Annotated in this window: 46 protein-coding genes, 4 tRNA genes, 1 other RNA gene and 4 pseudogenes (1 of these 55 running past the window's edge); 26 read left to right on the top strand and 29 right to left on the bottom strand. The window is 70.4% G+C overall.

The genetic code is table 11. The annotated features are described in order from the left end of the window. Both purQ and purS read right to left on the bottom strand, forming a co-directional pair. Positions 1-594: the 5' portion of a phosphoribosylformylglycinamidine synthase subunit PurQ gene (purQ, locus tag ACZ4UU_RS42065; protein WP_471908720.1), read on the bottom strand. It extends 87 nt beyond the left edge of the window; the window shows 594 of its 681 coding nt (coding positions 1-594); its start codon is at positions 592-594; its stop codon lies off the left edge, out of view. After that, complete coding sequence (gene purS / locus ACZ4UU_RS42060; protein ID WP_019982969.1) at positions 591-854, bottom strand: phosphoribosylformylglycinamidine synthase subunit PurS; 264 nt, start codon at positions 852-854, stop codon at positions 591-593. Before purS ends, purQ begins: the two co-directional genes overlap by 4 nt. A gap of 311 nt (positions 855-1,165) precedes the next feature. Here purS and ACZ4UU_RS42055 point away from each other — a divergent pair, with 311 nt between their 5' ends. The 8 genes from ACZ4UU_RS42055 to ACZ4UU_RS42020 all read left to right on the top strand — a co-directional run bounded on the left by ACZ4UU_RS42055 (position 1,166) and on the right by ACZ4UU_RS42020 (position 5,771). Continuing rightward, positions 1,166-1,483 carry a histone-like nucleoid-structuring protein Lsr2 gene (locus ACZ4UU_RS42055; protein ID WP_128435391.1) on the top strand — a complete coding sequence of 106 codons (318 nt, stop codon included), beginning with the start codon at positions 1,166-1,168 and terminating at the stop codon, positions 1,481-1,483. Positions 1,484-1,640: 157 nt separating this feature from the next. Continuing rightward, positions 1,641-1,712, top strand: a tRNA-Gly gene (locus tag ACZ4UU_RS42050). A gap of 97 nt (positions 1,713-1,809) precedes the next feature. Then, positions 1,810-1,882: transfer RNA gene (locus tag ACZ4UU_RS42045), tRNA-Gly, on the top strand. Positions 1,883-2,024: 142 nt separating this feature from the next. Beyond that, positions 2,025-2,990: an ABC transporter ATP-binding protein gene (locus ACZ4UU_RS42040; protein WP_471908719.1), complete on the top strand. Its 966-nt coding sequence runs from the start codon at positions 2,025-2,027 to the stop codon at positions 2,988-2,990. Beyond that, positions 2,987-3,763 carry an ABC transporter permease gene (locus tag ACZ4UU_RS42035; protein WP_471908718.1) on the top strand — a complete coding sequence of 259 codons (777 nt, stop codon included), beginning with the start codon at positions 2,987-2,989 and terminating at the stop codon, positions 3,761-3,763. The genes ACZ4UU_RS42040 and ACZ4UU_RS42035 overlap by 4 nt, the downstream gene beginning before the upstream one ends. A gap of 18 nt (positions 3,764-3,781) precedes the next feature. Further along, positions 3,782-5,050 (top strand): sensor histidine kinase, encoded by a 1,269-nt coding sequence (locus tag ACZ4UU_RS42030; protein ID WP_471908717.1) that lies wholly within the window; start codon positions 3,782-3,784, stop codon positions 5,048-5,050. Then, positions 5,047-5,673: a response regulator gene (locus ACZ4UU_RS42025; protein ID WP_471908716.1), complete on the top strand. Its 627-nt coding sequence runs from the start codon at positions 5,047-5,049 to the stop codon at positions 5,671-5,673. The genes ACZ4UU_RS42030 and ACZ4UU_RS42025 overlap by 4 nt, the downstream gene beginning before the upstream one ends. 22 nt (positions 5,674-5,695) lie before the next feature. Then, positions 5,696-5,771, top strand: a tRNA-Gly gene (locus ACZ4UU_RS42020). Positions 5,772-5,820: 49 nt separating this feature from the next. On the opposite strand, the gene ACZ4UU_RS42015 is transcribed toward ACZ4UU_RS42020, so the two are convergent. From ACZ4UU_RS42015 to ffs, 6 genes are all read right to left on the bottom strand, one after another. Further along, on the bottom strand, positions 5,821-6,720 hold the full coding sequence (locus tag ACZ4UU_RS42015; RefSeq protein WP_471908715.1) for a phosphoribosylaminoimidazolesuccinocarboxamide synthase: 900 nt from the start codon (positions 6,718-6,720) through the stop codon (positions 5,821-5,823). Positions 6,721-6,825: 105 nt separating this feature from the next. Next, positions 6,826-8,319 carry a N,N-dimethylformamidase beta subunit family domain-containing protein gene (locus tag ACZ4UU_RS42010; protein WP_471908714.1) on the bottom strand — a complete coding sequence of 498 codons (1,494 nt, stop codon included), beginning with the start codon at positions 8,317-8,319 and terminating at the stop codon, positions 6,826-6,828. A 245-nt stretch (positions 8,320-8,564) separates the two neighbouring features. Then, positions 8,565-10,841 (bottom strand): hypothetical protein, encoded by a 2,277-nt coding sequence (locus ACZ4UU_RS42005; protein ID WP_471908713.1) that lies wholly within the window; start codon positions 10,839-10,841, stop codon positions 8,565-8,567. Between the two features lie 346 nt (positions 10,842-11,187). Continuing rightward, the gene (gene purD / locus ACZ4UU_RS42000) at positions 11,188-12,441 is read right to left on the bottom strand and encodes a phosphoribosylamine--glycine ligase (RefSeq protein WP_471908712.1); all 1,254 of its coding nucleotides are present in this window, start codon (positions 12,439-12,441) and stop codon (positions 11,188-11,190) included. A 114-nt stretch (positions 12,442-12,555) separates the two neighbouring features. Beyond that, positions 12,556-14,934, bottom strand: a complete 2,379-nt coding sequence (locus ACZ4UU_RS41995; protein WP_471908711.1) for a DNA polymerase III subunit gamma and tau — start codon at positions 14,932-14,934, stop codon at positions 12,556-12,558. Between the two features lie 45 nt (positions 14,935-14,979). Beyond that, positions 14,980-15,078: signal recognition particle sRNA small type (gene ffs, locus ACZ4UU_RS41990), an RNA gene on the bottom strand. Between the two features lie 72 nt (positions 15,079-15,150). On the opposite strand from ffs, the gene ACZ4UU_RS41985 reads away from it, so the two are divergent. Then, a tRNA-Ser gene (locus ACZ4UU_RS41985) sits at positions 15,151-15,238 on the top strand. Positions 15,239-15,243: 5 nt separating this feature from the next. On the opposite strand, the gene ACZ4UU_RS41980 is transcribed toward ACZ4UU_RS41985, so the two are convergent. From ACZ4UU_RS41980 to ACZ4UU_RS41970, 3 genes and pseudogenes are all read right to left on the bottom strand, one after another. Next, positions 15,244-16,557, bottom strand: a complete 1,314-nt coding sequence (locus tag ACZ4UU_RS41980; protein ID WP_471908710.1) for a tyrosine-type recombinase/integrase — start codon at positions 16,555-16,557, stop codon at positions 15,244-15,246. Between the two features lie 10 nt (positions 16,558-16,567). Further along, positions 16,568-16,805: pseudogene (locus ACZ4UU_RS41975) on the bottom strand (excisionase family DNA-binding protein). After that, positions 16,798-17,217 (bottom strand): annotated as a pseudogene (locus ACZ4UU_RS41970) (replication initiator); the annotation flags it as partial. The pseudogenes ACZ4UU_RS41975 and ACZ4UU_RS41970, both read right to left, overlap by 8 nt. On the opposite strand from ACZ4UU_RS41970, the pseudogene ACZ4UU_RS41965 reads away from it, so the two are divergent. Then, positions 17,114-17,409 (top strand): annotated as a pseudogene (locus ACZ4UU_RS41965) (hypothetical protein). The pseudogenes ACZ4UU_RS41970 and ACZ4UU_RS41965 overlap by 104 nt on opposite strands. Then, positions 17,409-17,797 (top strand): annotated as a pseudogene (locus tag ACZ4UU_RS41960) (hypothetical protein). Before ACZ4UU_RS41965 ends, ACZ4UU_RS41960 begins: the two co-directional pseudogenes overlap by 1 nt. A 42-nt stretch (positions 17,798-17,839) precedes the next feature. Here the strand turns inward: ACZ4UU_RS41960 and ACZ4UU_RS41955 are convergent. Beyond that, entirely contained in the window at positions 17,840-18,694 is an 855-nt protein-coding gene (locus ACZ4UU_RS41955; protein ID WP_471908709.1) for a hypothetical protein, read from the bottom strand. Between the two features lie 378 nt (positions 18,695-19,072). Here ACZ4UU_RS41955 and ACZ4UU_RS41950 point away from each other — a divergent pair, with 378 nt between their 5' ends. Further along, positions 19,073-20,539 (top strand): DUF4395 domain-containing protein, encoded by a 1,467-nt coding sequence (locus ACZ4UU_RS41950; RefSeq protein ID WP_471908708.1) that lies wholly within the window; start codon positions 19,073-19,075, stop codon positions 20,537-20,539. Positions 20,540-20,905: 366 nt separating this feature from the next. Here the strand turns inward: ACZ4UU_RS41950 and ACZ4UU_RS41945 are convergent, their stop codons facing one another. After that, positions 20,906-21,328 carry a hypothetical protein gene (locus ACZ4UU_RS41945; RefSeq protein WP_471908707.1) on the bottom strand — a complete coding sequence of 141 codons (423 nt, stop codon included), beginning with the start codon at positions 21,326-21,328 and terminating at the stop codon, positions 20,906-20,908. Between the two features lie 344 nt (positions 21,329-21,672). Continuing rightward, on the bottom strand, positions 21,673-22,218 hold the full coding sequence (locus ACZ4UU_RS41940) for a hypothetical protein (RefSeq protein WP_471908706.1): 546 nt from the start codon (positions 22,216-22,218) through the stop codon (positions 21,673-21,675). Between the two features lie 420 nt (positions 22,219-22,638). On the opposite strand from ACZ4UU_RS41940, the gene ACZ4UU_RS41935 reads away from it, so the two are divergent. The 8 genes from ACZ4UU_RS41935 (at position 22,639) to ACZ4UU_RS41900 (ending at position 33,966) form a co-directional block, all read left to right on the top strand. Further along, the gene (locus ACZ4UU_RS41935) at positions 22,639-23,586 is read left to right on the top strand and encodes an SCO4651 family lipoprotein (RefSeq protein WP_471908705.1); all 948 of its coding nucleotides are present in this window, start codon (positions 22,639-22,641) and stop codon (positions 23,584-23,586) included. A 246-nt stretch (positions 23,587-23,832) separates the two neighbouring features. Continuing rightward, positions 23,833-24,297 carry a hypothetical protein gene (locus ACZ4UU_RS41930; RefSeq protein ID WP_471908704.1) on the top strand — a complete coding sequence of 155 codons (465 nt, stop codon included), beginning with the start codon at positions 23,833-23,835 and terminating at the stop codon, positions 24,295-24,297. A gap of 538 nt (positions 24,298-24,835) precedes the next feature. Continuing rightward, positions 24,836-25,057 carry a hypothetical protein gene (locus ACZ4UU_RS41925; RefSeq protein WP_471908703.1) on the top strand — a complete coding sequence of 74 codons (222 nt, stop codon included), beginning with the start codon at positions 24,836-24,838 and terminating at the stop codon, positions 25,055-25,057. Between the two features lie 908 nt (positions 25,058-25,965). Beyond that, entirely contained in the window at positions 25,966-27,387 is a 1,422-nt protein-coding gene (locus ACZ4UU_RS41920) for an ATP-binding protein (protein ID WP_471908702.1), read from the top strand. Between the two features lie 824 nt (positions 27,388-28,211). Further along, positions 28,212-28,895, top strand: coding sequence for an ABC transporter ATP-binding protein (locus tag ACZ4UU_RS41915; protein WP_471908697.1), 684 nt, complete (start codon positions 28,212-28,214; stop codon positions 28,893-28,895). Between the two features lie 34 nt (positions 28,896-28,929). Continuing rightward, positions 28,930-30,945, top strand: a complete 2,016-nt coding sequence (locus ACZ4UU_RS41910) for an FtsX-like permease family protein (RefSeq protein WP_471908701.1) — start codon at positions 28,930-28,932, stop codon at positions 30,943-30,945. Positions 30,946-31,040: 95 nt separating this feature from the next. Next, positions 31,041-32,276: a sensor histidine kinase gene (locus ACZ4UU_RS41905; protein WP_471908700.1), complete on the top strand. Its 1,236-nt coding sequence runs from the start codon at positions 31,041-31,043 to the stop codon at positions 32,274-32,276. Positions 32,277-32,451: 175 nt separating this feature from the next. Further along, positions 32,452-33,966 carry an alpha/beta hydrolase gene (locus ACZ4UU_RS41900; protein WP_471908699.1) on the top strand — a complete coding sequence of 505 codons (1,515 nt, stop codon included), beginning with the start codon at positions 32,452-32,454 and terminating at the stop codon, positions 33,964-33,966. A gap of 253 nt (positions 33,967-34,219) precedes the next feature. Here ACZ4UU_RS41900 and ACZ4UU_RS41895 read toward each other — a convergent pair whose 3' ends face one another. The 11 genes from ACZ4UU_RS41895 to ACZ4UU_RS41845 form a co-directional block, all read right to left on the bottom strand. Then, positions 34,220-36,238: an FtsX-like permease family protein gene (locus ACZ4UU_RS41895; RefSeq protein WP_471908698.1), complete on the bottom strand. Its 2,019-nt coding sequence runs from the start codon at positions 36,236-36,238 to the stop codon at positions 34,220-34,222. Positions 36,239-36,272: 34 nt separating this feature from the next. After that, positions 36,273-36,956, bottom strand: coding sequence for an ABC transporter ATP-binding protein (locus ACZ4UU_RS41890; protein ID WP_471908697.1), 684 nt, complete (start codon positions 36,954-36,956; stop codon positions 36,273-36,275). A gap of 24 nt (positions 36,957-36,980) precedes the next feature. Further along, on the bottom strand, positions 36,981-37,214 hold the full coding sequence (locus tag ACZ4UU_RS41885) for a DUF4333 domain-containing protein (RefSeq protein WP_471908696.1): 234 nt from the start codon (positions 37,212-37,214) through the stop codon (positions 36,981-36,983). Positions 37,215-37,471: 257 nt separating this feature from the next. Continuing rightward, positions 37,472-39,967, bottom strand: a complete 2,496-nt coding sequence (locus tag ACZ4UU_RS41880; protein WP_471908695.1) for a SpoIIE family protein phosphatase — start codon at positions 39,965-39,967, stop codon at positions 37,472-37,474. A gap of 50 nt (positions 39,968-40,017) precedes the next feature. Continuing rightward, positions 40,018-40,830, bottom strand: coding sequence for an Fpg/Nei family DNA glycosylase (locus ACZ4UU_RS41875; RefSeq protein WP_471908694.1), 813 nt, complete (start codon positions 40,828-40,830; stop codon positions 40,018-40,020). 101 nt (positions 40,831-40,931) lie between these two features. Continuing rightward, on the bottom strand, positions 40,932-42,236 hold the full coding sequence (locus ACZ4UU_RS41870; protein WP_471908693.1) for a TerD family protein: 1,305 nt from the start codon (positions 42,234-42,236) through the stop codon (positions 40,932-40,934). A 239-nt stretch (positions 42,237-42,475) separates the two neighbouring features. Beyond that, on the bottom strand, positions 42,476-43,792 hold the full coding sequence (locus tag ACZ4UU_RS41865) for a glycoside hydrolase family 36 protein (RefSeq protein WP_471908692.1): 1,317 nt from the start codon (positions 43,790-43,792) through the stop codon (positions 42,476-42,478). Between the two features lie 26 nt (positions 43,793-43,818). Beyond that, complete coding sequence (locus tag ACZ4UU_RS41860) at positions 43,819-44,706, bottom strand: carbohydrate ABC transporter permease (protein ID WP_471908691.1); 888 nt, start codon at positions 44,704-44,706, stop codon at positions 43,819-43,821. Further along, positions 44,703-45,689 (bottom strand): carbohydrate ABC transporter permease, encoded by a 987-nt coding sequence (locus ACZ4UU_RS41855; protein ID WP_471908690.1) that lies wholly within the window; start codon positions 45,687-45,689, stop codon positions 44,703-44,705. Before ACZ4UU_RS41855 ends, ACZ4UU_RS41860 begins: the two co-directional genes overlap by 4 nt. 41 nt (positions 45,690-45,730) lie before the next feature. Then, on the bottom strand, positions 45,731-47,044 hold the full coding sequence (locus tag ACZ4UU_RS41850) for an ABC transporter substrate-binding protein (RefSeq protein ID WP_471908689.1): 1,314 nt from the start codon (positions 47,042-47,044) through the stop codon (positions 45,731-45,733). A gap of 245 nt (positions 47,045-47,289) precedes the next feature. Continuing rightward, the gene (locus ACZ4UU_RS41845; RefSeq protein ID WP_471908688.1) at positions 47,290-49,047 is read right to left on the bottom strand and encodes a copper resistance CopC/CopD family protein; all 1,758 of its coding nucleotides are present in this window, start codon (positions 49,045-49,047) and stop codon (positions 47,290-47,292) included. A gap of 242 nt (positions 49,048-49,289) precedes the next feature. On the opposite strand from ACZ4UU_RS41845, the gene ACZ4UU_RS41840 reads away from it, so the two are divergent. After that, complete coding sequence (locus tag ACZ4UU_RS41840; RefSeq protein WP_471908687.1) at positions 49,290-49,874, top strand: SUKH-4 family immunity protein; 585 nt, start codon at positions 49,290-49,292, stop codon at positions 49,872-49,874. A 28-nt stretch (positions 49,875-49,902) separates the two neighbouring features. Here the strand turns inward: ACZ4UU_RS41840 and ACZ4UU_RS41835 are convergent, their stop codons facing one another. The 4 genes from ACZ4UU_RS41835 to ACZ4UU_RS41820 are packed head-to-tail and all read right to left on the bottom strand — an operon-like array spanning position 49,903 to position 53,935. After that, positions 49,903-50,679, bottom strand: coding sequence for an SDR family NAD(P)-dependent oxidoreductase (locus tag ACZ4UU_RS41835; protein WP_471908686.1), 777 nt, complete (start codon positions 50,677-50,679; stop codon positions 49,903-49,905). Next, positions 50,676-51,149, bottom strand: coding sequence for a cupin domain-containing protein (locus ACZ4UU_RS41830; protein ID WP_471908685.1), 474 nt, complete (start codon positions 51,147-51,149; stop codon positions 50,676-50,678). Before ACZ4UU_RS41830 ends, ACZ4UU_RS41835 begins: the two co-directional genes overlap by 4 nt. A 10-nt stretch (positions 51,150-51,159) precedes the next feature. Continuing rightward, positions 51,160-51,768, bottom strand: coding sequence for a GNAT family N-acetyltransferase (locus ACZ4UU_RS41825; RefSeq protein ID WP_471908684.1), 609 nt, complete (start codon positions 51,766-51,768; stop codon positions 51,160-51,162). Then, a complete protein-coding gene (locus ACZ4UU_RS41820; RefSeq protein WP_471908683.1) occupies positions 51,761-53,935 on the bottom strand; it encodes a penicillin acylase family protein in 2,175 nt (724 codons plus the stop codon). Before ACZ4UU_RS41820 ends, ACZ4UU_RS41825 begins: the two co-directional genes overlap by 8 nt. A 77-nt stretch (positions 53,936-54,012) precedes the next feature. Here ACZ4UU_RS41820 and ACZ4UU_RS41815 point away from each other — a divergent pair, with 77 nt between their 5' ends. From ACZ4UU_RS41815 to ACZ4UU_RS41795, 5 genes are all read left to right on the top strand, one after another. Continuing rightward, positions 54,013-54,735 (top strand): siderophore-interacting protein, encoded by a 723-nt coding sequence (locus ACZ4UU_RS41815; protein ID WP_471908754.1) that lies wholly within the window; start codon positions 54,013-54,015, stop codon positions 54,733-54,735. 171 nt (positions 54,736-54,906) lie between these two features. After that, complete coding sequence (locus ACZ4UU_RS41810) at positions 54,907-55,500, top strand: HhH-GPD-type base excision DNA repair protein (protein ID WP_471908682.1); 594 nt, start codon at positions 54,907-54,909, stop codon at positions 55,498-55,500. 140 nt (positions 55,501-55,640) lie between these two features. After that, positions 55,641-56,321 (top strand): HdeD family acid-resistance protein, encoded by a 681-nt coding sequence (locus ACZ4UU_RS41805; RefSeq protein ID WP_471908681.1) that lies wholly within the window; start codon positions 55,641-55,643, stop codon positions 56,319-56,321. A 122-nt stretch (positions 56,322-56,443) separates the two neighbouring features. Next, positions 56,444-56,824: a hypothetical protein gene (locus tag ACZ4UU_RS41800; protein WP_471908680.1), complete on the top strand. Its 381-nt coding sequence runs from the start codon at positions 56,444-56,446 to the stop codon at positions 56,822-56,824. A 61-nt stretch (positions 56,825-56,885) separates the two neighbouring features. Continuing rightward, positions 56,886-57,011: a hypothetical protein gene (locus tag ACZ4UU_RS41795; RefSeq protein ID WP_471908679.1), complete on the top strand. Its 126-nt coding sequence runs from the start codon at positions 56,886-56,888 to the stop codon at positions 57,009-57,011. Positions 57,012-57,116 lie beyond the last annotated feature (105 nt).

The following is a 57,116-nucleotide window of genomic DNA, read 5'->3' as shown; positions in this document are numbered from 1 at the left end:
CTCCGGGTGCGGCATCAGGCCCACGACGTTCCCGGCCTCGTTGGTGATGCCGGCGATGTCGTTGAGCGAGCCGTTGGGGTTGAAGTCGAGGTACCGGAAGGCGACCCGGCCCTCGGCCTCCAGCTTGTCCAGCGTGTACTGGTCGGCGACGTACCGCCCGTCCATGTTCTTGAGCGGGATGTGGATCTCCTGACCGGCGCTGTAGTCGCTGGTCCAGGAGGTCTCCGCGTTCTCCACCCGCAGCTTCTGGTCGCGGCAGATGAAGTGCAGGTGGTCGTTGCCGAGCATCCCGCCGGGCAGGAGGTGGGCCTCGGTGAGGATCTGGAAGCCGTTGCAGATACCGAGGACCGGCAGGCCGGCCTTCGCCTGTTCGATGACGGTCTCCATCACCGGCGAGAAGCGCGCGATGGCTCCGGCGCGCAGATAGTCGCCATAGGAGAAACCGCCGCACAGCACCACGGCGTCGACCTGCTTGAGGTCCTTGTCCTTGTGCCAGAGAGCGACCGGTTCGGCGCCCGCCAGACGGATCGCGCGCTGGGTGTCCCGGTCGTCGAGACTTCCCGGGAAAGTGACGACGCCAATACGAGCGGTCACTTCGCGGCCTCCGCGACTTCTTCCACCTTGACGGTGAAGTCCTCGATCACGGTGTTGGCGAGGAAGGATTCCGCAAGATCGTGGATGCGGGCGAGCGCGGCGTCGTCGACCGGCCCGTCAACTTCCAGTTCGAAACGCTTTCCCTGACGTACGTCGGAGATACCTTCGAAACCCAGCCGCGGCAGTGCGCGCTGCACCGCCTGGCCCTGGGGGTCGAGGATCTCCGGCTTGAGCATGACGTCGACTACGACGCGTGCCACTGGCACTCCCGGTGTGTGGTGCTGAGCAGGTTCCTTCAGACTACCCGCACAAAATTTCTACGCGAGTAGAGTTGTAGGAAGCTACGTGATGGCCATCACGATCCGGTACCGGACAGGGGTGTTCACGAAAAGTTACGAGAAAGATCCCCGATCAGCCGCGGATAGCTATTGCGCTCGGGACACGCGGACAGATTTAGTCGGGCTTCACATTGCATTGCCGAGCACTGTACAAATGAATTGGCAAATAGCCGAGACTCGGCACGTCGTCGCAGCTGAGCTGCATGAGGTGCCGGACGAAGGGACCGATATTCGTGGCGCAGAAGGTCGTGGTCACTCTCTTTGACGACATCGACGGCTCAGAAGCGGCGGAAACGATCGCCTTCGGACTCGACGGCAAGTCGTACGAGATCGACCTGAATGAAGCCAATGCCAAGAAACTGCGTAAGGCGCTCGCGCCCTACGTGGAAGCCGGCCGGAAGCGGTCGAAGTCAGGCAAGGCGTACAAGCAGACCGAGGTCGCCCCCGACCCGGCGGCCGTCCGGGCCTGGGCCCAGGCCAACAAGATGGAGGTGCCGGCCCGCGGCCGCATCCCCAAGAAGGTCTACGAGGCGTTCGCCTCGGCGCGGTGACACAAGCCGGAGGAGGTTGTCCTCAGGGCCCGTCAGCAGGCCTTGAGGGCAGCCGACTTGGGCGGTGCGACAACCGACTTGCGCTACCCCCCTGCTGATCAGCTAATGTCTGGAGCACGCCGCCGGGCGGGACGGAAGAGTCCAGCTCGCCGAGCATGCGGGTGTAGTTCAGTAGTAGAACATCCCCCTTCCAGGGGGAAGGCGCAGTGTGCAATTCCTGTCACCCGCTCTGCACCGTCGTACCAACCACCTGGGGGTCCCCCCTCTGGGAGAGGATCAGGTAGGCTGGTGCTCGCACCGATCGGTGAGAGCCGGTCGGAGGCAATGCGGACGTAGCTCAGTTGGTAGAGCGCAACCTTGCCAAGGTTGAGGTCGCGAGTTCGAGCCTCGTCGTCCGCTCGGGAATGAGACCCCGGTCCTGATGGACCGGGGTCTTTTCGTGTATCCGCGACTCCGCACCAGCGGCGTCCCTGACATTTGTCATACGGAGTGGTGACAGCGCGCACTGCTGCCGGCCTTGTTTCGCCGGGACGCTGGAGCCATGAACGGAAACGAACACGAACACGTGATTGAGGTCACTGACCTGCGGCGTGTGTACGGGGGCGGGTTCGAGGCGGTGCGCGGAATCAGCTTCTCCGTGAACCGCGGGGAGATCTTCGCGCTGCTCGGCACCAATGGCGCGGGCAAGACGTCGACGGTCGAACTACTGGAGGGGCTCGCCCGGCCCGCCGGGGGGCGAGTGCGGGTGCTCGGGCACGATCCCTACGCCGAGCGGGCCGCCGTACGGCCGCGGACCGGGGTGATGCTTCAGGAGGGCGGCTTTCCGTCCGAGCTGACCGTCGCCGAGACCGCGCGGATGTGGGCCGGGTGTGTGAGCGGGGCACGGCCGCCGCTGGAGGTGCTGGAGCTCGTCGGACTGGCCGGGAAGACCGGCGTCCGGGTGAAGCAGCTCTCCGGCGGGGAGCGACGGCGGCTGGACCTGGCGCTCGCGCTGCTCGGGGACCCCGAGGTGCTGTTCCTGGACGAGCCGACGACCGGGCTCGACGCCGAAGGGCGCCGGGACACCTGGGAGTTGGTGCGCCGGCTGCGGGACGCCGGTACGACCGTGCTGCTGACCACGCACTACCTGGAGGAGGCCGAGGGCCTCGCCGAGCGGCTGGCCATCCTGCACGAGGGGCGTATCGCGGCGGCCGGGACACCGGCCGAGGTGACCGCGGCCCAGCCGTCGCGGATCTCCTTCGAACTGCCGCAGGGCTACTTCGTGGGAGATCTGCCGCCGCTCGACGACATGGGCGTGTGCGGCCACGAGGTCGACGGGCGTGTCGTACGGCTGCGCACTCACGAGTTGCAGCGGACCGCGACCCGGCTGCTGGTGTGGGCCGAAGGGGCCGCCGTGGAGCTGCGGCGACTGGACGTGCGGCCGGCGTCGCTGGAGGAGGCGTTCCTGGGGATCGCGCGGGAGGCGGCCCAGGCGAACGGGACGATGACGAAGGAGTACGCGGCATGAGCACGGCGACGACCGCCCCGGTGGGGCGCATGGCGGCGCTGGCACGGGCCGAGCTGACCTTGCTCGGTCGCAGCAGGGGCACGCTGTTCGCGGCGCTGTTCGTGCCCCTGATCCTGCCCTTCAGCGCACGGGAGGCGGCCAAGCAGATGGACCTGGCCGAGGTGGGCCTGACCCTCGGCACGGTCCTCCTGCCCGCCTCCATCGGCTTCTCGCTGCTCTACGCGGTGTACGTGACGCTCGTCAGCGTCTACACCGCCCGGCGCGAGGAACTCGTCCTCAAGCGGCTGCGCACCGGCGAGCTGCGGGACAACGAGATCCTCGCCGGGGCCGCGTTCCCGGCCGTGGCCACCGGCCTCGCCCAGTGTGTGGTGCTGACGGCCGGCTGCGCCGTCCTGCTCGACGTGGGCGCGCCCCGCGCTCCACATCTCGCCGTGCTGGGCCTGCTGTTGGGGTTCCTGCTGTGCGCCTCGCTCGCCGCGGTGACCGCCTCCTTCACCCGGAGCGTCGAGAGTGCGCAGGTCACGACACTGCCCGTGGTGTTCCTCTCCATGATCTTCTCCGGGATGTTCGTGCCCCTGGAGATCCTCCCCGACCGGGTGGCGTCGCTGTGCGAACTGCTGCCGCTGACCCCGGTGATCACTCTCGTGCGGGGTGGTCTGACCGGGGAGCTGTCGGCGTACGAGGCCCTGGGCGCCGTGGCCACCGCGCTGGCCTGGACGGTCCTGGGCGTGTTTGCTGTACGGCGGTGGTTCCGATGGGAACCTCGGCGTTGAGGTAGGGGGAGCGGGCGCATGCGCGGGCCGGGTACATGGTGGCGGGGGAAGAGCACTCCGGCGAAGGTGGAGACGTACACCCGGGGGTCGTTCCACTTCTTCGCGGTGGTGGAGGTCGCCGGGGCCGGAGTGCCGCTCATCGGCCGGATCGGGGGCGCGGCGGCCGCCTGGCTGCTGCTCCTGGTGTGCGCGCATGCGGCGATCTGCATGCTGACCGTGTCGCGCACGGTGGACTGGTTGCGCGGCCGGCGGGCGCAGCCGCTGCGGCTGATGTGCGCGCTCGGCGCGGCCACCGCCGTGGTCGCCGTCACGGCTCTCGCCGTCTCCGAGTACGGCTCGCAGGGCGACGGCGCCGACTCGGCGGCGGGCAGTGTCTTCGGGGTCACCATGATCTTCGGGGTGGGCATCATCACCCTCGGAGTGCGGCGGCGCAGGCACGTGTACGCCGTCGTCGCGGGCTTCGCGGCCGGTACGGGGACCGTCGTGCTCGCGATCACCCGGTCCCCGCTCGGCGCGCTGGGCACCGCACTGATCGTGCTGGCCAGCTGCGGATTCCTCGCCTTCACCGCGGTCTTCTCCGTCTGGCTGCTCAAGGCCGTCTACGAACTCGACGAGGCCCGCGAGACCAGGGCCCGGCTCGCCGTCGCCGAGGAGCGGCTGCGGTTCGGACGGGATCTGCACGACGTGATGGGGCGGAATCTGGCGGTCATCGCGCTGAAGAGCGAGCTCGCCGTGCAGTTGGCCCGGCGCGGGCGGCCCGAGGCCGTGGAGCAGATGATCGAGGTGCAGCGGATCGCGCAGGAGTCTCAGCGCGAGGTGCGCGATGTCGTACGGGGATACCGGGAGGCCGACCTGGGAGTCGAACTCGCCGGTGCGCAAGGGGTGTTGACCGCGGCCGGGATCGAGTGCCGGGTGACCGGGGAGGCGGCCGGGCTGCCCGCCGAGGTGCAGTCGGCGCTGGCCTGGGTGGTACGGGAGGCCACCACCAATGTGCTGCGGCACGGGGATGCCGAGCGGTGCGCTGTGGGAGTACGGGTGAGGGATGGACACGTGGTGCTGACGGTGGAGAACGACGGGGCTGCCGGGGCCTCCGACGGGGGTGGAGGCTCCGGCGAGAGCCCGGTTTCCGGCGAGCGTGGCGGCTCCGGGCTCGCCGGGCTGCGGGAGCGGCTGGCCGCGGTGGACGGCACCCTGGAGGCCGGCCGTGCCCGGGAGGGAGTGTTCCGGCTGGTGGCTCAGGTGCCGTTGGCGGGAGCGGGAGCGGGCGTGCGGGAGGCCGCCGTATGAGCGACCGTACGACCCGGCCCGTGCGGCTGCTGCTCGCCGACGACGAGCATCTGATCCGGGGAGCGCTCGCCACGCTGCTGTCCCTGGAGGACGACCTCGTGATCGTCGCCGAGGCGGCCAGCGGGCCGGAGGCGCTGGCCATGGCACGGGCCCACGAACCCGATGTCGCCGTACTGGATCTTCAGATGCCCGGGGCGGACGGTGTGAAGGTCGCCACATCCCTGCGGGCCGAACTGCCCGGCTGCCGGGTGATGATCGTGACCAGCCATGGGCGGCCCGGGCATCTGAAGCGGGCTCTTGAGGCGGGGGTGCGCGGGTTCGTCCCGAAGACCGTCAGCGCTCAGCGGCTCGCCGAGATCATCCGGACCGTGCACGCCGGAAACCGCTACGTCGACCCGGAGTTGGCCGCCGACGCCATCGCCGCCGGGGATTCGCCGCTGACCTCGCGGGAGGCCGAGGTGCTGGAACTCGCCGCCGACGGGGCACCCGTCGCGGAGATCGCGGAGCGGGCCGCGCTGTCGCAGGGGACCGTACGGAACTACCTGTCGTCCGCCGTCTCGAAGCTCGGCGCGGAGAACCGCCACGCGGCGGTGCGGCTCGCACGGGAGCGGGGTTGGGTATAGTGGGTCTCGCGCCACGGCGCATGCGAACGTAGCTCAGTTGGTAGAGCGCAACCTTGCCAAGGTTGAGGTCGCGAGTTCGAACCTCGTCGTTCGCTCCAGATCAAGGCCCCGGTCATCGACCGGGGCCTTTGTCATGGGGCCCGTAGGTCAGCTCCAGCTCGTGCCCGTCAGACGCTCGTACGCCTCCACGTACTTCGCCCGGGTCGCGTCCACGACCTCCTGCGGCAGCGGCGGCGGGGGCTGCTCGCTCTTGCGGTCCCAGCCGGAGGCCGGCGAGGTCAGCCAGTCACGCACGAACTGCTTGTCGTACGACGGCTGCGCGCGGCCCGGCTGCCACTGGTCGGCCGGCCAGAAGCGGGAGGAGTCCGGGGTGAGGACCTCGTCGGCGATGACCAGGGTCTCCCCGTCGAAGCCGAACTCGAACTTGGTGTCCGCGAGGATGATGCCGCGCTCGCGGGCGATGTCCCGGCCCCGGGCGTAGACGGCGAGGGTCGCCTGGCGCAGCCGGGCGGCGGTGTCGGGGCCGACCTGGCGGGCGACCTCCTCGTAGGAGACGTTCTCGTCGTGCTCACCGACCGCGGCCTTGGTGGCCGGGGTGAAGATCGGGGCGGGCAGCTCGCTGCCGTCGACGAGGCCCTCGGGGAGGGCGAGGCCGCAGACGGTGCGGGACTCGTTGTACTCGACCAGGCCGGAGCCGGTGAGGTAGCCGCGGGCCACGGCCTCCACGGGGACCATCTTCAGCGACTTGCAGACGAGGGTGCGGCCCGCCCAGTCGGCGGGGGCGCCGACGGGGACCTCGGTGCTCAGGACGTGGTTGGGGACCAGGTCGGCGAGCTGGTCGAACCACCACAGGGAGAGCTGGGTGAGGATGCGGCCCTTGTCGGGGATCTCGGTCGGCAGCACCCAGTCGTAGGCGGACATACGGTCACTGGCGACCATCACGAGGTCGCCCGCCTCGTTCTGGTACAGCTCGCGCACCTTGCCGGTGTGCAGGTGCACCAGGCCCGGAACCTGAATCGGCTCGGGCTTTTCTACGAATCCGGACACGGTTCCTCCCCGTGGTTCTGTCCAACAGCGTCGATTGTCCCGTATGGGCCGCTGACCTTGGACTGGGGGTGTGCTGGGTGAGGGACTGGGGCTGTGCTGGGTGGCTCAGTCACGTTTGCAGATGCGGTCCAGGAGGTTGGCCGTGGCGCGCTGGACGCGGGCGTCGACGTGGCCCGGGCGGTCCAGTGCCGGGGACCAGGCGAAGGTGCCGGACGCGAAGACCAGGGCGCCGGAGGGGGCGCGGTAGAGGGAGGTCTCCTGGTGGCGGAGGGTGCCCTCCTTGTCCGGGTACGGGGAGTGCGCGAGCAGAATGCGTTCCTCGTGGTCCGGGAGCGGGGTGCGCGGGAAGTAGCGGTCGGCCTCGCCCGCGACCAGGCCCTCGATCTCGTCGCCCTCCTCGGCGCCGGTCGCCTCCCACAGCCAGTGGTCGGCGTTGCGGACGATCAGGGGGTGCGGCTCGGGGACCTGGCCCGCGTACTGGATGCCGATCACCTCCTGCTCGGGGCGGTCGATCTCGCGCCAGAGCACCGGTCGGCCCGGGCCCCGGCGCTTGCGGCAGGTCATCAGGCGGTCGGGGACGCCGGACGGGGACGGACCCAACTCGACCTGCCAGTACATGGAGTTGGCGGAGAGGAAGACCAGGGACGTGCCGTTCTCGCGGGCGAGCTCGACCGTGCGGCGCATGTTCGACGACCAGTACTCGTCGTGGCCGGGGAAGACCAGGCCGCGGTAGCGGGTGGGGTCGACATGGCCGCCGTGCAGGTCGCGGGCGTCGGCGTAGGCGATGTCGTAGCCGTAGCGCTCGGCCCAGCGGATGAAGTCGTAGGCGTGGCCGACGTGCAGCGGGAGGCCCGCGCCCGCGTAGGGGCGGTCGAAGGAGACGGTCGTGGCGGCGTCGTTCTCGCCGAGCAGGCGGCCGTCGTCGTCCCACGCGTGGTAGAGGCTGGCGCCGGTGCGGCCGTCCTCCGGGTAGAGGTTGTACGCCTGCCAGGTGACGTCGGGGAGGAGCAGGAGCAGGTCGGCGGGGTGGTTGTCGCGGACCGTGAAGGGGATGTGGGAGCGGTAGCCGTCGGCGGTGGTGAGGACGGCCACGTACGCGCCGATGGTCCAGTACGAGGGGATCTGCAGGCGCCAGGACAGCCACCAGTGGTGGCAGGAGACGGTGCGGTCGGCGGTGAGCGGGGGCGGCTGGACGATGCCGGAGAGACGGGGGCTGGTGGTGATCTTCGCGGCGCCGTCACCGCCGTAGTGGCCGATCCGGTAGACGTCGACGGCGAATTCCTGGGGCGGGTCGACGGTGATGTGGAAGTCGACGGCCTCGCCGGGGGCGACCGCGCCGGTGGAGGTGAAGCCCTTGATCTGGCGGTGGACGTCGTCGGCTGAGCGGGGGCCTCCGGCCGTGCGCGGCCCGGGGATCCTGGGGGTGCCGGCCGTCGGGGGGTGGGCCTGCCCGTCGACGTACCAGGGGACCACCTGGCCGGTGTCGTCGAAGTACGTCACGTTGCCCCGCAGCCAGGGGACGGGGCCCTGACCGAAGGGGTCCGTCACGGCGTGCGCGAGTGCCCCCGACTCCCAGCGGCGGATCTGCTCCGACCCCATGGCCCTACCCCTCCCTCGTTCCCCCGTGGCCGTGCGTCCGTGGTGGTGCGTCGTGCCTCGTGCGACATGGGCGTTTGTGTACCTGTCGTATGTCGCAAGCCCTTGCCATGTGCGCTATCGATCCCAGCACATCACATTGCGCACGCATCCTGTCACTATTCGTTGCGAATTGGCCGAAAGTGGAACCAGGGGTTCCGGCCGCATATGGCACGCGGGGCGGGCTGTGACGGCCGGAAAGGCGGCCGTCAGACCAGGCGTACCGGCTTCTCCGGGCGTATCCCCGACTCCACCAGCCAGGCGCGCAGGGGCGCCGGGTCGCCGTCCTCGATCAGGCTCAGGACTCTGGGGGCGAGGTCGGCCGCCCGTGTGCCGTTGATGAGAAGCGTGGGCCCGTCGAGCCAGTCCAGCCCCGGGGTCGCCCCGGCGGTGTCCATCGCGGCGCAGCACACCATCGCGGTCACGTGGTCGGTGAGCAGCTCGCGCGAGGTACGGGGTGGCTGGAGCGGGAAGAGGGGGAGCGTGCCGATGTCCAGGAGAGTGGTGTCGGGGGCGAGGGACGCGTTCCGCTCCACGGGGGACGCGGCTTCCTCGCGGGCCAACTCGGCGGTGAGGCCGGCGGCGAGGGCGGAGCTTCGCTCGGTCTCCTGATCGTCGTCGCCGGGGTGGTCCTCGGCCATGGCGGCGTAGGGAGCCTTCGGGGGCTTGGGGGGCTTCGGGTCCCCGAGGGACCGGACGGGTTCCGGGGCCTCCGGGGACCGGACGGATTCCGGGGGTTGCTGGGGCTCGACGGGGCTTGTGGGTGGGGCCTCGGCGGGGGGCGCGGTAATCGCTTGCCCGTCGGTGGGGGGCGTGCCGGGGGCCGCCTGAGGCAGGCTGGTGTGCGCCCCGGGAGGCTGATCCGGATGAGCGGAGGCCTCGGGGGTTCGGTCGGGGCCGGTTTGGAGGTCGGGGCTCTGAGGGGCTTGTGCCTCGGAAGGCCCGTCGGAGGCCGTGTGAGGGGCGGAACTCCGGTGGGCTTGCGCATCGGAGAGCCCGTCGGGGGCCGTGTGGCGCTCGGGGCTCCGGTGGGCTTGCGCATCGGAGGCACCGTCGGGGCCGGGGGGTGGGGCGGAGCTCCGGTGGGCCTCCGCCTCGGAGGGCCCGTCGGGGCCCGTGCGGGGAGCGGGGCCTCCGTGAGGGGCGGCCTGCTCTTGGCGGGACCAAGTGGGTGGGGTGTCCGGTGGGGTCGACAGGTGGTCCAGGACCCGGGAGAGGGTGGGGCCGTCGGAGTGGGCGGGTGTGCCCTGGGTGGTGCGGCGGACGCCGAGGGTGTCGAGGACTCGGTGGAGGCGGGCCGCGTCGGTGCGCCATTTGCGGTCGACGACCTCTTCCGGGTACTCCTGCCAGTCCACCGGAGACCAGTCAGGGCCGGGTTCGGCGGGGCCGCCGTGGAAGAGGCGGGCGGCGAGGAGCGAGGCGGCCTCGTCGATCGCGCCGGGCTCTTCGAGCAGGTCGCAGGCGGGGCGCTCGCCCAGCCGGGAGGCGAAGCCCTCGGCCAGGCGGTCCCGCCGGGACAGTTCGGTGAGCGCGGCGACGACACCCGCGTCCAGCCGGGACGGCCAGCGGCCCATCCGCCAGGCGGGCAGCGCGACCCGGGTCAGCAGCCGGTCCCAGCCCGCGTACGCCAGCCCGACCTGTTCCTGGGCGACGATCCGCAGACCGTAATCCACAGCCTGTGCACGCTCGGCGGCCGCGGCGGCCACCCCCCGTTCCATCTCGGCCGCGTGGTCCCGGCAGCTGCGCAGCAGCACGCGCGCGACCCAGCCGATGCCCGCGCACACCGCCCGCGACCCTGGGCAGCGGCCGCGCGTCGAGGCGACGGCCACGGCGGCGTCCAGGCCCCGGACGAAGCGCCGGGCCTGGGCTATGTCCGGGTGCGCCGACGGTCCCGTACCGGCGACGACCGGGGCGAGGACGGCGCGCAGCTCTCCTACGCGCATCCACCACAGGAACGGGGAGCCGATGACGAGAACAGGAGCGTCCGGCGTACGGCGATGGGTGCCGCCCCGGCTTCCGCCGTGCAGGCCGTTGAGCCCGTCCTCCATGCCGCCTTCGGCGGCGGGCGGGCCGTGGGACAGGTGCGTGCGGTCCTCCAGCCAGCTGTCGCAGTCCGGGGTGAGGGCTATCGCCGACGGGGCGGGGACATCGAGGCGGTCGGCGAGGTCGCGCACCATCCGGTACAGGTCCGGCGCCTGCCCCTCACCGATCGGGACCGTGGGACTGACGGCGGGCCGGGCCCGGGCGACCACCAGGGCGATGACGGCGGCGGCGAGCAGGACGAGAACGGCGACGGGGATGACGACCCAACGCGCGGCGTGCCAGCCCGGTCCGACGAGGTGACCGGTGGAGGCACCGGCGAGCAGCACCACGGCGAACGCCGCCGGCAGCACCGCGACGGCCAGCGCGCGGCTGCGCACCCGCAGCACCGCCATGGCCCGGGCGCGCGCTGCCTGCGCACCGACCTCCACACCCATACCGGTCACGCCGGACCTCACCCCCTCCGCGCTGCCCTGGCTGTCCGAACTGTCCTGGCTTTGCTCACTCCCCCACTGTGGCACCCACCACTGACATCGCAATGCCGGTGGGCCAAGTGCCGGAACGCTTGCGCCGCACCCTAGTTGGGGCTTCGGCCCACGTCAGCCGGATGGGGCATCGGTCACTCGATGGAATGGCTTTGGGGAAAGGTGGATGACGGACAGCGAGGATCAGGCCCTTGATCCGGACGGGTTTCGAGGACCTGGTCCCGGCATGCGTCAGGCCCCGAATCCTGAGACGGATTCGGGGCCTTCGGGGTTTATCCGGGGCCGGCACTCCCGGCACTCCGGCCGGTTACGAGCCTTCCGCCGCCTTCGCCGCGATGTCCGTACGGTGCTGGGAACCGTCGAGCTTGACGCGGGCGACGGCCCGGTACGCGCGGTCGCGGGCCTGGGTGAGGTCCTTGCCGGTCGCCGTGACGGACAGGACACGGCCGCCGGCGCTGACGATCGTGTCGCCGTCCTGCTTGGTACCGGCGTGCAGGACGTACGCGTGCGGGGCGTCCTCCGCGGCCACCTCGTCGAGGCCGGTGATGGGGTCGCCGGTACGCGGGGTGCCGGGGTAGTTGTGGGAGGCGACGACCACGGTGACCGCGGCGTCGTCGCTCCAGCGCAGGCGCTCCAGGTCCGCGAGGTCACCCTTGGCCGCGGCCAGCAGGACGCCGGCCAGCGGGGTCCTCAGCCGGGCCAGCACGACCTGGGTCTCGGGGTCGCCGAAGCGGGCGTTGAACTCGATGACCCGTACGCCCCGCGAGGTGATCGCGAGACCGGCGTACAGCAGCCCCGAGAACGGTGTGCCGCGGCGGCGCATCTCGTCGACGGTCGGCTGGAGGACCGTCTCCAGCACCTCCTCGACCAGCTTCGGGTCGGCCCACGGGAGCGGGGAGTACGCGCCCATGCCGCCGGTGTTCGGGCCCTCGTCCCCGTCGAGCGCCCTCTTGAAGTCCTGGGCGGGCTGGAGCGGGAGCACCGTCTCGCCGTCGGTGATGGCGAAGAGGGAGACCTCGGGGCCGTCGAGGAACTCCTCGATGACGACGCGCTCACAGGAGTTGGCGTGCGTCCTGGCCGCGTCGAGGTCGGCGGTCACGACGACGCCCTTGCCGGCGGCGAGGCCGTCGTCCTTGACGACGTACGGGGCGCCGAAGGCGTCGAGGGCCTCGTCGACCTCGGCGGGCATCGTGCAGACGTAGGAGCGGGCCGTCGGGACACCGGCCGCCGCCATCACGTCCTTGGCGAACGCCTTGGAGCCCTCGATCTGCGCGGCCTCCCCGGAGGGGCCGAAGACCGGGATACCCGCCGCGCGCACGGCGTCGGCGACCCCGGCGACGAGCGGCGCCTCCGGCCCTACGACCACGAGGTCGGCGCCGAGCCGTTCGGCGAGCGCGGTGACGGCCGCGCCGTCCAGGGCGTCGACCTGGTGCAGCTCGGCGACCTCGGCGATGCCGGCGTTGCCGGGGGCGCAGTGCAGCGCGGTGACGTCGGGATCGAGGGACAGGGAGCGGCACAGGGCGTGTTCGCGGGCGCCGCTACCGATGACGAGGACCTTCACGGGGGTCAGCCTAACGGGGTTTTCGTACAGGGTGATGAGGGGCCGGGGGTTCGTGACCTGTATGTTCCTCCAAGTCACGGCCCCCCGCTCCTCGCGCTACTCCCGCTACTCCCACTACTCGTTCGTGAACTCCTCCACCACCGTCGCCCCCAGCTCCCGCACGATCAGCTCGTAGCCGGACAGCGCCGACTCGTTGAGGTCGGGGTCGTCGTCCTCCGGGATGTCGTCCTCGATGGACACCGGAGGCGGCGGCTCCGGCGTGGCGGAGGGCCCGGGTGCCGGCGCGGGGATGGCGGACGGCGCGGGGGACGACGAAGGCGGGGTGGGTGTCGAGGGCGTCGGCTGGGGAGGGGCCGGGCGCTGGGCGGACGTACCGCCACCGCCGTAGCCGCTGTTGCCGCCACCGCCGTGACCGCCGCCGGCGCCGCCGCCTCCGCCGAAGCCGGAGGAGCCGCCGCCCGGTGGCGGGGGAGCCGAACCGCCGCCCGACGGATCGACGATCGCCTCGATCTTCCACTGGACGTTGAACTGCTCGGCCAGCGCCTGCCGCAGCACGTCCTCGCTGCCGCTGCTCGCGAAGTTGTCACGCGCGCCGGCGTTCACGAAGCCGAGTTGCAGGGTGGTGCCGTCGAAGCCGGCCACCTGGGCGTTCTGGCTGAGCAGGATCCAAGTGAAGCGGCGACGGTTCTTGACCGCCTCCAGGATGTTCGGCCAGAGCATGCGGGGGTCGAGGCCGCCGCTGGGGGGTGCGTAGGTCGGCGCGGCACCGGTGGGGGGAGCGGACGGGGGCGTCGCGGCCGGGGACGGGGGCGCGGGCGCGGGGGTGCCGCTGGACGGCGCGGGGGGCTGAGTGCCGCCGCCCGCGGGGGTTGCCGTGGGCCAGCCGCCGGGGCGTCGGCCACCGCCCGCGGGGGCTGCGGTGGGCCAGGCGCCCGGGGCGGGAGTGGATGTGGGCGCGGGCGCAGGGGCCGGCGGAGCCTGAGGGGACTGGGACTGGGACTGGGACTGGGACTGGGGTTGGGACTGGGGCTGAGGCTGGGGTTGGGACTGGGGCTGAGGCTGAGGCTGAGGCGGCTCGACGGGGGCCGCGGGGGCAGGAGGTGCGGTGGGGGGCTGCCCGACCGGAGCCGTACCGGCAGCCGCCCCGGGACCGGTGGCGGGCGGAATCTGCCCCGGCCCCCCGGAAGCCCGTACGGCAGCCCGCGCCGCCGCGGGCCCGCCACCCGGCGGAACCGGTGCGGCGGGCGCCCCCGCGTGGGCGTCGGGGCCGGGCACGTATCCCATCGCGGGCATGCCACCGCCGCCCGCGGCCGGGGCCGCACCCGCCGAGAAGTTGACACCCCGCTCCAGTCGATCGAGCCGGGCCATCACGGAACGCTCGTCCCCGTACGCCGCGGGAAGCATCACGCGCGCGCAGATCAGCTCCAGCTGGAGCCGGGGCGAATTGGCGCCCCGCATCTCGGTCAGTCCCTCGTTGACCAGGTCGGCGGCGCGGCTGAGCTCTGCGGCGCCGAAGGTTCCGGCCTGGGCCTGCATGCGCTCCAGGACGTCGACCGGGGCGTCGATGAGCCCCTTCTCGGCGGCGTCCGGCACGGCGGCGAGGATGACGAGGTCACGCAGCCGCTCCAGCAGGTCTGCGACGAAACGCCGCGGATCGTTGCCCCCCTCGATGACACGGTCCACGACCTCGAAGGCAGCGGCCCCGTCACCGGTCGCGAAGGCCTCCACGACGGAGTCGAGCAACGAGCCGTCGGTGTACCCGAGCAGAGAGGTGGCCATGGCATACGTCACACCCTCCTCCCGCGCTCCGGCGAGGAGCTGGTCCATGACGGACATGGAGTCACGCACGGAGCCCTGGCCGGCCCGCACGACGAGGGGCAGCACGCCGTCCTCGACGGGGATGTTCTCCTTGCCGCACACCTCACCGAGGTAGTCGCGCAGGGTGCCGGGCGGCACGAGCCGGAAGGGGTAGTGGTGGGTCCGCGACCGGATCGTCCCGATGACCTTCTCGGGCTCGGTGGTGGCGAAGATGAACTTCAGATGCTCCGGCGGCTCCTCGACGACCTTCAGCAGCGCGTTGAAGCCGGCCGACGTGACCATGTGGGCCTCGTCGATGATGTAGATCTTGTAGCGGCTGGCGGCAGGCCCGAAGAAGGCCTTCTCCCGCAGCTCACGCGCGTCGTCCACACCACCGTGGGACGCGGCGTCGATCTCGATGACGTCGATGGAGCCAGGGCCGTTCCGCGCCAGGTCACGGCAGGACTGGCACTCCCCGCACGGGGTCGGCGTCGGCCCCTGCACGCAGTTCAGGCACCTGGCCAGAATCCGCGCGCTGGTGGTCTTCCCGCATCCGCGCGGCCCGCTGAACAGGTACGCGTGATTGACCCGGTTGTTCCGCAGCGCCTGCTGCAACGGGTCGGTGACATGCTCCTGCCCGATGACCTCGGCGAACGACTCCGGGCGATAGCGGCGGTACAGCGCGAGAGACGACACGCATACGAGGTTATAGGCGCCCACTGACAACCCACCCCGCCCGGGAACGCGAGCGCCCCCCACGCACCCGCCAGAGCCGACCTACCCTTGCTGCCTTCCGGCCCTGGGGGAGTTCAGTCAGATAGCGCCGCGTGAGGGGCTGCCCAAACAGTACCCGATGGCAGGGGCCGGGAACGAGTTCGCGAGCACTCCTCAACGTCTTGTATTGTTTGCGGCGGAGGATTCGCCTAGAGGCCTAGGGCGCACGCTTGGAAAGCGTGTTGGGGGCAACCCCTCACGAGTTCGAATCTCGTATCCTCCGCCAGTGCCTCACCGGGCACGATGTCGAAGGGCCCCACCGTTCGCGGTGGGGCCCTTCGACGTTGTCCGTCTCAGTTTCCGTCTCAGTTCGTCTGCCGGCGGCTCCCAGAGAGCGTCGCCTACTTGCTGGGCGACTTTCCGCAGCAGCGTTCCAGTGACGTGCATGTAGCGGGCGCGCATGCGGGCCGCTCCCCCGGGCTCCCAACCCATGATCGCGTCGACCACGACGTCCGGGACGCCGAGGATCAGGAGCACGGTCGCTGCGGTGTGGCGAGCGTCATGGAGACGGCCGTCTCGAACGCCAGCGTCCTTCAGGAGCCGCTTCCAGATGTGGAAGTCGGTGTTCGGGCTGAGGGGGCCGCCGATCGGGGAGGCGAAGACGTATCCCTTGTCCTCCCAGTCGGTGCCGGCCTCGATGCGGTCCTTCTCCTGCTGCTCCTGGTGTTGGCGGAGGAGCTTGATCAGCGGGTCGGGCAGCCCGATCGTGCGACGCCCGGCGCGAGACTTGGTGGACTTGTGCTCGCGGCGGGTCTGCTGCTTCTGGGGGCAGTAGTCGGCCTTCCGACCGCAGGGGTCGTCTCCGCAGCCGTGGGCGTACTTGGGGCGTAACCGGTTCTTGCGGATGCGGACGTAGCCCGCGTCGAGGTCGACGTCCTCCCCGTGCAACCCGAGCGCCTCTCCTTGGCGGAGACCGAGCGCCAGGGCCACGACCCATCGGGCGCTGTTGCGGAGCTTGGCGGCCTCGACGAGGACGCTCTGAACCTCTTCGATCGTGAACGGCTCGATGTCCTCCTCTTCGAGTCGCGGAGCCTTGGCGATCTCAGCCACGTTGGTGGCGACGTGCCCACGCCGCTTGGCCTCCCCGAGAGCGACCCGGATCGTCCGGTGGGCGTGGTGTGCGGTGCCGGCGGAGCTCCCGGACGCCTGCATCTTCCGGTAGAAGCGTTCGAGGTGCTCGGGCTCCAGGCGGTCGAGCTTGTGGGCGCCCAGGCCGGGGACCAGGTGAACGCGAACGTCGACTTCGTACCCGTCGTACGTGTTCTCGGAGACGTACGGCTTGGCGATGTTCTCGACCCAGTGCTCGAGCCAGGCTTGGAGCGTCCAGCTCTGCCCCGGCTTCCTGAGCTTCTTGTCGTCCCGCGCCCGCTCCATCTCGCGGACGGCCTTGGTGACCTCGGCCTTGGTCTTGCGCTCGATGTGTCGACGGTCCGGCTTGCCGTCATCCCGGACGCCGACCGTCACTCGTCCATGCCACTTGCCGTCCTTGCCGAAGTAGATCGAGGAGGCACCGTTCGGTTGGCGAGTGCGTTTCTTGTCTGCCATGACATCCCCCTCAGGCCGCTCGGTCGGGTCGGTGGCGCAGCTTGGCCACATACGCGGGCACAGCATCGGCGGGGACACGGCGGAGCCGCCCGACGGTGACGGACTCGATCTCTCCGGCGAGGACGAGCCGGAAGCACGTCGTACGGCCGATACGGAGCCCGCCGGGCCGCCGCCTCTTCCACGGTCAGGAGGGCCAAGGACGGGTCGAAGGGTTCCAGCAGCGTGACGGTGGCTTGCTGCTCAGCCATTCGTCGGTTCTCCTTCCGTGCCAGGGGCGGGTTCGAGAGATGCGGCAAGCCAGGCTTCGGCGTCAGAGAGGCCGGTTCCGGCGAAGACCCAGTGCGCGAGGACGTATGTCGAGTCGGGCTCGGGGCTGCTGTCTGCTGCGGCTTGGGCTCGGCGCCATTCGGCGCGGGCGTCGCGAAGGGCTCCGAGGGTGGTGGAGTAGCGACGAGACTTGGTGGAGAAGTGGCCGCGGAAGCCAAGCATGTGGGCCCAGGCGCGCAGGCGAAGATGTTCGAGGTCCTTGCGTGCGCCGAGGGTCCAGGCCGTTCGGATCAGACGGCGGGCGCGTTCGGTGATGTCGAGCTGGGCGAGTTCGGCGAGGAACTTGAGCGGGCGGTCGAGAGCTCCCGTGGCGGTCTCGGCGCCCTTGGTGGCGTTACTTGGCGATGTAGGCAGACCGGCATGGCCCCGAAGGTCGAGCATCGGGACCAGGACGCCGAGCACGGCCGAGGCTTGGGCATGGTCAGCGTCATCGCGCACCGGGTCGTGGTCCACGAGACCGACGGCGGCCACACCGTCACCACGGAACTCTTCACGCACCCGCGCCTTGGAGGCCACCCGTGCTGATGGACAAGCCGCAATGGGGCTACTGGTGCGAGTGCTGGACTGAAGACCTGGACCGGCAGCGGGGCCGACGCTTCTGGCGTCGATCGACTCGTACTCGGCGCCTCAGGCTGACAGATGGGTTGCGGTCGCCCTACGCACGATCACACCCGCCCTGGATTTTGAAGCCTCCGACGAGGCATGGGATTGGCTGTACGAGGGCCGCATCGAAACACGGCGAGCCCTCCTGCGGTCTGAGCCCTGCACCGTGTCCATCACTCAGGACCGCATCCGCGTCACGTGGACGATCCGGCCGGTGCTTTTCGTGCCGCTCGCCCATCGCAAAGGCGCCGAACTCTCAGCCTGCACGTACGACTTCAAGCCCTACGCCTCAGATGTCACCGATGGCTAGCAGGATGGCATCGGGTGATGCTTGACGCCTGTCCTCGACAAGTCAGTCTTCCGGGCGGTCGAAGGTCTCCACAGAGGAGCGAAAGTTGTCCTGCTCCGGCGCGGCGGGGTTGATGACGGCTACGAAGTCGGAGAGCGCAGTCTCAGACGGAGTGCCGTCCTCGTTGACACTGCCAGGTTCGTCTTCCCACGCAATCAAGTGGATCACCACCGAGCAGCGCCCCGCGGGCAGATCGAACCGAACGGTTTCCGATCCTGCTTCGGCCCCCACGGCCTCGATGCCACTGAGCCACACCTGCCCAGACGATTGAAGGAGGTAAGCGTCCGAGGTGACCAGGCAGTGCCTGGTCTCCCGCTCGGTCAGTTGGGCAGGCTGATCGACCCCACCGATGCGGACCACGACTCCGAAGGCCCCATCACTTCGGATGTTGATGGGGGCCAGAGCACCAGTTCGGATGTGCCGTTCAATGTCCTCGTCCTCGCCGAGCTGCGCGTCCCAGGTGTCGTAGTCAACGATGCCGGTGAAGCGCTTGGGGTCCCACAGGGCAAGCATTCCAGCGTCGGTTGCCACCGTGGCCACGGCTTCGACAGGGCGCGGCGAAAGACTCATCCGGGGATCCTGCCATGCACATCTGACAACCGGCACCCCCGTCATCGCACCCATCCAGGCCAGACACACAGCCAAGCCAAGGACGGAACCGCCAAGCATCAAGGCGGCCCGCCTGCGGCGTGCCGCGCGCGCTGGCGGCCACGGGCCGCCGCCGCTCCATGTCTTCGCCGCCGCTTCGGCGGCCCGCCGCCACTCAACGCGCAACACTGCCAAGGCCCACAGCCAGAGCAGGAAGCACCCCGACTGACCCGAGAGCCAGGACCAGGCCAATGACGGATTGACGCCCACACCACACCGCCTCCGCGCCGTCAGGAGAGGGCGCGGAACCGAGCCGAAATGCTCTCCGTACGTCCACAACGCGTCGGCAGGAGGGAGCACAGACCGTGACGTATCGAGGAAGCGTGGCTGAGCTCCGTACGGGGTTACCGGAGGCATACGTGACGGGTGCTCGTTCGGCGAGCCCGCCACCGTGGCTGACTTTCGGTGGCGCAGGTCAGAACAGGGCTTCCATCTGCCCAACGGTGGACTCGCTCCAGTGGCAGAAGCTTCCTGCCCTGATCGACGAGGCCCCCGGTGGGTGCGAGGCAGGGGCCCTTTCACATGTACCAGTCACCGAACGGAGCGGCTCGGCGTGCGCATGACCGATGCGGGGCCGAGCGTGGACCCATGAGCATACGGCCCTGGGTGATCGTGGAGTCGCCTGACAGTCGCGGTCTTCGCGCCATCACCATCCACGGCGAGAAGGTCGACAGTGCCTGGTCCCTTCGCGAACTGCGGAAGGTGCTCCGTCGCCTCGGCTACCCGGACGACATGGACCTGGACGACCCCTCGTGCGTCCTCTGGCGTGGCGGCGGCAGCAGCACATGGCCGGGCAAGGGCTGGAGGCGGTATGCGGTCATGGTTCTCATGGCCCTGGGGTTGCTCGCCTCGCTGGGACTGCACGTTGTCATCGGCTGGCCGGACGCCCTCGGGGCGCTCACCTTCGCGCAGCGTCTGATCGGCGTCCTGATCCTGGTAGCAGCCGCAGTGGAGGGCCTAGCGGCGGTCGCGGTCATCGACTACTGGGGCAGACGGCAGCTCAGGATATCAGGCGCTTTTGTCTTTCTCGGCGTGCTCATCGCGCTGGCCACCACGAGCCTTCTGCTCTTCCTGTGGCTTGAGGAGCGGGAATTCATACCAGCCCTCCCATTCTTCGTTTCCCTGTGGGGGTGGTCGATATGGGCCACCTTCGTCGTCATCCACCAGAAGGCGTGGAGGGGAATACCGCACCCGAAGAGATTCGCCGCCGGGGTCGTCGTAACGGCTCTCCTGTCAGCCGTTAGTCTCGGATATTCGACCCTTTACGCACCCACGGCCGCTCCCATGCATTTCAAACTGAGGGCCGATTTCGGTACCCCACGAACGAGCTGGGACCAGCCCTACATCCATGTTCCGCTGGCTCTTTATGCCAAAAATGACGGGCAGGTTCCGGTTTACATCGTCGTCGACGACTACACCGTTTCCGGCTACTTGTCGAAGTTCTCCCGTGATGGTCAGGGGCTCCAGGAATGGAAGGATTATGAGGACTACTACGAGCCCGTGGAGGCGGAAAGCTATGAGAGTGAAGCCGCAGGCGAGGTAGTCGCGTCCGGGCAATTCCAAGGGCCGGGCACCGTACTTGATATGGGGGAAGAATTCAGGATGGAAAGGATGATCACGCTACCCAAGGACACCGCATTCGAGACGCTTGATGCCAAGTTGCAAATCGCCGTAATGAGGCAGGACAGAGGCAGGGTCAATGACTATTCGTTTTTCCCAAGGCCCTCCTGGCAGAAAGACGAGGGTAGATATTACTGCCAGCCCGAAAAATGTGTAGAGCATCTCTTGTACCACAGCAGGGTGAGCTACAACAACAATTTGATCAACGTGACGCGCAAGCCGCGATATGTCCTGGCTCACTGGTCACCGGAAGCGGCAGCGGACATCTTCGTTTCCTCTTATGACTTCAAGAAGAAAGGGACGTCGATCCTCAACGCCTATGAAAAACTGGATCCGAAGGATTTGGAAACGGAGAGGAAGAGGTACGGCATCTGGTGGGTCAGCGTCAACCGTGAGGTTTCCGTCCATGGGCTGCTGAAGCAGGCCGGGCCATGACCCCTGGTGCCGTCCTCGACATCCGAGTGCGCCCACGTGATCCGACTCGTCCTAGTCGCTGCGGGTCCGCGCCTGGTGCGCGAGGTCAGGTCGGAATGCTGTTACAGCATCGCTCGGAGGTGACGGCAGCCCTGACGGCAACGACGGCACACTGGCGCACATGTTCGCCAGCCTCCTACGGATCACAAGTCCGTCTCGCTGGTCAGCGGAACCGGTGATCAGTAGACCGGCAAGTCAGGTTGCCAGGCAGACTGCCGTGCCCGTGCCAGACGCGTGCCAGATCGCTCGGGGAACACCATGGGGTACTTCCTGGTCTGCGCGCTTCGTATAGGTGTGAGGGAGTCTGGATCGCGGCGCCGGGGACTCTCATGCTGCGTCGTCCCAGTCCTCACGCATTGCAGCGATGAGCTCCGAAACGAGTTCGTCGTACTTGACGCGCCGAGTCCCGTACTCAGGGTCCTCGAAGCGCAGGCCTCCCACGATCTGCTCACCGAACTCGCGTAACTCGAAGTACACCTGCCGCGCCGGAGCCACCAGTGAACTGGAAGCCACAATGATCATCTGTGCCCGAGCAGCATTGCAGGGTTCAAATGCCTGGTGGATCGCTCTTCGTCTCTCCGCCGGCGATACGTTGGGGTCCCTGGCGATCAGACTGCACGTATGCCTGGCTTGGCTGAGGCTCGCCAAGTAGTTGCCGTACAAGGTACGGCGTATCTCGGCACGTTGGCTGCCACGCTCCCGCTTCCAGCGACGACCCTCCGCGAGGAGCCCGGCGGTTGCAGCGATCATGCCTCCTAGGACCGTGCTAGCAAGTGCGGACCATTCCATCTGGACACGGTAGAGGCGAACAGCGTGACCATGAAGCGGGCAATGACAGGTGGTGGCGGGCGACCGTGCTCTGCCCCTGAGCCCGCCCGTCTCAGTTGCCGTCTCATTCAGTCCCGTTCACGGCCGTTCAGACGAGACCGGGAGTCGGGTGCAGCCCATGAGCAGACCGCCCATGAACGCAGGCGAACGCCCCTGCACCCACCCCGATGTCCGACCACCACAGTTGGAAAGCGTGTGGACGATCATGTCTGTCGTCGGCTGGAGAGCCTTCGCAGCCGATCCATCCGCGCTGCGCCTCGGTTGCTCTACAGCTGGCGAGGGTCCTGTCCGAGGATGACCGGGTCCTCGGCTCGCAGCCGAAACGCTGCGTACACGCCCAGGCTTTTACGCGCCGCGATGTAGTACTCGTCGCGCTTCTCCTGGAACTGTCTGAATGCCCGCGTCCAGTCTTCCTCCGTACCAGAGCGCATCTCACGAACGAACTGCTCCAGGACCCACGCATGGCGTTGCAGCGTCCTTGCTGCCGAGATGGTGTCGGCGTCTCCCATGAGGAGGACGGCCTCGAAGGCGTACCCACGCTCCAGTTCAGCGTCAGCCAAGCGCTCCAAACCGACGTCCCGGGGCAGTGGTTGGGGCAAGTCGAAGAGCCCTTTACCTGCTGCCAGGCGGCCGGCCACCGACGTGAACCTCTTGATGGCGTCGGCATATCGGAGGTAAGCCTCCAAGCGGCGTTCGTCCCACCTCGTCGAGAGTTGGCGGCGCCACCGTGACCTCTCCATCAACGCTCCGCCGACGTAGGAAGCAGCTGCGCCGACGAGCACACCCATCAAGGTGAACAGCTCTCCTGACATGTCCCCCTGCCGATCAGATAGACGCTAGTGGGGACAGTACTGACCCGACTGCCGTCGTGGAAAGATCGACCTGCGCCGGTCGTTGCGCAGCCGCCAGGAGAGGCAGAAGCCTCGGCCAAGACCGGCAACCTGATGACAACGTGCCCTGAGCACTGCACCACAAGCGCACCAGATCGAGCGGGGAACAGGGGGAATCACAGGGAAAGCGGCCGGTCCCGCAGAGGCCGCGAACGTGCCGTTTGAGCAGGTCAGCGCTTACAACGGGCCCTCGATGCCGGCAGCTTCCCAAGCTGAGAGCCCGAAGCCGCAGCAGCTCGCGTGGGCAGGCATGTGCGGCGTCGCGCATGACTCACCAGAACCCAGCGACTCACAGGACTCACGCCGGGATACGCTCACCGCCATTGGTAATAGGTCAGCACCATGATTCCGGGGGGAATTGTGAGGATTTCATCGCATGGTTGCGTACCGCGCAGAGTGACGAGCGCGACGTTCGCCGCTGTGCTGCTCGCTGGGGGAACGGTCGCCTGCGGAGGGGGCTCGGCGAGTGACTCCGCGAATGAGAGCTCGCCCAGGGTGACGCCCGCGACGGCCGTGGCGAAGGCGGCGGCGAACTCCGAGCGCATCACGTCGCTCCACTACCGGGTCACCGGGACCGTGCCGGAGAAGGGCCGGCTGGAGGCCGAGGCATCCATGCACACAGAACCGCCGGTCATGAAGATGAAGATGAACGCGACCGACCAGGGCAGAGACGGCCAGCTAGAGATCCGGTTCGTCGACGAGTTGATGTACGTCAGCGGGAGCGGGATCGACTCCGAGAAGCTGGACGGCAAGAGCTGGTTCAGCGCCGGTCCGGCTGTATGGGGACGCGGCGCGATGGACAACAAGTCCTACCGGGTACTGCCGACTCCGATCGAAGGTAACCCAGCCGTGCAGTCCACGATCCTGACCGCCTCCAAGGACGTGCGGAGGATCGGGACGGAGACGATCGACGGCACCCGGACCACTCACTACAGAGGAACGGTCACCGGTCGCGGTATCAGTGCCGCTCGTGACGCTGCCGCGAACAAGGCGGCTCGGGAGCGCCAGATCGACAACCTTGATCAGTTCATGATGCTGCGCATCGACGACACGCTCACCATGGATCTGTGGATCGGCGACGACAACGACACCAAGCAGTTCCGCATGCGGGGCGATACGCGCGCCACACGGGGCGGCACCGAGGGCAAGCCGCTCGAGTTCATCGACGGTGCCCCCCTCGACTTGACCATCACATTCCTCGACATCAACCAGCCGGTGACCGTCGAGGCACCACCGTCCGAAGACACCGCCGACCTCGCCTCGCTGGCGGACGAGGCACAGGCAGGCTAAGCGAGACCTGGGAAGATCTGAGCGCCTGGCCCGGCGGCACCGTCTCACTTTCCGTCTCATTCAGCCCGTTCACGGCCGTTCAGACGCGGCCGAAGGCGGTGGCCGCTTCCACGGCCGACCGCCGATGAACGCAGGTGAACGGCCCCGTTCACAGCCCCGGAGCCCACCACCACAGTTGGAAAGCGTGTTGGCATCGAAGTTGGGTTGCTGGGCGCGGAGGTCGATTGTGCGTGATCAGCTTGAGGTGTGGAGACCATCATCGCCAGCGGCATAGCCGTTCTGGGGACGTTGCTTGGGTCGGGGATCACCCTGGCATTCCAGCAGCGCACCACCGACAGAAGCCACCAGTTCACCCGCCGCGAGAAGCTCCGGCAAGAACGACTCGATGCCTACTCCGCCTACGCCGGCGCGTTGGTCAACTACCGCCGCTGCCTGGTTCACCTCTGGTTCTGCGAGCACGAACAGCCCCCACCGGAGGACCCCGACACGGTGCGGATCCGCGCCTACGACCTACGCTCCATCGCCCAAGAGGCACTGTTCCGCGTGCAGATGCTCACCGATGACGAGACGCTGAGCCGTGCCGCAGAGGACGTGCTCGCAGACGTCACGGCGCTCTCCAAGAGAGACAGCAGAACCGAACTCGACGGTGCCAGGGTACGGACCCGTGACGACATCAGCCGACTGGTCAGAGCAGCCAAGCAACACCTCTGAGGCGCTTCCAGAGACGACGATTCACGGAGCCCCACGTCGACAGTGACCGCACCACAAGCGCACCAGAACGAGCGGGGAACAGGAGGGAATCACGGTGAAAGCAGCCGCGCCCGCAAGGGTGGCGAGTCGGCCGTTCGAGCAGGTCAGCGCCTACAGCAGACCCTCGATGCCCGCAGCTTCCCAAGCTGAGAGCCTTGCGGGTCAGGCACCCTCTGAGTTGCTTTCACGGGCCGGCCGCCACGGCTTGCTCTGGTCGACGACACGAGCCGGTAGCTGACCGCAGCCGGTGGGCGTGGCTGGAGCGCCCGCCCGCCTGATCGGTCGGCGCCTCACCATCGTGGCTGACTGTCGTCGGCTGAGGTTCGTGCCCCAACCGTGCCAGGTGCAGAGATCAGCCACGGTCAGCGAAGGAGGTTAGGACCGAGTTTCGCCTCACCAGGTCTCGAAACCGCAGGTCAGTGGCATGACGCGGTTACTCTCGTCCGGATCTGTGCCGACGGCCACAGCGAGCGGGATAAACGTAGGCTCATACTGAGTCATGACAAAGCCTGCTGCACTGAAGCGTCACTTGCCTACCAGCCCTTTCAAGGCCCCGGTCACACCGGCTCCCAAGCACTTCGCCACGGGCGACCAGGTCACACATGACGTGTACGGTCTCGGCCGGGTAACCGGCATCGAGGACGGAATCGCGGCGCTGGTGGATTTCGGCTCGGCGCAAATGCGGATCTTGAGCCCGTACGCCAAGATGACCAAGCTGTAGGACCACTGTGCCCGGTCACGGCACGCCAGGCCCCATCAGGGACCTGTACCGAAAGAGAGACCTCTCATCGAGCCAACGTCGCTGTTCTCCGCTCCGGAAGAGCAACCCCACTGCTCCACTGCAGCATCGCCGCCTCCGACGACAAACCCCTTCCAGGCCCCAGACTTCAGGGAAGACGAGATCTTCCTACTCGACGATGCGCAGGAGCCCGCCTCAGGCATGAGTGCGGCGCGCTCCAAGGCGGCTTAGCTCCACGAATGGCGGTGACTTCGGCAGTCGGCCACGGGCCGTCTCCGGTGCTGCGAAGGAACGCGGCCGTCTCAGTTTCCGTCTCATTCAGCCCCATTCACGGCCGTTCAGGCGAGACCCGGAGCCGTCCCCACGCTGGTGGCCAACCGCCCATGAACCCAGGTGAACGCCCCCGAACGACGCCCACCACCCCACCACCACAGTTGGAAAGCGTGTTCGGGGCAACCCCTCACGAGTTCGAATCTCGTATCCTCCGCCAGTGCCTCACCGGGCACGATGTCGAAGGGCCCCACCGCAAGGTAGGGCCCTTCGACGTTGTCCTCAGACCTCGTTGTCCTGGTTTTTGTCCACAGCGGGTGTTCCCGGGGTCCCTAGGTGGCATCGGCGATCGCGCCCGCAGCGCGGAGGTGCCCAAGCTCGCCCTGCGGCAGCTCGCCTCGACCGGCTGCTCAAGGCCACGCCGACCGCACCGGGACCCGACCCCGTTCGGCAGCCAATGCCTTTCGCGACGGACATCGGCCGTCGCCGGGGGCGCGAGCCATCTGCCCCCTCTCCGTATCCGGAGCGTCATGGGCCTCATGCCCGAACCAGGGGAGAGAGGGAAGAGTATCGATGCCGATAGTATCTCTGCCGATACTATCGGCACCGGAGGCTTTTCCATGCATCGCTTCATCGGGCGGGACCGCGAGCTGAACGTGCTCGGCAACGCACTGCAGGCGGTTCACGATGCCGTCGGGTCGGCGAAACCGGGACGATGCATCCTCATGCGCGGAAGGCGGCGGGTCGGCAAGTCCAGCCTCGTCGAGGAGTTCCTGCGGCGCACCGAAACGCCGTACCTCTTCTTCACCGCGTCGGGCGGCACGGCGGAGGACGAACTGACTGAGCTGCTCGACGCCGTCGCCAGATCCACCCTGCCGGAGCGGGGACTGTTCTCGGAGGAGACCCCCGGGCAGTGGAACGCGGCGTTCAGGCTGCTCGCGGAGATCCTTCCGGACGACACCCCGAGCGTGGTCGTCATCGACGAGGTTCCGTATCTCATGGACCGCATCGACGCCTTCGAGGGCATGCTCCAGCGGGCATGGGACCGACTGCTCAGCCGTAAGCCGGTGCTTCTTCTCCTGGTCGGGTCCGATCTGTCGATGATGGAGGCGCTGAACAGCTACGACCGCCCCTTTCACCAGCGGGGCCGGGAAATGATCGTGGGACCCCTGAACCCGGCCGACATCGGCGACATGCTCGGCCTGTCTCCGGCGGCCGCGTTCGACGCCGCTCTGATCACGGGGGGACTCCCCCTGATCTGCGCCGAATGGCGGGCCGGAGCGGACGTCTGGGAGTTCCTCCGAGACTCGCTGGACAACCCCATCTCGGCGCTGCTGGTCTCCGCCGAACGGTCACTGGCCGCGGAGTTTCCACCGCAGGCAATGAGCAGGGAGGTTCTGCGGGCCATCGGATCCGGGGAACGAACCTTCACCAACATCGCTCGCGCGGCGGGCGGTATCGCCCACACCACTCTCACCCGAGCCACCGACGTTCTGAGCGCGAAAAGGGTCGTGGCCGCCGAGTTGCCGCTCTCACTGAGGCCGTCGAAGGAACGTCGCTACCGGGTGGCCGACCCCTACCTGCGCTTCTGGCTCGCGTTCCTCGATCCGCACATGGCGGAGATCGAGCGGATGCGGGGAGATCTCACGCTGAGCCGGATCAAGGAGCAGTGGACGAGCTGGCGGGGCCGCGCGATCGAACCCCTGGTCCGGGACTCCCTCGCCCGCCTCCTTCCGGACGACTCCCTGCCCGCCGCTCCGGCGATCGGCGGGTACTGGACCCGCAGCAACGACGTCGAAATCGACTTGGTGGGCGCCGACCGACAGCCGGTGGCCAAGAAGTTGCTCTTTCTCGGCTCGGTCAAGTGGCTGGAGAACTCCGCGTTCGACAGCCACGACCTGGCCGCGCTGCAGAAGCACCGCGCAGCGATCACCGACGAGCCGGTACCGCTCGTGGCGGTCTCCCGCAGCGGGGTCGGTTGTTCCGGCCTTCAGGCGGTGTACGGTCCCGACGAACTGCTCAGCGCTTGGCTCAGGACGTGAGCGGGAACTGAATCCCCTGGTTGCGGTTCTGGTTGCGTTCGCTGCCGTCCAGCACCGTCCATCAGTTGCACTCGGCAAGGACTCCGGCGACCGGCGCGCGGGCGCGTCAGGCAGGGTGGGCGACGTCGCGATGACGGCGGGGAGGCTCGGGAGAGCAGCGCGGTGCCGATGCCGATGCCGATGCCGAGCAGGATCTGGGCGGTGGCCCACGCGGTGAAGGTGCTTCCGGCGGCGACGAGGCGACGGTGGCCGCCTGCTGCGGCATGCCCGCGGTGATGAGGTGTCTGCGGCCGATGGGATTTGGCGGCCCCTCCTACGCGGCCCTGCCCGCATGCGAGCGTTTGTTGAGGAAGAGGCCGAGCCCGCCGAATGCGCGCGTCGGCGGGCGGCACGGCGGCGGCAGGGTCCACGGGCTGCCCCTCTTCCCGGCCCGACATGTGCGGCGCCATTGCACAGCCGTGTCCGGTCACGGCGCCAGAGCCACGGACACGCGCCCACGTCATGGCACTTACGCCGGCGGCGCCGACCGCGGCGGTATCGGTCGAACGGCCGAGGGCAACACCCGAAGCCTGGCCGTATGGCCGAGGCGCGCGCCCGCAGCCGCGAGCGAGGGTGGAGCCACTTCCTCCGCCCCGACTCTCGGGGCGCCACAGACATCAGGAGTACGTGATGCGGCGCAGGTTGCTCATCGGTGCCGTCGGGGGTGCGGCTGCCGTCACCGCCCTTCTCGGTGTCGGCACCCACTCGCTGTCCGGGGCCCGGACCACAGGCAGGTCGGCGGGCACAAGGCCCTGGCGAGCGCCGGAAGAGGGCCACGGCACATGATGAGCATCGTCCTGGCCGGACACGGCCTGATCAAGAAGTACGGCTCCACCACCGCGCTGGCCGGGGTGGACGTCCAGGTCGGCGAGCGCGACTCGCTGGCCATCATGGGCCCGTCCGGGTCCGGGAAGTCCACCCTCCTGCACACCCTCGCCGGGATCATCCGCCCCGACGGCGGCCAGGTCCTGCTGCGCGGCGAGCGGATCGACAACCTCGGTGAGAACAAGCTCAGCGCGCTGCGCCGCAAGCGGTTCGGGTTCGTCTTCCAGTTCGGCCAGCTGCTGCCCGAGCTGCCCGCCGAGGAGAACGTCGCGCTGCCGCTGATGCTGGAGGGCATGCCCCGCAAGCAGGCCGTCGAACGGGCCCGCCGCTGGTTCGCGCCGCTCGGCCTCACCGGCCTGGAACAGCGACGGCCCGGCCAGCTGTCCGGCGGCCAGGCCCAGCGCGTCGCCATCGCCCGCGCGCTGGTCATCGAGCCGGACGTGGTCTTCGCCGACGAGCCCACCGGCGCCCTCGACCAGACCACCAGCGAGGAGGTCGTACAACTGCTGACCTCCGTCACCCGAGAGCAGGGCGCCGCCCTGGTCATGGTCACCCACGACGCCGACATCGCCGCCCACTGCGACCGGATCCTCCAGGTCCGCGACGGCCGCATCAGCAGCCACACCCAGTACACCGTCGCCTGACCCTTCCCGCCCGCCCTTCTCAGCGGAGATGCCGATGCCTTCCCCCGTCCTCCCCCTGACCTGGCATCTGACCAGGTCCTCCGGCCGCCGCGGCCTGCAAAGCCACCTCCTCGCAGCCGGCGCCGCCGCCGTCGGCGCCTTCGTACTACTGGTAATGATCGCCGCCACCCTCGGCTCCGGCGCCCGCGCCGAGCAGACGGCCTGGCGCGTACCCCAGCCGGCGAAGCACGGCACCGCCGTCCAGGCACTCGCCACGACGTACGTCCGCGGCGAGCGCATCAGCGTCGTCTCCCTGGCGCAGCTGCCCGACCGTGCGGCGACCCCCGCCCCGCCCGGTCTGAGCGCCTTCCCGAAGAAGGGCGAGGTGTACGTCTCCCCCGCCCTGGCCAAGCTGCTGCACAAGCTGCCCGCGAGCCAACTGGCCGACCGCTTCCCGAAACCGGCGTCCTACGGCACGATCGGCGCGGCCGGTCTCGCCTTCCCGGACGAGCTGGTCGCCGTGGTGGGCCGGGCGCCCGGCGACCCGGCGATGTCCTCGGCGAGCGCGCAGGACCCGAACTGGTTCGGCGAGGGCCAGGCCGCCCGGGCCGTGGTCTCCGGGTTCACCGGGAGCAAGCCGAGCGTGTTCACCGACGGCGACCAGAAGCTGGTGGCCGTGCTGGGCGTGGGGCTGCTGGTGATGCCCGTGATCGTGCTGTCCTCGGCGGCCGGACGGCTCGGGGCGGCCCGGCGCGAGCAGCGGCTCGCCGCGCTGCGGCTGGCGGGGGCGGCCCCGCGGCAGATCCTCGCGATGACCGCCGTGGAGGCGGCGGTTGTCGGCGCGGCCGGGGCTCTGACGGGCGCGCTGGCCTATGTGGCGCTGCTGCCCGCGCTCGCCGAGGTGCCGTTCGGCGTTGGCGGCTGGTACACGAGCCAGTTGTGGGTGGGACTGCCCTGTCTGGCGGTGGTCGTCCTCGGAGTCGTCGCGCTCATCACCTTCAGCGCGGTGTCGATGCTGCGCCAGGTGGCGACCTCGCCGCTCGGCGTCGCCCAGCAGGCGAACCCGCGCCGCACCCGGATGATCCGGCTGGTGCTGTTCGTGATGGCCCTGGCCTGCGTCCAGTACTCCCTCAGCAGTGACGGCCAGCTCAACCCCATGCTGATAATCGCCCTACCGCTGATGTTCTACGGCGCGTTCTGGCTGTTCGGCCCGTGGGTGGTGGACCGGCTGGGCCGGATCGCGGGCCGCTTCGCCAAGCATCCGGCCACGCTGCTGGCGGCCCGACGGCTCAGCGACGACCCGCGCGGCGCCTGGCGCACCGTCAGCGGCCTGGTCCTGGCCGGGTTCGCGGCCGGATTCTTCTCCGTCAACATGCTGGGCCCCGACAGCTCGCAGTACCGGGACCAGGTCGCCGTCCTCACGGCGAACACCGCCGAGGCACGGCACTCCGCGACCGAGGTGCGCACACTGCTGCACCGGGCGGGTGTCACCGCGACCGTGACCGTGGGCAAGAAGGACGACTACCTCGGTCTCCTGAGCGGGAGCCCCGGCGTGATCGCCGAGGTCCCCGGCGGCCCGGAGCAGATCGACGCCGCCCTCACCGCCCTCACCCACGTCGGCACGGGTCACCCGCCCTACTCCAAGGACTACGCGACCGGCATCGAACGCGGCTTCGCCGACAGCGTCTCCGACGTCACCATCGCCACCCTGGCTCTGGGCTTCGCGCTGGCGACCGCCTCCGCCGGTCTCACCGCCGCCGCGAACGTCCTCGACCGGCGACGCGTCTATGGCCTCCTGCGACTGGCCGGCACCCCGCTGCGGGTGCTGAACCTGGCTCGGGTCCATGAGACGGCCCTCCCCCTGGTCGTCCTGGCCGGCGGCACCACCGCCATGGGCATCTACGGCTCCTACCAGATCAACAAGCCGCCCGACTCCTTGATCGACAACCCCGGCGCCGTGCAACTGGTCGTGTGCCTGGTCCTCGGGGCACTGGCGATGTTCGCCGCCATCGGCGCCAGCCGACCCCTGCTGCGGAAGGTGACGGCCGACCCGGCCCAGACGGCCGACTGAGCACCGTCACCGGGAACGGCCCGCCGCACACACCTGCGGGCCGTCCACGCCTGCCGTCTGCCTCGGCCGAGGCAGAGCCGACGGCTCCTCCTAAGGTGACCGATGTGAATCTCCCGCCCGCGACAGCCGACCTCACCACGACGCGGACCCGTCGGCAGGCCTGCCTGCGTGTGGCGGGCAGCACCACGCTGGTCCTGCTGGCCGCCGCGGACGTGCTCATCGCCGTCACCAACGGCAAGACCCTCTGGCCGGTGCTCCTGCTCCTGTCACTCGGCCTCGCGGCCGTCCTGTGGCCCCGCGCCCACCGGCCCGCGTGGCTCACCCCCCAACTGCGCGCCGCCGCACCAGCGGGCGCTTCCCTGGCGCTGACCGCCGTCGCCACGACGACCGAGCCGGTACGCATGTTCGGCCCCGGTGAGGTGGCGATCCTGCTCTGCCTGCTGATGATCACCGTCCGCACCTGCCCACCACGACGGGCGGGCCTGTGCGCCGTACTCACCGGCGCGGCGGCCATCGCGGCGCCGTTGCGCTTCTACGCCACCGGCACCCAGGACGACATCCTGATCCTCGGGCTGGCGCTGGCCGTGGCGCTGCTGACCGGCATCACCGCCGGCCTCGGCGGCTACCTGCGCAGCCTGGACCACAGACGCGGCGTCGCGGTCGCCGAGACCCGCCGCACCGAACGCCTCGCCATGGCAGCCGACCTGCACGACTTCGTCGCCCACCATGTCACCGGCATCCTCGTCCAGACGCAGATGGCCCGCATGATGGCCACCACCGAACCCGGCCGCCTCGACCCGGTCCTGGCCGGAATCGAGCATGCCGCGACCCAAGCCCTCGACTCCATGCGCCTGACCGTCGGCATCCTGCGCGACGGCCCCGAGCAGACAGCCCGGCTCCAGCCGGGCGAGAGCCGCCCGGTGGGCGACCTGAACGCCCTCGCGGAACTGGTCGACGCGTTCAGCGGACCGACCGGCCTCAAGGCCGAACTGCACCGCGACGCCTCACTGCCCCGGAACCTGCCCCACGAAGTGCAGGCCGCCGCCTACCGCGTCACCCAGGAAGCCCTCACCAACGTACGCCGCCACGCCGCCGACGCCACCGAAGTCACCGTCGCCCTCGCTCACGCCGACGACACCTTGCGCGTGACGGTGTGCGACAACGGCCGCGCAGGCGCCCCGGTGCCGTACGCCGCCCGCGGCGGAGGCTTCGGCATCGTCGGCCTCACCGAACGCGTCACCGCCCTCGGCGGCACACTGCACACCGGCCCACGCAACGAACACGGCTGGGAAGTCATCGCCCTCATCCCCACCGTGCGGCAAGGAAGTTGACGCATTGCCGGACCTCGGCCACCCGAGGGCTCACCCCGATCCAGGAGACGCACCAGCGGCCACGAACCGGGCGCGCGTCCCTCGGCCTTTCGGCCAGAGGGGCCCCGGCGATCGCCTTCGTTCCTGGCTGTTCGGCCGAGGCGGGGCGGTCGGGTGGTGAAGCAGAGTCCCTGTCATGCCTACCGCACACAAGGCCGCCCTCGCGGCCGGACTGATCGTCAGCCTGTGCATTCCCACCGCCCAGGCGACAGCGGCCGAACCCGCCCGTCCCCCGGCCTCCGCCCTCGACCGTTACTACGACCAGCGCCCCGCCTGGCACCGCTGCGGCGCCGACGGGGAGTACCCCGCCGACCTACGGTGCGCGACCATCAAGGTGCCCCTCGACTACAAGCGGCCCGCCGGACCCACGCTGCGCCTGGAGATCTCCCGGCTGCGCACAAGCGTGCCCGGCAAACGGCGTGGTGTGCTGCTGTCCAACCCGGGAGGGCCGGGGGGCGGGGGTCTGGGAACTCCCGTGACGTACAAGGAAGTCATGCCCAAGAGCGTCCGGGACCGGTACGACCTCGTGGGCTTCGATCCGCGCGGTACGGGCGCCAGCAGCCCCCTGAACTGCGGTCTCACCAAGAACGAGCTGAACTGGCCACGCGTGTACCAGCCGGCGTCCTTCCGCAGGGACACCGCTCTCGCCCGCAGCTTCGCCGCGAAGTGCGTCGCCCGGGACCGCGCCCGGCTGCCGCATCTGACCACCCGTAACACCGCACGGGACATGGACGTCATCCGCGGCGTCCTGGGTGAGAAGCGGATCTCGTACTACGGCCTGTCCTACGGCACCTATCTCGGCGCCGTCTACACCCAGCTCTTCCCGGCCCGCAGCGACCGAATCGTCATCGACAGCTCGGTGGACCCCAACCGCTTCGGCCGGGGCACGTACCAGGCCCTGGCCGAGAGCGTCGAGCCCGCGTTCCGCGACTGGACCCGCCTGGTCGCCCGTCGGGACCGCACCTACCACCTCGGTGACACTCCCGCGGAGGTCCGCGCCGCGTTCTTCAAGCTGATCGCCCGCGCCGACCGCACGCCGCTCAAGTACAACGGCAGCGACCCCGATTTCGCAGACCGGGCCGTCACCGGTGCCGACATCCGCGCGTCGATGCGGTCGATGTTCTTCTACGACCCCTATCAGGCCGCCCGTGACGTCGTCAGCCTCCGCAAGGCCCGGGCCACCCGCCCGGATCCGCAGCCGTCCGACGGCCCCGCGGACCCCTTCGACGCCGGCGTCAACGCGCTCCACTGGGCGGTCATGTGCGCCGACAACTCCGCTTCCTGGCCCCGCGACCCGTCCCGCTACCGGTACGACGCCCTCCGCGACGGTGCTCGCCTCCCCCTCTACGGGGACTTCACCTCCAACATCACTCCCTGCGCCTTCTGGCCGCGCGGCGCCGAACCGGCCACGCGTGTCAACAACACGGTGGGCGCGCTCATATTGCAGAACCAGTGGGATTCCCAGACACCGGCGGCGAGCGGCCGGGCCATGCACCGTGCCCTGCGCGGCTCACGCCTCGTCATGGTCCAGGGCGGACGGGATCACGGCGTGTACGGCATCCCCGGCACCCCCGCCTGCGCCACCAAGGCGGTCAACACCTACCTGGTCACGGGCCGCCTGCCCAGCGCCGACATCACCTGCCGCGCCTAGGGCCTGTGGTGTTCTCCCAGGTGTCGCCAAAACTGTGACGCGCACCAGTCCGCCTCGCACCCAGGGCCCGGACATGTCGGTTCTGACCGGTGCACGGACCGGTTCGGCATCCCCTGGATGGTCGACATCAGCCCGCCGCAGAGCTGACCGCGAAAGCCGCACGACCCACGATGGGCTCCGCCGATCACCGGCGGAGCCCATCGTGGTCTTCCGTGGCGGACCGCCCGGGGTCAGACCGCCCGAGCGGTGGTCATCAGTCCGCCGTCTGTGTCGCGCCGGTCGTCACTTTCCGCAGGAGCGGCTTGCTGCAGGCGATCGCGGCGAACATGGCCAGCGCGCCGACGACCACGCAGACAGCGAGTTGGACGGCACCGGTGGTGTTCATCGAGACCCCGGCCAGCTTGTTGAACTGATACGCGCCGTAGACGCCCATCGCGGTGGTGCCGCCGGCCAGGACGGCCAGGGGAAGGACCGTTTCGCGGACCCGCGCCCGGTCCAGCATCTTCAGCGGGGTGCCGGCCAGTCGCAGGAGGCCGTAGACGCGGCGTCGGTCGAGGACGTTCGCGGCGGCTGTCAGCCCGGCCGAGGCGGCCGCGACGAGGAAACTCATGACCAGGGTGGCGATGCCGACCACGCCGACGCGGTCCGCGCCCACGTTGTCCGGGCCGCTCACGTAGTCCTGGGTGAACGGCAGCTGGCCCGTCCTGAGATGGGTCAACGCGGTGACGGCGGTGTCCACTTGGTCCTGGCCCCCGGAGACATGGGCGATCAGGCCCGCGTTGCCGCCCAGCACATTGTCGAAGTCGTCCTCCGAGGCGACGCTGACGGTGGCGGTGACGCCCGCTTCGCGCAGCAGGGTACGGGCCTCGGTGGCCCTGTGCCGGGCGGCGGCGCTGTCCTCGGTCGCCACGGCGACCTGGCCGTGGTTGGCGGAACCGTCGATGTCCAGCCCGATGACGGCGAAGAAGCCGGCCACGAATCCGGTCAGGACCAGGCCGCTGACGGTGCGCCAGGCGCCGCGCGGGTCGTCGCTGAGCCGTCGGGCCGCCAGCAGAGTCGCCGGGCGGCGGGCGAAACGGCCAGCGATCCGGCCCAGCCGGTCCACCACCCACGGGCCGAACAGCCAGAACGCGCCGTAGAACAGCGCCAGCAGGGCGATCAGCTGCGGCATCTTGAGCTGGCCACCCTGCGTGGAGAACAGGACGTAACCCAACACCACGGCGAACAGCACGAGGCGGATCATGCGGGTGCGGCGCGGATCGGCCTGCTGGGCGACGCCCAGGGGGGAGGTGACCACCTGGCGCAGCATCGACACGGCGCTGACGGTGATGAGCCCGGTGACCGCCGCCACCACCGCCGCGAGCCAGGGCAGGCCCACCCACAGCTGGCCGGTGTACCAGCTGCCGATGCCGTAGGGAATCTGTGCGAGAGCGGGCAGCAGGGCCGTGTAGGCGAGCGCGCCCGTCAGTGCTCCGCCCGCGCCCACGGCCGCCGCCTCCGCGGCGGTCATCGCGACGATCTGCCCCGGGGTGGCCCCGGCCAGCCGCAGAGCGGCGAGCCGCTGCTCGCGCCGGGCTGCGCCCAGCCGCCCGGCCGCCGCTGCCAGCACGATCACGGGCGCCACCAGCAGCGTCACGCCCATCACCGCCGTCTGCTGGTCGCTGCCGGTGAAGATGCTCGGCTTGGGCTTGGCGGCGGAGAACCCGGCGATGCCGGCCCGCTCGGTCTGCCCCTCGTCGAACCAGTTGCCGCCGCCGGCCGCCTTGGACACCGCCGGGTCGGACGGCGCCCGCCCCACCACGGCCACCAGCTCGTCGGGGGAGGCGAGTCCGGCCTCGCCGATCGTGCCGTAGGACGCCGGCTTCGGGAAACGGTCGGCCAGTTGGCTCGCGGGCAGCTTGTGCAGCAGCTTCGCCAGGGCGGGGGAGACGTACACCTCGCCCTTCTTCGGGAAGGCGCTCAGACCGGGTGGCGCGGGGGTCGCCGCGCGGCCGGGCAGCTGGGCCAGCGACACCACGGAGACGACGTCGTGGCGGACGTACGTCGTGGCCAGGGCCTGGACGGCGGTCGCCCGCTCGGCGGGCACGGCGGCCGGGGTGCGCCAGGTCGTGTGGTCGGCGCGGACGCCGGAGCCCAGGCCGACGGCGAGCATCACCAGCAGCACGAAGGCGCCGACGGCGGCGGCGCCGGCCGCCAGCAGGTGGCTCTGCAGGCCGCGGCGGCCGGAGGACCTGGTCAGATGCCAGGTCAGGGGGAGGACGGGGGAAGGCATCGGCATCTCCGCTGAGAAGGGCGGGCGGGAAGGGTCAGGCGACGGTGTATTGGGTGTGGCTGCTGATGCGGCCGTCGCGGACCTGGAGGATCCGGTCGCAGTGGGCGGCGATGTCGGCGTCGTGGGTGACCATGACCAGGGCGGCGCCCTGCTCGCGGGTGACGGAGGTCAGCAGTTGTACGACTTCTTCGCTGGTGGTCTGGTCGAGGGCGCCGGTGGGCTCGTCGGCGAAGACCACGTCCGGCTCGATGACCAGCGCGCGGGCGATGGCGACGCGCTGGGCCTGGCCGCCGGAGAGCTGGCCGGGCCGTCGCTGTTCCAGGCCGGTGAGGCCGAGCGGTGCGAACCAGCGGCGGGCCCGTTCGACGGCCTGCTTGCGGGGCATGCCCTCCAGCATCAGCGGCAGCGCGACGTTCTCCTCGGCGGGCAGCTCGGGCAGCAGCTGGCCGAACTGGAAGACGAACCCGAACCGCTTGCGGCGCAGCGCGCTGAGCTTGTTCTCACCGAGGTTGTCGATGCGCTCGCCGCGCAGCAGGACCTGGCCGCCGTCGGGGCGGATGATCCCGGCGAGGGTGTGCAGGAGGGTGGACTTCCCGGACCCGGACGGGCCCATGATGGCCAGCGAGTCGCGCTCGCCGACCTGGACGTCCACCCCGGCCAGCGCGGTGGTGGAGCCGTACTTCTTGATCAGGCCGTGTCCGGCCAGGACGATGCTCATGATGGGGCTACTCCGGGGTGAGTGTCAGCGCTGGAATGTCCAGGTGACGGAGGATTCCGTCGCCTTGACCACGGTCACGGGGATGTCGACGGCCTTGCCGTCGTCCTGCTTGCCGGTGCAGGTGAGGGTGGCGCCCCGGACGGCTTTGAGGCCGGCCGGACAGCGCACGTCGGAGACCTTCTGCCGAGGAACTTGCGCCGCATCACGGACTCCTGATGTCCAGGGAGAGGAAGTGGCTCCAGCCTCGCCCGCGGACACCGCCGCCCGCCTCGGCCGAACGGCCAGCGTCCGGGCCGGGCTGCTCGGTCATTCGGCCGACCCCGCGGACGCCTCGCCCCTTCGGACAGCCCAGCTTCGGACGCCCCCTGACGGCATCGCGGAATGCCCTGAGATGTCAGCCAGGTTCACCAGACCGCCGACCGCGCGAATGACGGCTCCAGCATGTCTGTCCAGACCGCGCACCCACGAGACGACGGTCCCGTTCCCCCTGAGTGCCAGCAGCGGGTGAGCGCTCGTCAGGAGTACCCCGGTCGTGCCGGTTCCAGGTGCTGTTCCGCCCAGATCGTCTTGCCCTTGGACGTCTGGCGGGTGCCCCAGCGCTGGGTCAGTTGGGCCACCAGGAGCAGGCCGCGGCCGCCCTCGTCGAAGGTGCGGGCGCGGCGGAGGTGGGGGGCGGTGGTGCCGCCGTCGGAGACCTCGCAGATGAGGGAGGTGTCGTGGGTGAGGTGGATGAGGCGTAGCTGGACGGGGGGTTCCGCGTGCCGGATGGCGTTGGTGACGAGTTCGCTGACGACCAGTTCGGTGACGAAGGCGGCGTCCTCCAGGCCCCAGGCCTCCAGCTGGGCCAGCGCGTCCTTGCGGGTCTGGGCGACGGCGGAGGGGTCGGACGGGACGGCCCAGGTCGCGACCTGGCTCGCGTCCAGGGCGCGGGTGCGGGCGATGAGCAGGGCGACGTCGTCGGGCGGGCGGGGCGGGAGGAGGTCGGTGAGGATGCTGTCGCACAGGGCGTCGAGGGTCGGCTCCGGGCCGGTGAGCAGGTGGCGGAGGCGGAGGATGCCCTCGTCGACGTCGCGGTCGGGTGACTTGATCAGGCCGTTGGTGTAGAGGGCGAGCAGGCTGCCCTCCGGCAGGTCGATCTCGGCCGACTCGAAGGGCAGGCCGCCCAGGCCCAGCGGAGGGCCGGCCGGGAGGTCGACGAGGTCGGCGGTGCCGTCGGGGCTCACCACGGCCGGCAGCGGATGCCCGGCCCGGGCCAGGGTGCAGCGCTGGGAGATCGGGTCGTACACGGCGTACAGGCAGGTCGCCCCGACCTCACCGCCGGCGCCGGTCTCGGGGGACCGGCCGGCGGCCGGCCGGTCGTCCTCCCGGTCGGTGGACAGCCGGGCTACCAGGTCGTCGAGGTGGGTGAGCAGTTCGTCCGGGGGCAGGTCGATGTCGGCGAGGGTGCGTACGGCGGTCCGTAGCCGGCCCATGGTGGCGGAGGCGTGGATGCCGTGGCCGACGATGTCGCCGACGACGAGCGCCACCCGCGCCCCGGACAGCGGGATCACGTCGAACCAGTCGCCGCCGACACCGGCGTGCGCGCCCGCCGGGAGATAGCGGGAGGCGACCTCCACCGCCGCCTGCTCGGGCAGCCGCTGCGGCAGCAGGCTGCGCTGGAGCATCACCGCCGTACCGCGTTCGCGGGTGTAGCGGCGGGCGTTGTCGATGGAGACGGCCGCCCTGGCCGCCAGTTCCTCGGCCAGCACCACGTCGTCCTGCTGGAAGTTCTGCGGCCGACGGTGGCGGACGAGGACGGCGACGCCCAGGGTGGTGCCGCGGGCCGACAGGGGCACCGCCATCGCCGAGTGCATGCCGAACTCGCGGACCCTGGAGGCCCGGACCGGGTCGCGGGCGACCAGTGCGGTGATCGCGGGGTGCGTGATCTCGTACACCTTCGCCCGTCCCGAGCGGAGGGTCTCGACCTGGACGGTGCCCTCCGGGTACTCGTCCACCGCCCCGAGGGCGACGACCGCCTCCGGCAGGCCCGGAGTCACGGACTGGTGCGCGATCCGGCGCAGTGCGAGCGGGCCGGCCGGGGCGCCGGTGTCCGGGAGCGGCTCGTGCGGGTCGTCGAGGGAGGCCAGCAGGTCGACGCTGACGAAGTCGGCCAGTTCCGGGACCGTCACGTCCGCCAGCTCCTGCGCCGTACGCATCACATCGAGGGTGGTGCCGATCCGCCGGCCGGCCTCGGCGATCAGCTGGAGGCGCTTGCGGGCCCAGTACTGCTCGGTCATGTCGCGCGCGGTGAGGCAGACGCCGCGCACCTCGCCGGTCGTGTCGCGCAGCGCCGACATGTGGACCGACCAGACGTGCTCGCGGGTCTCACCGGCCGTGTGCAGGAAGTTCTCGTTGTACTGCGGCTCGCCGGTCTCCATCACCCGCGCCATGCTCTGTTCCGCCCGGTCGCCGGCCGGGCCGTCCACGATCTCGCTGACGCGCAGCCCGATCATGTCCCGCTCGGTGAGGGCTGTCGTACGTTGCATGTCCGCGTTGGCACGGCGCAGGCGGAGCCGGGTGTCGTAGAGGGCCAGCGCGCAGCACGGGGACTGGGCGAAGCTCCAGGTCACGAAGGTGTCGTCGAGCGGCTCGGGCCGCTGTCCGCTGAGGGCGGAGACCAGCAGCCATTCGTCCGCACCGGCCCCGGTGCCCGTCTCGGGGGTCCTGTGGTGCGCCAGGACCTTGATCTGCAGCCGTCGGCCGTCGCGGTGCCGCACGGCGACCTCGCCGTGCCATCGGGGCAGCCGCGCGAAGTCAGGCAGTTCCCCGGCGGGGACCGGCTCGGCCAGCAGCCCGGCCGCCGGGCGCCCCACGATCTGGTCGGCCGCGTACCCCAGCAGCCGCTCCGCCCCCGTGTTCCACCCGGTCACCGTGGAGCGTTCGTCGACGGTGACGCGGGCCGTGAGGGCCTCGCCGACCACCTCGTCGAGCGGCCGCGTCGTCGTCCGGCCGGTGATGACGGGCTCGTCCATGATCGTTCATCTCGCTTCGGTATCGCGGGGGCCCCGGCACCGCACACGGCTCACGCCTCTCCCTCCTTCCCATCCCCGTTCGCCTGCCCCTGACACCCGGGGCACCACACCGTCGTACGACCGCCCACCCGCGACCGGCGCAGAGCCGTGCCGCAGCGCGGGCAGTGCGGGTCGGGGCTGTCGCGGTGGCCGGTGAGCCAGCCGGGGCGCGGGGGCACCCGGCCCGCGGTGACCGCGGGGCGCAGGGTGCGGCGCAGCTGGGTGTAGAGGCGCCGTCGTTCCGGCTCGGTGAGGGCGTTGGCCGGGGTGGCGGGGCGCAGTCTCGCGCGCCACAGGATCTCGTCGGCCAGGAGGTTGCCGAGACCGGCCAGGACCGACTGGTCGATCAGGACCGCCTTGACGCGGCCGCGGTGCGAGGCGAGCGCGGACTCGAACTCCGCGCGGTCCACCGTCAGCGCGTCGGGGCCCTGGTGCGCCAGCAGCCGTACGACGTCGGAGTCGTCGTGGGCCAGCCAGAGGCCCTGGAGCTTGCGCTGGTCGCGGTAGCGGAGCTGGCGGTCGCGGGCCAGCGTGAACAGGACCCGGTCGTGGGGCTCGGGTGCGTCGTCCGGGTGGGCGCAGAGCAGCAGGCCGGTCATGCCGAAGTGCAGTGCGAGGGTGGGGCCGCCGGTGCGGGCCAGCAGCCACTTGCCGTGCCGCCGCGTCCCGGTGATCCGGCGGCCCTCCAGCGCGTCCCGCAGGCCCCGCGCGCTCACGCCGTGCAGGACACCCGCGTCGCGCACGTCGACGCGACGGATGACCCTGCCCTGCGCGCAGGACCGGAGCACCTTGCGGAAGCCCTCGACGTCCGGCAGCTCAGGCATGAGGGTCGGCCTTCGGAGCGTGAATGCCGCACATCTTTACTGTTTGCCCCGTTTAGAGACGCTTTGCACCTCGGGAGGCACTCGGCCCGGCCTGCCCCGCGTCAGCGCCTCTTGAACTCCACCGGCCCCGCGTTCATCTCCACCGTGCCGTCCGCGTGGAGCACGGGGCGGCGCTCGGTCATCCGGCCGCTGTAGGCCTCGACGTGGTGGATCGCGGCCCCGTCGGACTCGGTGAAGTCGACCAGGGCGATGGCCACCCAGTACCGGGTCTTGGTGTTCTCGAAGAGCGGCACGGTGACGGTCGAGCCGCGGCCGTCGGTGACCACGACGTGCGCGCCGAAGCTGCGGAAGGAGCCGAAGCCGTTGCTGACCGCGGAGTACGCGCACAGCAGGACATAGCCCTGCTCGTCGGGGCGGACGATACGGAGGGTCTCGCGCCCGGGGACCCGGGCGTCGCCGTCGAGGTGGATGAAGGGACGGTTCTTCAGCGAGCCGAGGCTCTTGTAGTAGACGACGTCCGCGCCCTTGCCCTTGTGCGCCGTGTCCGGGGCGGCCGCGGGGCGCGACTTCTTCTTCGGCGTGACGAGGGTGCCGGGCGGCTGCTCGCCGCGTACCGCCTCGGAGGCCGGCACGAACAGGGCGTAGAGATCGAGGTCGGCGCCCCGCCTGCGGCGCTCGTCGCTGCCGCCGTCCCACTCCAGGGTCGCGGTGACCACCAGCTCGCGGTCCGCCTTGTCCAGGCTCATCGAGACCTGGCCGCCCTTGTCGAGGCTGATCTTGCCGAGCGGGGGCTTGCGCAGGTTCATGGGGGGCGCGGCCGGGGCCGGGGCCGGCCGTACTGGTGCCTCTGCCGCCTGTCGCGCGGGCTCCTCCGGCGTCTCCAGCTCCTCGTGCGCCACCTCGATGCCGAAGTCCGTCGCGAGTCCCGCCAGCCCGTCGGCGTAGCCCTGGGCGATGGCGCGCAGCTTCCAGGTCTCGCCCCTGCGGTAGAGCTCCATCAGGAGTACGGCGCGTTCGCCGTCGGTGAGGGCCGGCGGTCGGAAGTGGACGGGTTCCGCGCCGAGTTGGCAGGCACGGACCGTGACGTCCTTCACCTCGCTGAAGGTGCGGCTCGCGTCGTCGGGGTCGCAACTGCCGACCAGGACCACGCGGTCCACGTCCGCGGGGAGCGCGGCCGGGTTCATCTCGACGCGCTCCGGGCCCTCGGCGTCGGCGGCGAGGTGCCGTACGGCACCGGACTCGGCGGACGGCTGGTTGTAGAAGACCAGGTCGTCGTCGCACCGGACCTTGCCGTCCGCCGCCACCAGCAGCGCGCTGAGATCGACGGTGCCGCCCACGGCGTGCAGTTCGGCGACCAGAGGCCCGGAGCCCACCACGATGTTCCCGCCCTTGCTCAGCTCCGGCATGCCGCCCCCGCCCCTCGAAAGCCCCCCTGCGAATGTCCTCCCACCCTGCCACTCAGCACGGCTCGCGCACCACCGCCGTCTCCCCCGCCGCGACGGCGGCATGGGCGGGGCGGTCGGTGTGGTTGATCAGGAAGAGGTAGTCGCGGTCCTGCGTTGATGAGGAGCCGTCGACATCCAGCGGCCTGACCCGCCGGGCCGGCCCTGGCTGTGCTGTCCGGGGACGGAGAGTTCGCGCTTCATCAGGCACCTCCGCCGAGGAGACGACGGGTGGTGGTCACGCCCCACTCGTCCAGGGACAGCAGCCGGTCGCTGGAGGCCATGAGGCCGCCGGTCGCCTCGACGTGCGCGGCCCAGCGCTCGCGGGTCTCGACGGCCGGGCGGGCCATCAGACAGTCGGGGTCGTTGATCCAGAGCCGGCCGTGCTGCCACTGGCGGCCGACGCCGGTGAACTCGGCGGGGTCCTGGCCGGGCTGGCTGTAGTCGTCGGCCTCGGGGCGGCGGTGCGGTGCCGTGTCGGGGCTGACCCGCATCGCGTCGAACAGGCCGATCGAGGCGAGCAGGGGCGCCCCGCAGCCCAGCAGGTAGGCGTCCGCGCCGATCGCCTCGCGGATCAGCCGGATGCCCTCGCGGTACGCCGTCAGCGCGTCCGTCTCCGCGTCGTGCCGTACGCCGTCCAGGGCGCCCGCGTAGAGGAAGTCGACCTTGAAGTAGTCGTAGCCCTCGGCGCGCAGCGTCCGGAAGACCTCCGTCAGATACCCCGCCGCCTCGGGGTGGGTGGTGTCCAGGACGCGCAGGTCGTGGCCCCAGTTGCGGCCGGCGTGCGTGAAGCCGCCGTCCGCGTCGCGGACCAGCCACTCGGGGTGCTCGGCGGCCAGGTCGCTCGCCGGGTCGACCAGGAAGGGTGCCGTCCAGATGCCGGCGCGGCGGCCCCGCGCCCGGATCGCGTCCGCGATGCCCGCGCGGGAGCGGAAGCGGCCGGAGAGCGTGAGCCAGTCGCCGAGGGCCTTCTGGTAGCCGTCGTCGATCTGGACGACGTCGATGGGCAGGTCGAGGGTGTCCATCGCACGGAGGTTCTCGTGGATGTCGTCCTCGGTGACGGCGGTGAAGTACTCGTACCAGGAGCACCAGACCGTCGGCGCCGGGCGGGGAGCGGGCAGCTGGAGGCTGTCGGCCCACTCGCCGAGCACCGACCGGACGGAGGCGCCCGTCCACTCCTTCACCGGGCCGTCGGCGCTGACCTCGGCGACGGCGCCGTCCGTCACGACCAGCCGGATCGAGGGCACCTCACGCGTCGGGTCGACCGCCGCCCACAGGCGGACCGGCGAGCCGTCACCGGGGTCGAGCGCCAGCAGGCCCTCGCCCTGGAAGGTGCCCTCGGGGACGGTGACACCGGGGCGGTAACAGACCGTCGCCCAGTTGTCGTTGGTCGGGCGGTACGGCTTGTCACCGAGGGCGTAGGCGCCGCTGGGGCTCCAGGACTGCCAGCCCTCCTCGTGGACGCGGGCGCCCGCCGGGTCCACGGGCACGGAGGCGACGGGGGTGAAGGGGTGGTGCACGGGTGTCTCTTTCAAGAAAGGGGCCGTCAGCCCTTGTTGGCGCCCAGGGTCAGGCCGCTGACGAACTGCCGCTGGAGCACGAAGTACACGATCAGGGTCGGGATCGCGGTGAGCAGGGCGCCGGCGGCGACCAGGTTGGGGTCGGTGAAGTACGCGCCGGTGAGGTTGTTCAGCGCCGAGGTGATCGGCATGTTCTCGCCGGTGGAGATCAGCACGAGGGCCCAGAAGAAGTCGTTGTAGATCCAGATGGACAGCAGCGTCGCCAGGGCGGCCATCGCCGGGCGGCACAGCGGGAGCACGATCTGCCAGTACTGCCGCCACACCGAGGCGCCGTCGACGAGGGCGGCCTCGGTCAGCTCGTGCGGCAGGCTGCGCATGTAGTTGCTGAGCACGAAGGCGCAGAACCCGGACTGGAAGGCCACGTGGATGAGGACGAGCCCGAGCGCGGAGTCGTAGAGCTTGCCGCTCATGGTGATGCCGGGCAGGTCGATCAGCAGGTACAGCCGGTACAGCGGGGTGATGATCACCTGCTGCGGGAGCAGGTTGCCGGCCGTGAAGACGAGCAGCAGCGCGAGGTTGAGACGGAAGTCGAAGCGGCTGACGTAGAAGGCGACCATCGAGGACAGGAACAGCGTCAACAGCACCGCCGGGACGGCGATGATCATCGTGTTGACGAAGTAGTGGCTCATGTCGGACTGCGTGAACGCGTTCGTGAAGTTGTCGAAGTTCAGCGTGTCCGGCCAGGACACGTATCCCTTCTCGCTCGTCTCGGAGTACGGGCGCAGCGCCGAGTAGATCGCCCAGGCCAGCGGGCCGATCCAGACCAGCGCCATGGAGGCCAGGAACAGGTGCAGCAGGATCCGGCCGGGGCGGACGGGGGCGCGCTTCTTGAGCGCGACGGTGGCGGTGCTCATGCGCGCCGCTCCTTCCGGAAGGTGGCCACCAGGTAGGGGATGATCACGACGAGGGAGATCAGCAGCAGGACGACCGCGATGGCGGAGCCGTATCCGATGCGGCTGGACTCGCCGATGATGTTGTTGGTGACCAGGATCGAGAGCAGCTCGGTGCCCTCGGCGCCCTTGTTGAAGACGAAGACCAGGTCGAAGGCGCGCAGGGCCTCGATGATGGTGACGACCAGGACGACGGTGTTGGTCGGCCGCAGGGTCGGGAAGATGACGTTCTTGAACGTCTGCCACTCGTTTGCCCCGTCGAGCGCGGACGCCTCCCGCAGCGAGGGGTCGACGCCCTTCAGGCCGGCCAGGTACAGGATCATCATGTAGCCGGTGTGCCGCCAGGACGCGGCGACGAGGATCGCCCAGAGGTTGAGGTCCGGGTCGCCGATCCAGTCGATGTACTTGCCCGGCTCGTTGGCCCCGATGATGCTGTTGATCAGGCCGGTGTCCGGGTTGTAGATCAGCTGCCAGACGAAGCCGATGACGGCCATGGACAGCACGACCGGCAGGAAGAACGCGGTCTGGTAGACCCTGCTGAACCGGATCTTCTTGTCCAGCTGCACGGCCAGGAACAGGCCGAGCGGCGTCGGGATCACGATCAGCACGACGAACCAGATGACGTTGTGCTGGACTGCGGGCCAGAACTGCGGGTTCTGCTCGAAGAGCACCTTGAAGTTCTCGAGCCCGACCCACTTGATCGAGTCGAAGCCGATGCCGTCCCAGGTGGTGAAGGCCAGCGCGATCGAGGCCAGCGCGGTCACCCAGACCAGGGCGATGTGCAGGACGGTCGGCAGGCCCGCCATCAGGCCGAGGGTGAACCGGTCGCGGCGGGTCAGCAGACGGCGGTGCCCCTGAGGCACCTTCTTGGGGTTCTCGGCGGGGGCAGCGCCCGGAGGCGGCGCGGCGGCCGCCTCCGGGTTCTCCTTGGTGATGTCGGTAGTCATGTGAATCAGCCGTGTCAGCCGTATCTCTCGAATCAGCCGGATCAGCCGGACGCGAAGATCGTCTTCTTCTGCCGCTCGATCGAGGACAGCAGACTGTCGACGCCCTTGGGGTCGCGGACGAACTTCTGCAGCGCGGGCTGCATCACCGTCGAGGTGAAGTCCGGGCGGCTGTCACGGTCCATGAACTGGGTCAGGGACTTGGCGCCGGAGATCATGTCGTACGCCTTCTTCTGCAACGGCGTGTACGACGACGTGTCGGCCTTGGTGGAGGCGTGGACCACGCTCGGGTCGGACTTGAGGTAGATGTCCTCGGCCTCCGGGGTGCCCAGGAACTCCAGGAGCTTGACGGCCTCGGCCTTGTTCTTGGGGCTCTTGCTCATCATGAACCCGTCGGTCGGCGCCTCGACCGTGTCCTGCCCGAACGCCGGGTCGATCTCCGGGAAGGCGAAGAAGTCGAGGTCGTCGAGGGCGGCCTGGTCGGTGAACTGCTGGGCCACGAAGGTGCCGAGGAGGTACATGCCGGCCTTCTTCGAGGCGAGCGTCTGGGCCGCGTCCTGCCAGGTGCGGCCGACGGCGCCCTCCTGGTGGTAGGGGAGGATCTCCGCCCACAGGTCGAAGGCCTTGCGCACCTTGGCGTCGGTCCAGGAGGCCTTGCCCGCCATCAGCTCGACGTGGAAGTCGTAGCCGTTCTGGCGGAAGTTGATCTGGTCGAAGGTGCCGAGCGCGGGCCAGGCGTCCTTGTCACCGAAGGCGATCGGGACGAGGCCGTCCTTCTGCATCTGCTTGCACAGCGCGACGAAGTCGTCCCATTTGGTGGGGACTTCGTAGCCCTTCTCCTTGAAGACGCTCTTCCGGTAGAAGATCGCCCAGGGGTAGGTGTACAGCGGCACGAAGTAGTACTTGCCGTCCTCGCCCTTGGAGAGCTTCTGCATCGCCTCGGGGAAGTTGCCCCCGATGGTCTTCCACACGTCGTCGATCGGGGTGGCCAGGCCCTTGGCCGCGAAGAACTGCATCCGGTAACCGGCGAACCAGGTGAACACGTCGTCCGGCGTGCCCTGGAGGTAGGAGTTGATCTGCTCCTGGAAGGTGTTGGAGTCCTTGGTGTTCACGTCGACCGTGATGCCGGTCTTCTTCTTGTAGGCCGCGTAGATGTCGGCGAACGCCTTCTTCGGCACCGGGTCGGACGCCTTGGAGCCGAGGGAGACGGTCTTCGGGTCACTCGCCGTACCGCTGCCGCCGCAGGCACTCAGCAGCGGGATGCCGGCGCCGAGTACGGCGGCGCCGCCTATGCCGCGCAGCAGGGAGCGGCGGCTCGGCGAAGGCAGTGAGAGACCGGAAGGAGAGAGGTGCGGCATCTACGGCTCCTGGTGACAAGGTTCGATCATGAGGGTTTGGGCGTGTTGAAGTCCGTCGTAACCGATCAGAAATCAACTTGACCGAACACGGTGGCGCAATAACAGCCGTTTGTCAGGTCATGCGTCAAGAGATGTCGATCGCCGTTTTGGAAACGTGACCGACATCTCGAACCAACGCTCAACAATGTGTTGATCGCCCCCGCGACCCCCGCGCCCCCGGCGAAGATCGCATCGCCGGCGCGGTCTCAGCGCACGATCACCGACTTGGTCTCGCTCACCTGGTCGACCTCCGAGATCCGCACGGTCACCTTCATCTCCCAGGTGCCGGCGATGGGCAGGTTGAGGAAGCTGTTGCCCCAGTAGCCGCCCTTGTCGGTGAGCTCGGCGTCGAGGGGGCCGATGTCCTTGGCCGGGTGGGTGAAGGAGATACGGAGCTCGGGGACGATGGACACGCCCCCGTCCGGGCCGTAGACGAGGGCCTCGATCGAGTTGTCGCCGACCCGCCCCGGGTCGAGGGTGACCTGCACCTTGCCGTGGCCGCCGGGGGTGCCGACGTCGAAGGGGACGTCGGTGACGGAGGCCCCGACGACGGTGGGCGCCCCCGCGGCCGCGTCGGCCTCCGCCCGGCCGGGCAGCGTGCTGGTGAGGATCGTGGTGACCAGCAGCACCACGGCCCCGACGGCGACTTCGGCGAGGACGGAACGGCGCAGGGCGCGGCGGTGCGGGTCCGGGGCAGCCGGTCCGTCGGCCCGTTCCGGCGGATCGGGAAGCGCCGGCCCGCCGACCACCTCCGGAACGCGCTCGCGTTCCCGCTCCCGCTCCGGTTCCCGCTCCCGTACGACCGCCTCCGCGTCGGCCGTCGTCGCCAGTCGCGCCGTCCAGCGACGCGAGAGGGCGGCCGCCCCGAGGAGCAGGGCGACCGCGGCCAGCTTGAGGGTCAGGAGCCTGCCGTACGTCGTGCCGGTGAGCGCGTCCCAGGAGCCGAGGCCCCGCCAGGACTGGTAGACGCCGGTGACGACGAGGACGGTCACGGAAGCGAAGGCGAGCCGGGAGAAACGGGTCACCGCGGCCGGGGTCAGGCGGGCGCGGTACAGCGTCACGAGCAGGGCAGCGAGCCCGCCCAGCCATACCGCCGTGGCGAGCAGATGCAGCGCCGAGGACGTCATCGCGACCGGCACCTGGATGCCGGCGGAGGCGTGTTCGCCGGCCGCCCAGGTCCCGGCGAGCCCGACGGCGAGGCCCGCGCCGCCCCAGCCGTACGGCTTGCCCCGCCTGGCCTGCCGTACGAGATACCCGGCGGCCACGGCCAGGAGCCCCAGCCTCACCAGCAGAACGACCCCCGACCGACTGCTCAGCGTCCGGCTGAAGGAGTCGGCGCTCAGCGCCCCCAGGGGTCCCTCGCCGGTCTCGTACGGGGCACGCAGCACCAGCAGGGCGAGGGTGGCACCGAGGAGCGTCCACCAGCTCGCCCGCAGCAGCTTGCGGAGCACGGGCGCGTCCGGCGGACGGCACAGCGCCACGAAGGTGGCCGTGCCGATGAGCAGGGTGGCGGCGAGGTAGGCCAGATAGCGGGCGATGTTGTAGAGGCCCTTGGTCGCCGGGTCCTCGGTGGGGCCGGGATCCACGGTGGCCGTGGTGACGGTGGCCTTGCCGATCGAGAACGTGAACGCGCCGGAGACCGGGTGACTGTCCGCCGACACCACCCGCCAGGCCACGGTGTACGTCCCCTGCGCCAGCTTCCCGGGCAACGTCACCCGGGCGGTCCGGCTGCTTTCCGGGCCGTGCGTCGGCTCACCCGTGCGCAGGCGCCGCCCGTCGGGGTCCAGGACGCGGAAGGAGTCGTCGAGCAGCCCGACGGACTCCGTGAAGGTCAGGGTGAGGTGGCGGGGGGCCGACTTGAGGAGGGCGCCGTCCTCGGGGTCGCTGGCACGGAGGGCCGCGTGGGCCGACGCGGGTCCCGTGCCGCCGAGGAGGAACAGGACCAGCAGGGGGCCCAGCAGCACCAGCCGTTGAAGCCCCCGCCGTCCGCCGGATCGGCGCCGCGGCTGTCGTCGGTCATCGCACCCCACGTGTGTCACATCTCCGTCGTCGGACTCGAGGCCTCGGGGATAGGTACGGACGCGGAGGCCTGGGGGCTCAGCGCCGCGACGGGGTTTTGCGCAACGACCACGCCTTGGGAGGATCTTCCATCCGACTGACCGGGTCCGCGATGACCCAACGACCTGCGATGCATGGGGGCCACGACGTGAAGAGCAACGAAGTTCCGCTGATACCGGACGCGGAATGGCTGGAGGAACGGCTGGGCAAGGGCTCGCTCTGGCGACCGGGCGAGGGCGATCTGCCGGCCGAACTGACCCACGCCTCTTCGCGGGAGTTCCTGCTCACGGTCGGATTCCCCGCCGTCCACCTCGAAGTCGTGGGGATCGACACGAGGCACCTGCGGGAAGAGGACGGGATGGAACCGTTCGACGCCGACGAGATCTACGGCGAGCGCTACCCCGACGACGACTCCCCGCCCAAGAACTTCTGCTTCACCATGGCCACCTGGTACGACCAGCACCTGATGCTCGGCGCGGACCTCGGTGGCATCACCCACTACGACCCCAACGGGTGGGATCACGGCGCCGGTTGGAAGGGAGAGGCCGCCGACAGCCTCCCCGATCTGGCTGTGCTCCTCGCTCTCGTCGCCGAGTCGAGCGACGCCCTGGACTCGGCTGACGACGCAGTGCGCGTCGCCGCCGCCACCGAGTTGCGAAGGCGCATGACCGGCGTGGATCCGCTCGTGGACGGCTCCGCGTTCTGGGACGAGATCTTCGAGTTGTTCGAGTGAGTTCGACTGGATGCGAAGAGCTCACCGCTCACCACGTAGGCCGAGCCGACACCCCGCCGTCCACCACCAGATCGTGCCCGGAGATCCACGACGCGAGCCCCGAGGCCAGGAACACGCACGCGTCCCCCACGTCCTCCGCCCGCCCGAGCCTCCCGACGGGCGCGGCCTCCCGCCACTTCCGTACGCCGTCCGGCCACGCCTCGCCCAACCCCTCCCGGTCGATCAGCCCGGGCGAGACCGTGTTCACACGGATCCCGAAGGGGCCGTACTCCAGGGCCGCCGCCCGGGCATGCATCACCACCGCCGCCTTGGACGCGGAGTAGTGGGCGTGCAGCGGGGCGGGGCGGCTCGCCTCGATGGAGGCGATGTGGGTCACCGAACCGCCGCCCTGCTGCTCCCGCATGACCTCGGCCGCGGCCTGCGTGCAGGCGAAGACGCTGGAGAGGTTGGTGTCGACGACCTGCCGCCACTCCTCCACCGTCATCCCGGGCAGCGCTCGCGTCGGCTGTACGCCAGCGTTGTTCACCAGCGCCGTCAGCCGGCCGCCACCCCACTCGGCGGCCTCGCCGACCAGCCGCCGGCACGCGTCCTCATCCGTCAGGTCGGCCCGCAGGACGAGGGCCCGCCCGCCCGACTCCCGGACGCCCCGCGCCACTTCCTCGGCCGCCTCCACCGCCGTACGGCAATGCAGCACGACCGCCGCGCCCTCCTGCGCGAACCGCGTCGCGATCCCGCGCCCGATGCCGCCGCCCGCGCCCGTGACCAGCGCGACCTGTCCTTCGAGGAGTCCGAGGAGTCCGCTCATGGGCGGCACAGTCCCGCGATCCGGGCGGCTTCGGAGGGATAGCGCGCCGTCAGTTCCGCCAGGTCGCCGTGCTCGTAGCCCTCGTAGGTGAAGCCGGGCGCCATCGTGCAGCCGAAGAAGGTCCATGAACCGCCCGCGGCCACCCGCGCCCCCATCCAGGTCCCGGCCGGGACGGTGAGCTGGATGTGCTGGCCGAGCGGTATGTCGGGGCCGAGGACGGCGGTGCGGGAGGTGCCGTCCGGGGCGAGGAGCAGGATCTCCAGGGGGTCGCCCAGATAGAAGTGCCAGACCTCGTCGGACGGCAGGCGGTGCAGGGCCGAGAAGTCGTCCGCGGTGAGCAGGACCACTATCGCGGTGCCCTGCGGCCGCCCGTCGGACCGCTCTGGCCCCGCCCAGGTCTGCCGGAACAGCCCGCCCTCGCGCGGGATCGGCTCCAGGGAGTAGTGCGCGACGAGTTCTTCCGGAGTCACGCCCGGAAGGCTACCCCCGGCTCAGGAAGGCCAGTTGGGCCCTCTTCTGCGGGATGTACACGTCCGGCAGGTCGACCTCGGGCAGCACGACCACCGGCCCGGCCGTGAAGCCCTGCCTGAGGAAGCGCGCTATGGCCTTGTCGTTGCGCACGTCCGGGTCCACGACCACCCGGCGGCGGCCCAGGGTCCGGAAGACGTACGACGCCACGACGCCCACCAGCACCGAGGTCCAGCCGGGCCGCCCGCCCTCCGGGCCGGCGGGCGCGAGCAGCAGGTGGATGCCGATGTCGCCGGGCAGGACGTCGTAGCACTCGCCGACACGGTCCGCCTCCGGCTCGTAGGTCTGGAGGAGCGCTACGGGGGTGGCGTCCCGCAGGACGAGGTAGGCGTGGTGGGTGTCCAGTGTGGCCATGTGGGCGTAGATCCCGGCCACCTGGTCCCTGGTCAGGCCGTTCATGCCCCAGAAGGACGCCCGTTCTTGGCCGACCCAGCCGTGGACGACCTCGACATCGGCGTCGGCGTGCGGGTCGAGGGGGCGGATACGGACGGTACCGAAGCCCTCGACCGCTTCCTCGTGTACCAGCTCCGATACTTCGGACAACGCAGAGATCTCAGACATCGGATTCCTTCTCCAGCCTCGTGAAATCGGTGACGACCGGGACCAGATCCCCCGCCAGCCACAGGGGGAGTTGGTCACGGTGATGGGGCGAACCGGGGATGCCGCAGGCGCCGAGCGGGACCACCCAGAGGCTCGCCTCGCGGTCGGCCAGGTCCCAGACGTAGCGGGCGGCGGGGCCGCGCGCGCTGAGGTCGGTGAGGCCGGGGACCGCCGAGGTGCACAGCACACAGTCGTGGTCGCCGGAGAGGCCGGGTGCGTCGTACGAGGGGTCGGCGAGGGCCCGCCAGGGGGCGAGGCGGTGGGTGTCGCCCCAGGTGCCGTGCCCTGCCCCCGTGGACTGGTCCGCCACCTCCTCGACCGCCGCGCGGACGATCCCGGCGCGGTCGATGCCGTACAACTCCTCGGCGCGCAGGAGGTGTTCCAGCGCGAAGCCGACCCGGGGGAGCAGGGCCAGCCAGGGCAGAAGGACCTCCGGGTAGGCGGGTGGGGCGGACAGCGCGGCGAAGGCCGGGTGTGCGGCCAGTCGCCGTACGACCGCTCCGCGCACCGCCGCGTACACCGCCGCGGGCGCGCTGCTCGCGTCCATGCGGCGGTCCCAGGACAGGAGGGTCTGCCGGACGCGGGCGGCTTCGGGGGTGAGGCCGTCCATCGCGGCCACGATGTCCAACAGGGGTTCCGCGGAGGCCAGTTGGGTGTCCATGTGGATCGCCGGCATGTCGGCGGCCGACCAGCGTTCCTTCTCCCCCAGCAGGGCCGTGATGCGGTCGGCGCGGTGCGGCGGGGCGAACTCGACGCCCAGGGGCGCGGCCAGGCCGCGCTGATTGGCCATGGCGGCGACGCCGTCGGTGAGCCCGCCCCGGGGCGTCTCGTGCCGGCCCTGCCAGTCGTGGCCGGGCTCCCAGGCCGGAACGAGCCGGACCCGGTTGGCCTCAGACCGCACCGGCACGCTCCCGGCGACGCGGTGCAGCAGGCCGCCCTCGGTGTCGGCGGCCTGGACGACGTTGACGGGCTCGGCCCAGAGGTCGACGGCACGGTCGACGTCGGCGACGCGGCGGGCGCGGAGGAGCGGGAGGAGGGCGCTGAAACCGAGGTCGGAGGTGACGCGAGGTGGATAGCGGAGGGTGACGGCGAGGGGTGGGTCGTTGTCGTACAGGGGGCCGGGGGGCTCTTCGGAGCCCTCGGCTCCATCGAACCGTACGGCGCCATCGGCCCCCTCGGAGAAACCTTCCTGCAGATCGGGCAGCCCCTCCGGCCCCCCGATCACCACCGGCCCCCGCTCCGTCTCGATCACCTCGACCTCGACCGACTCCTCCCCGGCGACCTCGACGACCTCGGTATGCCGTGCGGCGCGCCGCCAGACGCCGTCCGGGTCCAGCGCCTCCACCCCCGCCCCCGTACGCCGCAACCGCTCCCGGTACAGGTCCTGGTAGTCGGCCATGGCGTTGGTGATGGCCCAGGCGACGCTGCCGGTGTGGCCGAAGTGGGCGATGCCGGGGATGCCGGGGACGGCGAGGCCGATGACGTCGAACTCTGGGCAGGAGAGGTGGATCTGCTGGTAGACGCCGGGTTCCTCGATGAAGCGGTGCGGGTCGCCGGCGATGACCGGGTGCCCGGTGACGGTCCGTTCGCCGCTCACCAGCCAGCCGTTGCTGCCGGAGGTGGCCGGCCCGTCGGTGGCGAACAGCGCGACCGCGTCGGCGCCGAGATGCCGTACGACCTGCTCACGCCAGAGCTTGGCCGGGAAGCCGGCGAACAGGATGTGGATGCCCAGCCAGACGCCGAACGGGGTCCAGGGCTCCCAACGGCCGGGGACCAGCCCGGTCCGCACGAACTCCGGCGTCCGACGGGCGCCCTCGGCCAGGCCCTCGTTGACCCCGTCGACGTAGGCCCGCACCCACTCCGCCGTCTCCGGGTCCCGCCCCTCCAGTTCGGCGAAGCAGCGTCTCGCCGTGTCGTCGAGGCGGGCCCGTCTGACGAACCGGTCCCAGGGCAGGGCCTCGGCACCGAGGAAGGACGCGGACGTGCCCTGGGACCTGTGCCGCTCCACCTCCAGCTGCCAGGCCCGGTCGAGGGCGGTGACGCGGCCCTGTACGCGGGCGAGCTGTCTCGCGTCGTCGGCGCGGAGATGCGGAATGCCCCAGGCATCGCGGAAGATCTCGCCGGTCACCTGTGCCCCTCCTTTGCTTTAGGTTAGCCTTGCCTAAGTCATTGGTGCAGGAATGGTACGTGAAGGGTGAAGACGCCATGGGGCAGGGGCACGGCTGGGAGGGCGCGGTCCTGAAGCTGCTGCGCGCGAAGGACTTCGTGTTCACGGTGACGGGCGCCGAGGACGTCACGCCGCGGTACCGCCGGGTCCACCTCACGGACGGCGGCATGCTGGCCGCGACCGGCGTCCACCCCACCATGTGGGTGCGCCTGTGGTTCGACAACGCGGGCAAGCCGCACCAGCGCGCCTACACCCTGGTCGACCCGGACCCGGCGGCCGGCACCTTCAGCCTGGAGTTCGCCCTGCACGAGGGGTGCGCCAGCGACTGGGCGCGGACGGCCAAGCCCGGCGACACGATCGAGGCGACCATCCACGGCACGGGCTTCGAACAGCCCGACCCCGCCCCCTCCCACGTCTTCGCCGTCGCCGACCCGGCCTCCCTCCCCGCCCTCAACTCCCTCCTCACCGCCCTGGACCCGTCCCCGGCCACGGTGTGGTTCGAGGGCGGCGAGCAGGACGGCCTCCCCTTCCGCACGACCCCCTCCCGCCACGACGTACGGACCCTGCCGAGGCGCGACGCCGGCGCCCACCTGGTCGCCGAGGTGAAGGAGGCCCTGCCCGACCTCCTCAAGGGCACCTCCGACCCGTACGTCTGGATCGCCTGCGACACGGCGACGACCCGGGCCCTGACGTCGTACGTCCGCAAGGAGCTGGGCCTGCCGAAGCAGCGGGTGAACGCGCTGGGGTACTGGCGCGCCTGACCGGCCGGGGCCGCTGCGCCCGGCCCGCCAGGGCCGCGGCCTCGGGGCGGGTGGGCGCGCAGTGCGACGGTTTCCGGAAATCCGTGGCACTCCGCGCGCAGGCGACCTGTCCCCGGCGGACAACAGCGTCCACGGCTGCGGGCCATGGACCGAGGGGGCATGATCGGGGGCATGGACGTCACCCTTCACCTCGCCCAGGACCCCGAGGCCGACGCGCTCCTCGGCCGCAGCCCGCTCGCCGCGCTGGTCGGCATGCTGCTGGACCAGCAGGTGCCGATGGAGTGGGCGTTCAAGGGGCCGCGCACCATCGCGGACCGCCTCGGCGCGGACGATCTGGACGCGCATGACATCGCCGCGCAGGACCCGGACGCCTTCGCCTCCCTGCTCTCGGAGAAGCCGGCCGTGCACCGCTACCCCGGGTCCATGGCCAAACGGATCCAGCAGCTGTGCCAGTACCTCGTCGAGCACTACGACGGTGACGCCGAGCTCGTCTGGAAGGGCGTCGACGACGGCCGGGAACTGCTGCGCCGGCTGCAGGACCTGCCCGGCTTCGGCAAGCAGAAGGCCCAGATCTTCCTCGCCCTGCTGGGCAAGCAGCTCGGCGTCCGCCCCCAGGGCTGGCAGGAGGCCGCCGGCGCCTACGGCGAGACGAAGTCCTTCCGCTCCGTCGCCGACATCACCGGCCCCGAGTCACTGGCCAAGGTGCGGGCGCACAAGCAGGAGATGAAGGCGGCCGCGAAGGCGGCGAAGAGCGCGGGGAAGTAGAGCAGGGGGCAGGGAAGGGGGGCAGATGAGCCGATACGGCGGCCTTCGCGGCCGTGGCCCCTCGCCTGCCCGCCCCGTGCTGTCATTCGAGTGGCCCGTCCCCGATGGCGAGGCGGGCCGGGTCGTTCTCAGCATGGATCATGAGCGAGTCACCGACCGGCTCCCCGTGGGGTCGGGACTACGACGACCGGCACGTGCACGCCGGGCACACACCCGGGCCGGGGACCCGCACGGCCGTCCATGAGCCCGAGCCGCCGCTCGAAGGCCCCCTGCACGCCCTCTCCCGCGCCGCCTGGCAGGTCGTCCTCGGCACCGGCGTCTGCTCGCTGGTCCTGGGTGTCCTGGTCCTGGTCTGGCCGGGCGCCCCGCTCTTCGTCTCCGGGGTTCTCTTCGGCCTCTACCTCCTGATCAGCGGTGTCTTCCAGCTGGTCGCGGCCTTCGGCACACACCGGACGACCTCGCTGCGGGTGCTGGCGTTCATCAGCGGCATCCTGTCGGTCGTCCTCGGTCTGTTCTGCTTCCGCCGCCCGATGCAGTCGGTCCTGCTGCTCGCCCTGTGGATCGGCATCGGCTGGCTCATCCGCGGCATCTCCCAGCTGCTGGCCGCCGCCTCCGACAAGTCCATGCCGGCGCGCGGCTGGCAGATGCTCCTGGGCATCGTCACCGTCCTCGGCGGAATCGTGCTGATCGACTCCCCGATCGAGTCGGTCACGGTGCTGATGGTGATCGGCGGCTGCTGGCTGGTGGCGGTCGGCGTCGTCGAGATCGTTCTGGCGCTCCGGATCCGGGGGCGGGCCCGCCAGGTCCCGCGCGAACTTTGACACGGACGGTGACGCGAGCTGTGACAGGTACCGCGATACGCGCCCCGCACCGGTACGCCGAGCGGGCGGTTCTCGCCCCGAACGGGATGAACCCCGTACGGCCACCGGGGAGATGACCTTCCGTGAGTACCGCGAGTACCGCACGACGCCGTTCGCGCAGCCGCGCCTGGCTGCGGGTCCTCGTGCTGCTGCTCGCCCTCCTGGTACCGGGCGCCCACACCCAGGCACACGCCGCCCTGCCCACCGCGGCCGGCGTGTCGGGTTCCTCCGTTCCGTCCGGTGAACTCGCCGAGCACGACGTCCTCGACACGGTCCTGCGGCCATCGGCCCGCCCCGACCGGCGCAGCACGACCCGCCCGGGACGACCGGGCCCCGGCCCACTGCCGCGAGCGGCACGCGACGCACGGCCGTGCCCGGCCCGCCCCGCGCCCCCACGGCCGTCGTACGCCTCCCACCTCCCCCGTCTCCCGCACGTCCTGCGCACTGTGGTCCTGCGCTGCTGACCGACCCCGTCACCAGGTCAGTCAGTACGAGCGGTACGACACAAGGAGCAGGAACACAGTCATGCCCACCGACCACTACGCGGTCCTGCGCGCCCTGCTGCGCGCGGAAGCCGTGCGCAACACACCGAAGCCGCAGTCGAAGAAGGAGAAGCCGCAGCATCCCCCGAAGGGACGGGAGCGCGGCTGAAGGCGGGCGGGGGGGGGGGGGGGGGGGGGGGGGGGGGGGGGGGGGGGGGGGGGGGGGGGGGGGGGGGGAGGGGGGGGGGGGGGGGGGGGGGGGGGGGGGTGCATC

The organism is Streptomyces sp. NPDC028907, from assembly GCF_055564995.1.
Note: the sequence above shows the minus strand (reverse complement) of the source record. Positions and strands in the feature narration are given on the sequence as shown.

Bases quoted from the DNA above. Each gene is read 5' to 3' on its own strand.
- ACZ4UU_RS42040 (WP_471908719.1), top strand. From the start codon at position 2,025: ATGAACGGAAACGAACACGAACACGTGATTGAGGTCACTGACCTGCGG.
- ACZ4UU_RS42035 (WP_471908718.1), top strand. From the start codon at position 2,987: ATGAGCACGGCGACGACCGCCCCGGTGGGGCGCATGGCGGCGCTGGCA.
- ACZ4UU_RS42030 (WP_471908717.1), top strand. From the start codon at position 3,782: ATGCGCGGGCCGGGTACATGGTGGCGGGGGAAGAGCACTCCGGCGAAG.
- ACZ4UU_RS42025 (WP_471908716.1), top strand. From the start codon at position 5,047: ATGAGCGACCGTACGACCCGGCCCGTGCGGCTGCTGCTCGCCGACGAC.
- ACZ4UU_RS42010 (WP_471908714.1), bottom strand. From the start codon at position 8,319: ATGGGGTCGGAGCAGATCCGCCGCTGGGAGTCGGGGGCACTCGCGCAC.
- ACZ4UU_RS41980 (WP_471908710.1), bottom strand. From the start codon at position 16,557: ATGGCAGACAAGAAACGCACTCGCCAACCGAACGGTGCCTCCTCGATC.
- ACZ4UU_RS41950 (WP_471908708.1), top strand. From the start codon at position 19,073: ATGAGCATACGGCCCTGGGTGATCGTGGAGTCGCCTGACAGTCGCGGT.
- ACZ4UU_RS41945 (WP_471908707.1), bottom strand. From the start codon at position 21,328: ATGATCGCTGCAACCGCCGGGCTCCTCGCGGAGGGTCGTCGCTGGAAG.
- ACZ4UU_RS41940 (WP_471908706.1), bottom strand. From the start codon at position 22,218: ATGTCAGGAGAGCTGTTCACCTTGATGGGTGTGCTCGTCGGCGCAGCT.
- ACZ4UU_RS41935 (WP_471908705.1), top strand. From the start codon at position 22,639: ATGATTCCGGGGGGAATTGTGAGGATTTCATCGCATGGTTGCGTACCG.
- ACZ4UU_RS41925 (WP_471908703.1), top strand. From the start codon at position 24,836: ATGACAAAGCCTGCTGCACTGAAGCGTCACTTGCCTACCAGCCCTTTC.
- ACZ4UU_RS41920 (WP_471908702.1), top strand. From the start codon at position 25,966: ATGCATCGCTTCATCGGGCGGGACCGCGAGCTGAACGTGCTCGGCAAC.
- ACZ4UU_RS41915 (WP_471908697.1), top strand. From the start codon at position 28,212: ATGAGCATCGTCCTGGCCGGACACGGCCTGATCAAGAAGTACGGCTCC.
- ACZ4UU_RS41910 (WP_471908701.1), top strand. From the start codon at position 28,930: ATGCCTTCCCCCGTCCTCCCCCTGACCTGGCATCTGACCAGGTCCTCC.
- ACZ4UU_RS41900 (WP_471908699.1), top strand. From the start codon at position 32,452: ATGCCTACCGCACACAAGGCCGCCCTCGCGGCCGGACTGATCGTCAGC.
- ACZ4UU_RS41895 (WP_471908698.1), bottom strand. From the start codon at position 36,238: ATGCCTTCCCCCGTCCTCCCCCTGACCTGGCATCTGACCAGGTCCTCC.
- ACZ4UU_RS41890 (WP_471908697.1), bottom strand. From the start codon at position 36,956: ATGAGCATCGTCCTGGCCGGACACGGCCTGATCAAGAAGTACGGCTCC.
- ACZ4UU_RS41880 (WP_471908695.1), bottom strand. From the start codon at position 39,967: ATGGACGAGCCCGTCATCACCGGCCGGACGACGACGCGGCCGCTCGAC.
- ACZ4UU_RS41875 (WP_471908694.1), bottom strand. From the start codon at position 40,830: ATGCCTGAGCTGCCGGACGTCGAGGGCTTCCGCAAGGTGCTCCGGTCC.
- ACZ4UU_RS41870 (WP_471908693.1), bottom strand. From the start codon at position 42,236: ATGCCGGAGCTGAGCAAGGGCGGGAACATCGTGGTGGGCTCCGGGCCT.
- ACZ4UU_RS41860 (WP_471908691.1), bottom strand. From the start codon at position 44,706: ATGAGCACCGCCACCGTCGCGCTCAAGAAGCGCGCCCCCGTCCGCCCC.
- ACZ4UU_RS41855 (WP_471908690.1), bottom strand. From the start codon at position 45,689: ATGACTACCGACATCACCAAGGAGAACCCGGAGGCGGCCGCCGCGCCG.
- ACZ4UU_RS41850 (WP_471908689.1), bottom strand. From the start codon at position 47,044: ATGCCGCACCTCTCTCCTTCCGGTCTCTCACTGCCTTCGCCGAGCCGC.
- ACZ4UU_RS41835 (WP_471908686.1), bottom strand. From the start codon at position 50,679: ATGAGCGGACTCCTCGGACTCCTCGAAGGACAGGTCGCGCTGGTCACG.
- ACZ4UU_RS41825 (WP_471908684.1), bottom strand. From the start codon at position 51,768: ATGTCTGAGATCTCTGCGTTGTCCGAAGTATCGGAGCTGGTACACGAG.
- ACZ4UU_RS41815 (WP_471908754.1), top strand. From the start codon at position 54,013: ATGGGGCAGGGGCACGGCTGGGAGGGCGCGGTCCTGAAGCTGCTGCGC.
- ACZ4UU_RS41810 (WP_471908682.1), top strand. From the start codon at position 54,907: ATGGACGTCACCCTTCACCTCGCCCAGGACCCCGAGGCCGACGCGCTC.
- ACZ4UU_RS41805 (WP_471908681.1), top strand. From the start codon at position 55,641: ATGAGCGAGTCACCGACCGGCTCCCCGTGGGGTCGGGACTACGACGAC.
- ACZ4UU_RS41795 (WP_471908679.1), top strand. From the start codon at position 56,886: ATGCCCACCGACCACTACGCGGTCCTGCGCGCCCTGCTGCGCGCGGAA.